This is a genomic window from Streptomyces sp. SYP-A7185 (assembly GCF_046103685.1).
Lineage (GTDB): Bacteria > Actinomycetota > Actinomycetes > Streptomycetales > Streptomycetaceae > Streptomyces.
This window is the reverse complement of sequence record NZ_CP122310.1, coordinates 1,660,290-1,717,960: the sequence shown is the minus strand read 5'-3', so window position 1 is coordinate 1,717,960 and position 57,671 is coordinate 1,660,290. Positions and strand designations below refer to the sequence as shown.

The window sequence follows — 57,671 nt, the reverse complement described above, 5'->3', positions numbered from 1 at the left end:
AGGCGTTCTCGCGGTAGTAGGAGTGGCAGATCGCCGGGAGCCGGTCCGGCGGGAAGTGCACCTGGAGCAGATAGACGTCCTGGCTGCCGCGTATGCCCCGCTCGTGCAGGTGCGTCGGATGGTCCTGCGGGCCGGTGCGGATCTCGTAGTCGACGGTCGTGGTCTCGCCGAACGACAGCGGACGGCCGAAACCGATCTGGAGCATCACTCCGCCCGATACCGCGTCCTGCCGCATGGATTCCAGCTGACCGCTGTGCACGGTGGCGTCGGGCAGACCCGCGTCGGGATCGTCGAGGAAGTGCAGGTTGATCAGCCGGTCGGGGCCGTCGGTGACGGCACGGACCAGGTGGTTGATGGTCAGCCGGCTCACGCAGCCGCGCCCGTCCAGGTGCAGGACCTCGCGGGTGAGAAGGATGGCCACGCCCTCGTTGAAGCGCGGGAAGGCATCGCCGAGCGCCTGTTCCTGCCGGGACGCGCGACCGTACAGGCGGCGGGTCGCGTGTTCGTCGACGCGTACGGCCGGGCGGCGTCCGCGGGGGCGCTGGGACTGCAGCAGCCCGGACAGCTCGCCGGGTGCCAGGTCGAGGATGCTCTCCAGGGCGACCACCGCGCGCAGCGAGTCCGAACGCTCGGGACGGGTGCGGTCGCGCTGCCAGTAGCTGAGGGTCGCGGGCGTGAGCCGGATCCCGCGGGCCGTCAGCCGCTCGCAGATCCGGTCCAGGGGAAGCCCGCGGCGGCGCACCGCCTCACGCAGGGCCACGGCGAACGGCGCGGGACGATCCGCCGAAAAGGCCGCTCCCGTACGGGATTCCGCCCCGGCGCCCCGCTGCGGCTCCGCGCCGGACGCCGACCCCTCATCCGGCCGTGGTGCCCTACGGGACGGTGACCTCGTACCGGATTCCGAGTTGTCCGACGTCAGACCGGATGAGACCGTCACGAATTTCGCCTCCCGGCATGACAGATGACGAGCCGCACTCCCGGAACATGTGCGACCGCCCGGTGAAAGCCGTTGCGCGTCACGGCCGCAGATGGCCGGACCGGGGCGGCGGGCAAAAGAATTCCCGACCGCACGCCTCGCCTACCAAACCCCGCCGGGCGCCGTGCGTCAATATCCGTCACGCCGATTCCGCATCACATATCGGGCTCGGCCCGATCGGCGGGCCTGCCGCACCCGCGACCTCGGCCTTGGCCTCGACCTTTGGCCTTAGCTTGAAGCGGCGCGGCGGGTGCCCTCAACCGCGGGCCCGCATTAAGTGTTTACCCCTTTCGCCTTAAGGGCCGGTCCCTCTCCATGCCTTGTGCGATCACCCTTGGCGACGGGATGGTTTCGCCCAACGGAACGGCCCGGGAAATCCGGTGTACCGCGCCGAGATGGATGTTCGGTGCACCAATTGACCCCACCCCGGTGCACCGAACCTCCTTATGCCACCCCCCACTTACCCTTGGAAGGCATTCCCATGGCGCATGTTCGGCATTACCTCCTCGCTGCCGCGGCAGCCGGGGCCCTGGTGGCCACCACGGGTGCCACCGGCGCCCACGCCGACGCGACCCCCGCCCCGCGCTACGAGCCGCAGATGATCGAGGCCCTGGCGGACACCCTCGGCGTGAGCGAGACCGCCGCGGTGCGGCGCCTCGACGAACAGGCCGCCCAGCAGCGGAGACTGGACCGCCTGGAGCGGGACGGCGTCAAGACGGACGGCGCGTTCTTCGACGCGAAGGGCGAGCTGACCGTGAACGTCGGCGCCGCCCGTGCGGCGGCGCAGGTGAAGGCCGCCGGTCTGACCGCCCGCATACCGAGCCGGGGCGAGGCGGAGCTGACGCGCGTCACCTCCGCGCTCGACGAGGCGGCCGCCGAGCGCGTCCCGAGCGGCGTCACCTCCTGGGAGGCCGACCTGGCCTCCGACCAGGTCAAGGTCACCGTGGCCGACTCCGGCACTCCGGCCGCACGGGCCTTCCTGAAGGAGGCCCGCCGGCACGGGGACGCCGTCCGTGTCGTGAAGAGCGGCAAGGAGCTGGAGCCCAAGGCGGCCGTCGCGCCGGGCAGCCGGATGAACATCAACAACCAGCCTGGTTCGTGGTGTTCGGTCGGCTTCGGCGCGCGCAACGCCTCGGGTCGGCAGTACCTCGTCACCGCGGGCCACTGCGTGGTCGGCAACCCGGGCCTCTACTTCAACGGTTCGAAGTTCGCGGCCGGTTCCACGACCCGCTTCGCGCTCGGCCGCAACAGCGTGGACATGGGCCTGGCGACGATCGAGTCGGGCTCCTCCATCACCACGGCGGTCGGCACCTGGGGCAATGGCGCCTCGGTGCCGGTGCGCGGCAGCCAGCGTGCGGCGGTCGGTGCGGCCCTGTGCAAGTCCGGTTCGACGACGGGCTGGACGTGCGGGCGGGTCGGTGCGTACAACGTGACCGTCACCTACACCGATCGCAACGGCGGTCCGGACACCGTCGTCACCGGTCTGGGCCGGTCCACCGTCTGCGTGGAGGGCGGCGACAGCGGCGGCGCGTACATCGCGGGCAACCAGGCCCAGGGCATGACCTCGGGCGGACCGACGAACCAGTCGTGCGGCGGGGTGAACGACGAGGGCTCCTCGTACTTCCAGCCGCTGGACGACACGCTCCGGTACTACGGCCTGACGCTCAACACGAACTGACCCTTCGCCGGATCGCGGGGCCGTTGCCGGAACGCCGGCAGCGGCCCCTGCGGCTTTCGGAGCGGCTGATCTCTCGGCGGCGGATTGTTTTTTTCTGCCCTGCGTAATTTCCGGAAACGCGGGTATCGGGAGTGCCTGAAGCAATCTCGGAGGAGGGCGGAACACATGTCCGTGGGTCTCGGAATCGTCTTCATCGTCGTGGTCGTACTCCTCGTCGCACTCGCATTCGTCCCGTCATTTCCACGGGGACGCGCGGGAAGCATGAGGGACCGGTTCGGTCCGGAACTCGACCGTGCTGCCGCGCATCACCATGGAGACGTCAAAGCGGCGGAACGTGAACTGAAGACGCGGGTACGCCGCTTCGGCAAGCTGAACCTGCGTGCGCTGGCGCCGACGGAGCGGGAGCAGTACGTCACGCAGTGGACCGACCTGCAAGCGAAGTTCGTCGAGAGTCCGGGCGTCGCGGTGGCGCAGGCCAACCGCCTCCTGTCGCACCTGGCAGCAGAGCTCGGCTATCCCGCGGATTCCCACGCGCGGCAGGTCGAGGCGCTGTCCGTCCGCCATCCCGGGCGCGTCGACGGCATGCGGCAGCTGCACCTGGCGGCGCAGCGGGCCGCCGAGGGCGGCGGCACGGTCGAGGAGATGCGTCAGGCTTTCGTCGCCGGTCGCCTGCTCTTCGAGGAGCTGCTCGTGACGTATTCACAGGATGAGGGCGCGGACAAGTCCGTGGCCCGACACCTGGAACGCGTCCCGCAGCAGCGCTCGATCGACCGCACGCGCAGCCTGGGCTGAGCGTGTGAGGTAAACCGAAAGAAGAGATAAAAGTACAGAACTCTGCGTGCGGCTCGTAAAGGAAGGGCGCGCGGGGCGAGGAATGCGGGCCGGACGTGTCCGTGCCGATGTATTGCCGACGTCATTCCGACACAGGGGCGGTCTCCGCGACACCGCGGAGACCGCCCCTGTGTCGTGTCCCGCCCCTGTGTCCCGCCCTTTTGTCCCGACAACAACGGGTCGCGCATCGAACTCGCGTTTCGGGGCAGCAGGAGACCATGAAGATACTGATCGTCCTGGTGGTCATCGCTCTCGTGGCGGCCTGGTACCTGCAATCACAAAAGCGCCGCTGACCCCACGTCCACCACCCCCCGCCCGTAACCCGGATGCCCCACCACGCCCCTCAGCCTTGCCTCAGGGCTGCATCGTGCAGATGTTGGACCATCCAGAACTCCTGGACCAGCTCGCCCTCACCGGTCATCGCGGTGACCAGGGAGCTCAGGATGTCCGGGAGGCGATCCGCCGAGGTGAACCGCCGGCCTTCCGTGACGCACTGCGCGAGGACGCTGAAGACGATGGCTTGCCGGTAGGCGAGCGCGGAGGGCCGCTCCCACTCGGGGGTGAAGTCATCGGCTTCGTGGGCCCGCAGGGCGCGGGCCCGGGAGAGAGCTGCGTCTTTCGCGGCGACGAGTTCCTCGACCAGCCGCTCCCGCGTGGTGGCCGGGGCGCCGTCCCTCGCGACGGCGGCAGCGGCCAGCGGGTGCCCGCGCAAGTCGGCGTGCTCCAGAGCCAGTTCCAGGGCGTGGCGGCGCATCCGCCCCACCTGTGCGGGCCCCAGCTCCGCGAGATAGCTCACGAAGGGCTCCCGCCGGAGCAGGGGGGAGTCGACGAGTCCCTGTCCCAGCAGGTACCGCGGCACCGGCGTGATCTGTACGGCGCGGTGTGGGCCCCTCGCCCAGGTGTCGTCGAACCGCGCACCCGTGGCGCGCTCGACAGCCGCCAGCCCCGAGCTCCAGCCGGCACTCACCCCCAGGGGCAGGCCCTCCAACAGGGGCTCCCAGGCCGCGGGACGGGCTCCGTAGGGGGTGTCGGGCACGACCATGTCGAGCGCGGAGGAGACCAGGCCGTCCTCGGCCAGGCTCAGCCGGGACACCGCGTTCACGTTCCAGAAGGCGCTGGCGGTGCGGCCGAGGCGGGAGAGCGGTCGCAGCACCTCCTCACGGGACCCCTGGAAGTTGTTGCTCTCCACGACGACGACCGCCGGTCCCGACCGGGACACCAGGACGAGGTTCCCCTCGTAGTACTCGCGCAGGTCCTCCAGGGGCATGGGGCGGGCCTGATCGGGATCACCGCCGAAGCCGCGGATCACGTCGTCCGCGTCGTCATGGCACACGGCCGTGAACGTGGCGGCCTCCTGGAGCCCGAGGTCTTCGAGCAAGCCGTCGAGGTGCTGAGGCGAAGTCATGCCTGGATTGTCGCCGCAGCCACTGACAACGAGGCCTCGGTCAGGGCTCCTGGCGGTCCGGCGCCGGGAGGTTTCCGAGGTGCCGGTTCAGTGCTGCCGTACCTGCGGCCATCGTCGCCGCCGCCAGGGCGAAGCAGCCGCAGACGAAGCTCGCCGAATCGATCCAGGCAGTCGGGCTGCCGAACAGGGAGATCGAGAACCGGCACCCCGCGCCGAACACGCCCGCCCCCGCCGCGAGCAGCCATGTGCCGGGAGTGAGCGCGCTCCAGACGTTCCCCGCGGCCATGGACCGGAGGATGCGCAACAGGACTCGTCCGGCGAGCACCACGCAGCCGATGGGAGAGACGACGGCCATCCCCACCAGGAACAGCATGGGCAGAAGCCAGATGCCGGCGTCTTCGGACGAGAGGATCATGGCTACATGACCGCTCGTGCAGCGGAATGGTTGCCCTGAGGCTGGTGCGTCCTAGCCCGTGCCGGCCTGCTGGATGCTGTCGCCGCTGTTGCCGAGCGCGATGTAGGTGCCGATGCGCCGGAAGTCGTTGATCACGCCGAACATGCTCTTGTTCGTCGGCATTAGGGCCCGCAGAGCGTCGTCCGGGGCCAGTTGGGCCAGGAACAGCTCCTTGTACGCGTTGTAGACCCTCGCCGTGTAGTTCGGCTCCTTGGCCGCGTTCATCCGGTAGTCGTTGGTGAGCGCGATGGAAGCGAGATCCATGAGGTAGCAGTCGATCAGATCCGTGACGTCCTTGGCCTTGGCCCCCTCCTCACCCGTCCGCGCTTCCTCCGCCAGGATCCGTGCCATGCCCAGGACGATGTCCCGGTAGATCCGGTGCCTCGTACTGCTGGGGAACGCGGCCATGATGTGGTCGGCCTGGCCCGCGCCCTCCGTGCTCATGACGCGCGGGGTGTTCAGGTCGGCGAGCCCCGGGACGGTCAGCGGGATTCCCTGGAACATCGACTCCTCGTCGGGAATGTCCGCGTTCCGTGAGGCCAGCGGGTGCAGGCCGATCTCGTGGGCGAGCATGCCCATGATGTAGCCGACCTCGTACTTCTCGAAGTAGTAGCTGGCGAGGTTGATGTCGACTCCCGCCTCCCCGCGATCCCTCACGTCGGCCGGCGTCTCCGTCGTCCGCAAGTGCAGGGTGATCCGACTGGGACGGCCCCCGATGTACTCGCGGATCGTGTCGTGCTTCCGCAGCAGTTCGATGACCCGGACCGCCTTGTCCCGGTAAACCTCGTGCGTGTGCTTCAAGTTGGTGAACTCGAAGTTCCCCGACTTGAAGGGGGTGAGGACCGGCTCCGGTGCTGCTGTGGCTTGGGCTGGCGCTGTGGCTGTCGGGTCCGGGTTCGGCGGCCCGTCGGATCCGGGGAGTCGGGGTCGGGCTTCGCCGCTGGTGTTGGTGGTGGGTTGTGGGGGTTGGGGGCGTTGGATGCTGTCGCCGCGGTTGTTGGTGCCGACGCTGGTGGCGAGGGAGGCGAAGTCGCCCAGGACGCCGAAGCGTCCCTTGTCGGCGGGCAGCAGCGCGCGAACAGGGCTGTCCGGGGCGATGTGCTCGGCCAACTGCGCCTTATAGGCGTTGTAGACCTTGGCCGTGTAGTTGGGGTCGGTGATGGCCTTGGCGCGGTGGTCGTTGGTCACCGCGATGGAGGCCAGGTCCATGAGGTAGGTGTCGAAGAGGTCGGTCACGTCTCGGGGTTTGGCTCCTGCTACTCGTACTCGGGCGCGGTGGGCCATGACCTCGGCCATTTCCAGGATGATGTCGCGGTAGATGCCGTGGCGGATGGTGTGGGGGAAGGCCGCCATGATGTGGTCGGCTTGGCCGGCCCCTTCGGTGTTCATGAAGCGGGGGGTTTTGAGTGTTTCCAGGCCTGGTACGAGCAGGGGCATGCCTGCGTAGAGGTCTTCTTCTTCGGGGATTTTCGTGTTCTGTGAGGCGAGGGGGTGCAGGCCGATTTCGTGGGCGAGCATGCCCATGAGGTAGCCGATGTCGTATTTCTCGAAGTAGTAGCTGGCCAGGTTGATCTGTACGCCGTCGTCGCCCAGGTCGCGTACGTCGGCGGGGGTTTCGGTGGTGCGTACGTGCAGGGTCACTCGGACCGGTCGGCCGGCCACATAGTTTTTGATCGTGGCGTGTTCGTCGAGCAGTTCGACGACTCGGATCGCCTTGTCGACGTATGCCTCGGTCTGGTTCAAGTTGGTGAACTCGAAGTTCCCCAGCTTGAAAGGCTGTACCGGTGGCTCCGCCCCCGAGCCGTTCGGCATATGGGCCGGGACCTCGGTGTCTGCCGTGCCGTCCACGCGCGGAAGCGAGATGGGGTCGACCCAGATGGACTCGCGGGTCTCGGCGGTGGCGCCGGTCCGGGCCGCGGCCCAGCTCTGATCGGCCGGGTCGTCGTCCTGCTGAGGCGCCGGGGTCACGTCGCCGATGTCGCCGATGAGCGCTCCCAGCAGGGCCAGGTGACGGTCGCGCAGTCCTGCGGTGGGCAAGGAGGGGACTTCGGGGGCCACGTCGAGGTCGCCCAGGAGGCTCCCGAGGATGTGGGGGCGGTGCGGGGAGACGGCGTTCCGGTACTCGTCGCGCAGGCCGAGCTGGTGGGTGAGCTCGTGCACCAGCTGCACCGGGGCGGCATCCGCCCACCAGGTCGTCTGGTCCATGGCCTTGTCCCGGCCCACCAGGTCCACGGTCAGATGCGGGGCGTCGGCGGGATCGACCCGCTCGACGGTCACGTGCAACCGGTCGCCGTTGAACAGGTGATGCTCGGGGCCGTTCAGGAACTCCGCGACTCCGGCGCTGAGTTCCTCGAACACACGAGTGGCCTGCTCATCCGTGCCGCGCAACGCCACGCGGACGGTGAGGTCGGTGACCGGCTCGCCCCGGTAGGAGAACCGCCGGGCGTCGAACCCGGAACGCACCACGAACCGGGGGCGGTCGTCGTGCGGGACGGGCTTCGGCGGGGTGGCGGACGATTCGAGCAGCGACTCGCTGGGGTCGGTTCCGGTTCCGGTATCGGTTCCGTGGTCGGCTTCAGTCCCGGTATCGGGGAGTCGGGGTCGGGCTTCGCCGCTGGTGTTGGTGTTGGTGGTGGGTTGTGGGGGTTGGGGGCGTTGGATGCTGTCGCCGCGGTTGTTGGTGCCGACGCTGGTGGCGAGGGAGGCGAAGTCGCCCAGGACGCCGAAGCGTCCCTTGTCGGCGGGCAGCAGCGCGCGAACAGGGCTGTCCGGGGCGATGTGCTCGGCCAACTGCGCCTTATAGGCGTTGTAGACCTTGGCCGTGTAGTTGGGGTCGGTGATGGCCTTGGCGCGGTGGTCGTTGGTCACCGCGATGGAGGCCAGGTCCATGAGGTAGGTGTCGAAGAGGTCGGTCACGTCTCGGGGTTTGGCTCCTGCTACTCGTACTCGGGCGCGGTGGGCCATGACCTCGGCCATTTCCAGGATGATGTCGCGGTAGATGCCGTGGCGGATGGTGTGGGGGAAGGCCGCCATGATGTGGTCGGCTTGGCCGGCCCCTTCGGTGTTCATGAAGCGGGGGGTTTTGAGTGTTTCCAGGCCTGGTACGAGCAGGGGCATGCCTGCGTAGAGGTCTTCTTCTTCGGGGATTTTCGTGTTCTGTGAGGCGAGGGGGTGCAGGCCGATTTCGTGGGCGAGCATGCCCATGAGGTAGCCGATGTCGTATTTCTCGAAGTAGTAGCTGGCCAGGTTGATCTGTACGCCGTCGTCGCCCAGGTCGCGGACGTCGGCGGGGGTTTCGGTGGTGCGTACGTGCAGGGTCACTCGGACCGGTCGGCCGGCCACGTAGTTTTTGATCGTGGCGTGTTCGTCGAGCAGTTCGACGACTCGGATCGCCTTGTCGACGTATGCCTCGGTCTGGTTCAAGTTGGTGAACTCGAAGTTCCCCAGCTTGAAGGACCGCAGCATCGGTGCCGGGCCCGGCTGTGACTGCTGCTGCGACGGCGGTTGCGGCACCGGATCCGACTCCGGGGCCGCGGGGACGTCCGTTCCCGTGTCGTTGCCGGACATGGTGCTGAGCTCGTACGCCTCCTCCTCCGCAAGTCCGGTCAGGTCACTGGCCTTCGGGGCAGGCGTCGGTGCCGGGGAGCGGAGGGTCACGGGGACGAAGTCCCCGCCCCGGCGGCGGAGGCGGATGTGCGGGCCGCTGTCGCCGGACGGGCCGGCGTACGTGTGGGCGGTTCCGTTCTCCTCGATCAGGGTGACGGTGGTGCCGGTCGCGGCCGCGGCCCACTCCGCCACCGTACGGTCCGCTTCGGGACCCCACGGGGCCTGGGCGAGGTGGCGGCGGAGGTGGCCGTCGCGGGCGTCCTGGCTGGGCGCGGGGGCGCCTGGGCGGCGGGTGAGCGGCGGCGGGGTGAAGAGCGAGGCGTGGTCGGCCGCCTTGCCCGGGAGGCCGTTGAGACGCATCAGCTGGGCCGGGGGCGCCCCCGCGCGGTTCCGCAGCCGTGCCGCCTCGTGACGGTCCCGTCCGGGCTGATCGGCGGCTTGGAGCAGGGCGTGGGAGAGCGCTCCGAAGAAGCCGTTGCCGCGGCCCGTGGGCACGCCCTGCGTGTACGTCGCGCCGTCGGGTGCGGTGAGGACTCCGTCGCGGTCGAGGCGGTAGCGCGGGTCGCTGCTGTCGGCGGGCGGCATCCAGGGCGGCGTGGTGTGGCTGCGGTGCGCGGACGGCTTTGCCGGCGGCCCCTCTGGCGCGGGAAGCGTGGTGTCGGTGTCCACGGCTCCCGTGCGTGTACCGGACCCGGCGGCCGTCGCCGTCGCCGTCCCCGGGAGCGGGACCGCGGCCGGGGGCGGGGTGCCGGGCGGGAGCGCGGCGGAGAAGAAACCGTCGGCGGCGAAGAGGGCCGGTGTGGTGTTCGGGTCGACGGCGGCCGGGTCGGTGCCGTGCGGCAGGAAGAGCTGCTCGCGTCCCTCCCCGGTGACCACGGTGAGCGGAGTGCCCAGGACGCGGGCGGCGAGGGCGGGCAGCAGATCGGCGCCGCCGTGGTCGCCCGCACGCCGCTCGGGAGGAGCGGGTTCGCCGTCCGGAGCCGCAGAGCCGTCCCGCGAAGGGGCAGCGGCAGGGGAGCTCGCGACGGGCTCGCCCGCGAAGGGCCGGGACAGGGCCGTGACGGCCAGCGCCACCCGCTGCCCGGGCGTGGGCCAGAAGTTCTGCGGGAGCCGGCCGAAGGCGTCGAACTCCGCCTGCTGGGCGGGGGTGAACTCGATGCCGGCGGCGTCGAGTTCGTCCTGCGTGAAGGTGTCCGCGGCATCCAGGGCGAGGGCGTCCAGCAGGTCTTCGTTGCCGTCGTCGCCCAGCGCCCAGGCCAGGCGGTCGCGGGCGGCGCCGATGGCCTCGGCGGTGACCACGGGGTCGCCGGGCGCGTTCGTGAACCGCTCGGCGAGATCGGTGCCGAGCAGCTGCGGCAGACGTCCCGGGGCCTCGGCGGCGGCGAGCAGCGCGTGGAAGAACGAGGCGCCGTCGTGCGGCATCTCGTGCACCTCGCGCACCGTGGAGCCGTCCGGCGAAGTGATGGTGCGCGGGGCGGAGTCGGTGGCATCGGTGACGGTGTACGGCTCGGGGGCCTCGGAGCGCCAGGCCGGCTCGGTGTACTCCTGCGGCCGGTCCGGCACCGGGACCGAGACCGAACCCTGGTGGTGGGCGGTGAGGCGGGAGGCGGCGAGGTGCAGCCGGTGGTGGTCCGCGGCGGCGGCGTCGGTGCGCTGCTCCCAGCGGTGGACCTCCTGGCGGGCGGCCTGCCAGGCGACGACGGCCGGGGACCAGAGCACGTCCTGCGGCAGGTCGTCCGGCGGGCCCGAGTTGTCGTCGCCGAGTGCGTCCTGCTCCTGCGGGCTCAGGTCCAGCCACGTCTCGCGGGCCCGCGCCCGGGCGTCGTAGTACCCCTTCTCGGCCGCCGCGAGATCGCCCGCGGCCTTGGCCTGGTCGTCCCAGGCCGCGAGCACCTCGTCGGTCAGCGTGGTGTCGTCCAGGAGGCCGTGGTCGCGGGCGATGTCCTCGCGCAGCCAGACGAGCGCGGTGGTCTCGGCCTCGGCGGCGCGCGGCCCCCGCTTGGCCTTGCCGAGCGCGTGCAACGGGCGGCTGTCGGTGAACCGGTGGTCCACGTCGGCCACCGTCAGCCAGCTCACCGGCACCGCGAAGAGCATGCTGCGGTCGGTGACGACCTTGACGTGGGTGCCGAGGGTGGTGTCCGCGGAGCCCTTGTGCGTGGTGCCGTCGTTCGAACCGCCGATCGGGACGGTGGCGCCCGGGTTGGTCACACCGGCGTTGCTGTTGCCCGCCAGGGGCGCGGTACCCACGGCGCCCTCGACGTTGTCGGTGATGCCGGACTCCGTCGCGTCGGAGGTCTTGGACCGCTGCATGGCCTCCATGCGCGGCTTGTTCTCCACGGCGAGCAGCCGGGCGCCGCTGCGGTGCATCTTGGCGTAGAGGCGGGAGTCGGCGGTGTGGGACTGGCCGAAGAGGTGTGCGGAGGCCTGGGCGGGCAGGGAGGTGCCGTGCGCGCCGAGCGCCTCGCGGAAGCCCGCGGTGAGGCCGACCTGCGTGGTGGCCTCGTGCTGCGCCTGGCCGGGGGCCGTGCCGATGCCGGTCAGCGAGGTCAGGTGCGCCATGCGGACCCGGCTGTCGAGGACGCTGCCGGTGTGTCGCTGGCCCAGGTCGCCGTCGCCGAGGCCGTCGGCGCGGGCGGTGGCGAGGGTCAGGGCGTCCTGTACGTTGCCCGCGCCGCGGATGTCCACGGCGAGGATGCCGGAGCCGATCACGTCGTCGAAGCGCAGTACGTCGGAGTCGGCGCCCGAGGAGCCGGGGGCGGGGGATCGGGGGGAGGCGGTGGACGTGCGCCAGGCGGCGATCCCCTCCGGGCGGGCGCCTTCGGCGGTCAGCATCCGCACCGCGCGCTCGGGCTCCGGCACGTCCTGCTCGGTGAGTGCCCCGTCGGCGCCGGGCCCCTGCGGCGTGAGCAGGCTCGCGGGAAGGAACTCGTTGAGGCTGCCGACCGGCACGGCGTCCACGCGGGGAGCGAGCGGATCACCGGCCGCGTCCGTCATGGTGACGGTCAGGGTGTAACTGGTGACGATCTCCGCGTGCGCCTGGGTGGTGGCGATGTTCGGCATCGCGGTGGAGCCCGCGGTCTCGGTCCGGGTGCTCGACCGCTGTTTGGCCGCGGTCCCCTGGAGCGACGGATTGGCGATGAGGATGCCGTTGTCCGCGGCGCGCTCGCCCCCGCTGAGCGTCACGTCGGCCCCCCGGTCCTGGGAGGTGCCCGTAGCGCCGTCGCGGGCGGTGGTCCGGTAGTCCTCCAGCTCGAAGCCGGTGCGCAGCCGGTCCACGGTGGTGGTGACCGGGGTCAACTGGAACCGGAGCTGGCCAGGGCTGCCGCCGACCGGCAGATGGAAGGGACGCGACCAGCTGCGGTAGCGGACCGGCAGGGTCAGCCCGTCGGTCGTCAGCTCGTGCAGGTGGGCGCGGAGGAAGTCCGGCGAGAGCCGCTGAAGGACCTGCTCCCGGTCGTGCGAAGGCACCCCGATCTTCTCCAGCTGCGCGGTCAGCTGCTGCGCCGCCCGGCCGGCGTCGAGCTGACCGCTGGGGTGGGTGGGGAAGCGGCGGCCGCGCAGGAACGGGGGCAGGCGGTAGCCGCCGCCGAGGTTGTGCGGGGTTGAGGTGCCCAGGCCGTCCGGGGCGAGCCCGGCCTCGATGACGTCCTGCATGGGCAGGTGGAACATCACCGCGTCCCGGACGCGCCGGAGCGCGGCGGCGGCCCGGCGCGGGGCGAGGCCGTTGCCCAGGCGCTCGGAGAGCCGTCCGGCCGCCGAGCTGATCCTGGCTCCGGCGCGGGTGCCCACCGTGCCCATCGCGGCCGTCCAGCGGTCGCGCACGGCGACGGTCTCGGTGGCGTCGGCGACGACCAGGTACATGCGCCCGGCGTAGGAGAGCGTGGTGTTGCGTCCGCGGGTGAGGGTCCGCGAGACGCTGCGGCCCTTGCCCCAGGCGTACTGAAGGGCGGTCGAGTAGCTGCCGACCACCGCCTGCTGGCCGGGGGCCTGCTTCAGCGGCATCTCCGTGCCCTGGAGGCCGAGCGTGGTGTGCGAGACGGTGCCTGTGCTGCCGAGGACGCGGTGCTCGTTGCCGATGGTGGCTTCGAGGCTGGCGGGCTTCGGGTCGCTCTTGACCCGGAAGTCGTGCAGTTCGCCGCGGACCGCCGCCTTGAGGTAGTGCGTCCGGAACGGTCCCGCGCCGTTGAGCCCGGTGACACGGGATCCGAACGGGCCCAGATACTGGCCGAGTTGACCGGCCACGCTGAGGTTCGCCATCGCCCGGCGCAGCGCCGTGCGCACCGGGGTGCCGGGCGCGCTGACGTGCCAGGAGGTGCCCGACGCGCGGTCGGCGGTGTCCTGCGCGAGCTGCTGGCGGCCGGGGCCGCCCTCGGCACTGAGCACCACGTGCGGCACGCTCAGAAGCTTCCCGGTGAGCTGCCGGTCGGCCGCGTCCGTCCTCGCCAACGGGCGCGTCCCGTCGAGGAGTTGGTCAGCCTCTACGGAGGAGAGATGCTGCGGCGGAGTCGGAGTCGGAGTCGGAGTCGGAGTCGGAGTCGGGGCCGGTGCCGTCGTGTTTGCCGGTGTCGTACCGGCGGTCGACGGATCGGCGGTCGGCGGATCGGCGGGCGGTGGGTCGACCGGGGCGTGGCGGTCGGAGCCGTGCGCGGCCGGTACGGCGAGCTCCACCCGGCCGATGGTCTCGTTGCCCCGGCTGAACAGGGGCCGCTCCTCGACCTTGCTGACGAAGACCCCCGCGCCGAGCAGACCGACGGAGGCGAGTCTGGCCCAGCCGCGCGGGCGGCGGTGGCCCTCGAAGGTCGCGCCCAGTTCCACCTGGTAGCTGTAGAGATCGGCGCCGGTCTGGAACATCAGGTGGTCATGGGTGACGGCGACCGTGTTCCGCGTCGCCTTCTGACCGGTCTTGGAGGTCCGGACGCCGACCGCCACGCTGCCGGCCTGGCGCGGCAGCCCGAGGTCGGCCACCTTGTCGTGGTCGCGCGGCGACACGCCGAGCTCGACGCCGCCGGACAGGGTGGTGGACGCCTGCTGCCCCTGGCCCGACACCTCGGTGCCGATCACCCCGTTGCGCAGGGAGCGTTCGCTCATCGTGGCCTCGAACTGCCGGTCGGTGAGGCGCGCCCGCAGGATGAGCGTGTGGTGGCCGCGGCGGACCTTGCCGTCCTCGGTGAGGGTGACCGGGACCCCGGTGGTGGTCAGGTCGTCCAGACTCTGCGCCAGGCTGGGCCGGTTCAACGCCTCACGTACCTGGCGGTCGTTGTGCAGCGCGGTCCGCATCCGCCCGTCGCCGTACCAGAACTTGGCGAGCCGCGGATGCCGCAGCACCAGCGGCGGTATGAAGAGGGACGGGTGGGAGCGGTGGAGCGTGTCCAGGACGGTGTCGGCGAAGCCCCGCATGGGGTCCGGGGGAGTGACGGGCGGTGCGGGGGGCCCGGTCTGCGACTGCGGCTGCGGAGGCTGGGTCTGGGGCTGAGTCTGAGCCTGGGTCTGGGTCTGGGTCTGGGGCTGGGACTCCGTCTGTGTCTGTATCGGCGTCGGGGTCGGCGTATGTATCTGGGTCTGGGGACGGACAGGCCGGAAGCCCTCGGCGCGGACCTGGCCGCTCAGGTGCACCGGGTCCTCCCGCGAGAGGTACCACGGAACCGGCGGCCGGGCGTCCGGGTCGGGGCCCGTCTGGCCGGGCGTGCGGCTGTCCCAGCCCGCGAGGCGGCGCGCGTCCTGGGTGGAGATCCAGTCCAGGCTGACCACCCGGACCGGACGTGCCGCAGACGCCGGTTCGCCGGGCTTGCGGACCATCAGGGTGCGTTCCACCCGGTAGAGCGCCACCGGGTGGTTGCGGACGCGGCCGGTGGTCTTCCGGGCCGCGTCGGTGCCGAGGTAGTGGCCGCGCCCCGTGGTGAGGTCGGCGCGGACCAGGGGGCCGCCCTGGAGGCGTACGTCGGTCTCCGGGCCGATGAGGGTGTAGTTGGGCCCGGCGGTGAGCTGAAGGCCCAGGCGGGTGTCACGGACGTGGCCGCGTTCGTTCTGGTAGGTGGTCTGGGTGAGGTCGCGCACCTCCGCCTTGACCGACTCGGTGACCAGGGTCGCCCGGTGCGGGACCGAACGCTCCACGATCAGATGACCGAGCGGGTGCTGTCCGCTGCCCCGGGTCAGTTCGGGCCCGGTGACCGGCCCGGCGAACCGGCCGAACAGGGCGAACAGCCGCCCCGGCCGGACGTACGACACCAGCGTGCGGTGGGCCGAACTTCCGGGCCGCGCACCGAACATGGTGAGCGCCATGTCCTCCGGCGGGTCGGTCAGGTGCAGCCCGGTGGTGTCGGTGACCCGCGGCTCGACCCCGTCCGGGAAGGTGAGCGTTTTCGGTGCCCGCCGGGGCCCGGCGTAGGGAATGGTCAGGTCGTCCGGCAGCCGCCAGCTCAGACCGTCGCGCATCGCGAACTGCGCGGTGTGCACAGGGGTGCGCCGCCAACGGGGCGTCGGGGCGGCCGGGTCGGGACGGCTTCCGGAAGCCGTCCTCGTCGACGGGGCCTCGGTGACGCGGTCCACCCGCACCCGGTAGTAGACGTCGTCCAGGTGCAGGTGCGAGCCCTCCCAGTTGCGCCACTCCGACTGGTGGTACGCCTGAGTGCCCTGCGCGTAGTCGGTCCTGCGGGTCCAGCCCAGCGAAACACCGATCTTCAGGAGCCAGTTGAGCGGCGGCCCCATGCTGAGCCCGCCCGCGATCCGCCGCCCGAACCCGACGCTGCGCCCACCGCCCATGCCGCCCTGGCCGCGCCGCATGGTGTCCACCCGGACGGTGGCGTCGCCGACGTTGGCGAAGCGTTCCCAGCGGTGGTACGGGATGGCCTCGACGGTCATCTCGTGGCCCACGCCGGACTTCTCCCGGCCCACGAAGCGCGCACCGCGCGGAGCGGTGAAGGCGGCGGGCTGCTCGGTCAGCAGGCGCAGCAGTTCCGCCTCGTCGAACTGCGCGCGCAGCTTCGCCGGCAGCTTGCCCAGGATCTCCTCGGCCACCTGCTCGGGTGAGCGCAGGGTGGTCTTGCCCGGCCCGGCGAAGAGCCCGGCCGGCCGGTTCCGCGCGGGCCCGGCGGTACGACCGCCCGGCGTACCGCCACTTGGATCCGTGCCCGGGTCGTCGCCCGGATCGGCGTCGGGGCTCAGCAGGATCGCGGGCAGCCGGCTGCCGTCGTCGAAGGTGACGGTGGCCGGTGCCGGGCCCGGCGGCGGGGCGTCCTGGCCGGTCAGGAGGCGGGTCGGGCGGTGCCGTTCGAGCTGGGTCTCCAGCGGGACCGGGTCGCCGCGGTCGGGGGCATCGGGATCGGGTCCGTCGAGATCGGTGATCCCGCCCATGCCGCGCAGCCACTCCCCGAAGGGGTCGGAGCCGTCGGGGTCCTGCGTGGCCGCCGGGTCCGGGGTGGGGGCCGGGTCCGAGCCGGTGGCCGGGTCCGGTACGGGGGTGAGCGGCGCCGAGGCCGGGACCAGCGCGTCGAAATGGTCGGTGCCGTTGTAGGCCAGGTGCAGGGTGCCGCCCCGGCCGCCCGGGTTGAGGGTGTTGACGAAGGTGCTGCCGGAGGTGCCCGGTGTGTGCCGGTCGGGCTGGACGAGCCGCAGGTCAAGGTCGAGGGTGTGCGCGAGCGCTTCCGGAAGGAGATCGGCGAAGGGAGAGGCCCACAGCGCGGAGAGTTCCGCCGCCGAGGCAACGAGTTCCTTGGAGCCGAGGCGCCACGCGTCGGCGGGGGTGGGCGCCACGGTCGCGAGCTGCGGGTAGTCGCTCGCGCGCAGGATCCGCTGCCATGCGTCGGCATTCCCGTCGGCCACGACGTCCTGCGCGATCCGGTTCCACTCCCGGGTGATCCGGTCCTGCTCGGCCGGGTCCCGGACCCCCGCGACGGCCCGCATCCGCAGATCGTCCACGACCGCGAGGACCGGGTCCGGTATCGCCACCGCCACGGCGTCGCCCAGCTCGGACCCGGTGATCCGGTCCCTGAGCAGACCGCGCAGCCCGGCCACGTTCCGCGCGGCCCAGGCGGGCGGCACGCTCTGGCTGCGCGCACTGTCGAGCAGCGACCGGAACAGGCAGTTCCCGCCGCCCGGTGTGTCGAGCCGCCGGAAGGGCAGACCGTCCGCGTGCACGGTGGCCGTGGCGCCGGGCGAGACCTTGCTGAGCAGGGTCAAGTCCTCGGCGAGGCTCTCCGGGCGGCCCGCGGCGGGCGCCAGATCGGGCCTGCGGCGGGCGAGTTCGGCGGTGTCCTCGGAGCTCAGGCCCAGCTCCGACAGCGGGAGCGGGGTGGTGGAGAGCGACCAGGTGACCTGCGCGGAGGGCGCGTAGGCCAGGCCGCGCACGTCTTCCTGCGAGACCATGGTGGTCGGCGGGAGCGCGGGCGGAGGCGGGGGCACCAGGGCGTCGAGCGTGGTGTCGGGCCCGGCGACGGAACGCAGCTCGGCCGCGGCCCGCAGGAACTCGGTGTACTGCTCGACCGTGGGACCGGCCTCCGCGTCGATGCGCGGCCCGCCCGCCGGGCCGCCCCGGTCGACGACCATCCGGCGCAGCAGGTCCGGGGTCATCCGTCCGTCGCCGTAGCGCGCCGCGGTGTCCGGGCTGAGCCAGCGCAGACCGTCCACGAAGGCCAGTCCGGCGAGCAACTCCCGGTTTTCCGGGGCCTGTTCCGCCTCCGGCCCGAGGGCGTCGCGCAGGGTGCGGATCTGCTGGAGGGTACGGGCCCGGGCGTACGCGTCGGCGGGTCCCGGTCCGGCGTGCAGGCCGGCGTCACGTGCCAGACCGTCGAGGGCGTCGCCCGCGGGCTCCGGCATGAAGAGCCGCCAGCGCCCCGGCCCGTCCGGCCCCTCGGTGAGCACCGCGCGGACATCGCCGTCCCGGTCCCGGGCCGTACCCACCTCGGTGGTGGGCGCGTACACCGGCCGCCCGGTGCGGTTGGCCACGTGCTGCGCCACGGGCAGGCCCGCGATGGCGGGCTGCTGTCCGGTCTCGCAGGAGAACAGCACCAGCGGCCGGTCCTGATCGCCGTCCACGGCCCAGGACTTGAGCACCTCGCCGAGCTGCACACCGCTGACCTTCACGGTGGGGTGCCGGGCGTCTTCCGTCCCGAGCGTGACGGTACGAGGGGTGGCGTGCGCGGCGAAGTAGTCCGCGCCCTGGTCGGTGCCCGAGCCGGGGAGAGCGGTCGGCGGGCCGGTGAAGACGGTACGGCGGACCGGGGGTAGGGCTGCTGACTCCGGATCGGAGTCAGCGGCGGGAGCCGATGTGGTGCGGACGCCGCGGAAGGTGTCCTGGCCCAGCAGCGCGCGCCGCCCCTCAGCGTGCGCCGTTCCGTCCTCGGCGATGCCCTGCGAGATGGTCAACGTCCGTACCGCACGGCCAGGTTGAGGCGCCGAGGCCGTGCTCGGCGTCCAGCGCCGCAGCTGTGCGACGGGCACGGTGTGGCCGTCCAGGGTGGTGACCACCGGGTCGCCCGACGGCCGGGCAGGGCTGCTCACGCCGTCCGCGGGCCGTACGAGGATCCGGCCGGTGGGCGGGGGCGCCACGGGCGGGGGCGGCGGGGTGCTGTCCGGAGTGACCGTGGTCGTGGTCGACGCCGTGGCCGAGGTCGTGGTGATGTCCGGCGGGGGCGGAGGGCTGCCGTCCGGGCCGGGTCCGCGTCCTCCGCCGGGTCCGGTGGCGTGGCCGCCGCCGGTGGTGTCGCCGTTGCCGTTCCCCGACTCCAGGTGCAGGTCGGTGGCCGGTTCGTGCCAGGGGCGGGACAGGGTGGCGAGCTTGGCCGCGGCAGGCAGGCCGGAGTCCGTGGAGTCGGCGGAGCGGGTGCTGATTCCCTTGCCGTCGAGGGAGGCCGGGCTCTCCGAAACCGTCTTCGGCGAGGGCGACGGTGATGGCGGCGAGGCGGGGTCGGTGCCGGACTTGATGTCGTCGCCGTCGCTCTGCCCGGTGCTCTGCGTGACGGGCGCCGGGCCCAGAGCGTCGGCGAGCGGCAGCAGTACGTCCGCGCCGGGGAACGCGGTGTCAAAGGCGCCGGGGTCGCCGTCCGGCGTCGCGGTGGCCGGCGGACCGGCGAGCGGGCGGGCCCGGACCGGAGCCCCCGGCCCCTCCCGGGTCAGCTCGACGGCGGCGCGCACGGGCCGCCCCGACCCGTCCTGCGCGACCGGGGGCCCGAGCACGACGGCCCGGTCGACCCCGGCCCCGTCCAGCAACTCCGCCGCCTCCGGCGAACCTTCCCCGGGTGGGGGCACCTGGGAGACGACGATCGTCAACGGCGGTGCCTGCGTGGGCGAGGGGCCTGCGGCAGCGGCAGCGGCAGCGGGATCGGTCTTCACGTCGCCCGACGGCCCGCTGAGGTCGCTGATGTCGCCGCCGGCGCCGGTGCCGACGTACGAGCCGGTGGTGCTCACCTTCGGCGGAGCAGCCGTGAGCGCGTCGGCCGAGCGGTCCGATTCCGGTGCGGCGGCGGTATCCGGAGACGTGCTGGTCACCGGTGGCGTGCTGGTCTCCGGAGGCAGGGCGTTCTGCGGAGGAGTACTGGTCTCCGGCGAGGTGGCGCTGTCCGGTGTGGTGCCGGTCTCCGGTGAGGCGGCGACCTCCGGTGTGGTGGTGGTCTCCGGTGAAGCGCCCGTCTCCGGTGGCTGAGCGGCCTGGGGAGTCTCGTCCGGCGTGGTGGTCTGCGAGCCGTCCGCGGGGGCCGTCGTACCGTCCGGCTCAGGGGCGCCCTGGGTCTGTGCGGGCGGCGAGGAAGCCTGGTTGTTTCCACCGGTGGGGGCACCACTGGCCCGACCACCCGAGCCTGTGCCCGTGCCCGTACCCGTACCCGTACCTGAGCCTGTGCCCGTACCAGCACCCGTACCCGTACCAGCACCCGTACCTGTGCCCGCACCGCTACTCGTGCCCGCGCCCGCACCCAAACCAGTGCCCGCACCCGCACCCACACCCGCCCCGGGCGCGGCAGAGTCGCCGGGGCCGTTCGCGGGGGCGGGCCCTGAAGCCCCGCCGGGCAGTGGCGCGTCCACCGTCACCGGAGCGCCCAGGCCGTCGAGGGCCCGGCGTACCTGATCGGCGTCGATCTGTGCGTCGGCGGTGTTCCCCGCGGGCACCACCCGGACCTCCGGCAGCTGCGAGAGGTTGCCGTGCAGGGTGTCGCGGACGCCGATCTCGTTGCTGCCGGGCGGCTGCGCCCCCCGCAGGGCGGCAAGCTCGCGCAGGGCTTCCGCGCGGACCTCGGCGGGCCCCTGGTGGACCTGCTGCCACAGCTCGTTCTCGGCGGCGGTCGCGGGCATCGGGCCCGGCGAGTAAGGCGGCGGGGCCACGGTGGAGTAGGGCGGGGGGTTCAGGGCGGAGTACGGCGGCGGCAACTGGCTGCCGGTGAAGTCGCCCGGGCCGGTGTTCTGCTGGACGCCCGGGGGAGGGGAGGTGAGCGAGGCGCCTGCGCCGCCCGAGAAGTCCGAGAAATCCGTGCGCGAGGGGCCCTCGGCCCGGTCGGAGTCGCCGCCGTCACGCGAGCGCGCGGGCCCGTCGGAGTCGCGCGTGTCCGAGTCGGTGTCGCCGCCCGACACGGTCGGCGGCGGCTGGTTGCGCAACTTGTCGATGGCGTTGCGCAGTTCGGCGCCGCTGTTCAGCGCGCCGTCGGTGAGCGTGGACTCGACCTGGCTGCTGATGCCCGCGCCGACGAAGGTGGACCAGCTGGTGGACCAGTCGCCGTCGAAGGCACCCTTGATGAGGATCTCCGCAAGTGCCTCGCCGGAGCCGGCCGCGAGGAAGTCGGCCGTGCCCTTGATCCCGTAGTGCCCGGCCAGCGCGCCCGGCCGGTCGGCGTTGTTGCGAAGGAGCTGGTTGTTCCGCCACAGGTTGGGGTTGTTGCGGAACGAGAGCGGATTGTTCCTGAGGCCGGGCCCGTTTCCGTACGGTCCGTTCCCGTACGGCCCGTTCCCGTTCGGGCCGTTGCCGCGAGGGGGGTCCGGGGTGGGGCCTGCGTTGGGGCCGGGGCTCGGCGTGGGATTCGGCCTGGTGTTCGGGCCGTTGTTCTTGAGGTCGAGGTTCGGCGTGTTCGAACCAGGGGGGTCGAACTTGAAGTCGCGGTCCGGGCCGTTCTTGAGGAAGTTGTTGTCGTAGCTCTTGACGATGTTCTTCGCGAAGTCGTTGAAGATGCTGGTGAAGGCACCGGCGGCGGCGCCGAACGCCGCGGACTTGAGGATGTCGTTCCAGTCGAAGCCGTCGGGGCGGCGGCCGTCCGGGGCGAAGTTCATCATCGCGAGGCGCACCGCGAAGGTGGTGAACGCCTCGGCGAACGCCTCCGTGAGCGAGGGCGCGATGTGCAGCCGCTGGAGCAGATGGCTCAGCGTGGTGAGGATCATGAACCGGCTGCGCAGCTTGGCCATCATGATCTGGCTGGCCGACGCGCCACCGGTGAAGAAGGACATCGCCAGATAGATGGCGATCTCGATGAGCAGCCGGATGACCTCGGCGATGACCTGCCACTTGGACTCCATGATGTCCATGGAGGTCTTGCGCCGGCCTTCGGCGATCTTGTCGAGCTGCCCGGCGAACTCGCGCAGGTAGTTCTTGCCGCCGTCGTCGGTGAGCGTGCCCATCGCCTTCGCGTACGACTTGGAGAGGTCGTCCGGCATGGACTCGGCGATGTCGTGGACCGACTTCTCGATCAGCGAGGAGATCCGGTCGAGCTTCCGGCCGAGACCGGAGTACGGCCTGCGGCTCTCGTAGGCGAGGTCCTCGTCGGCGTCGATGAGCTTCTCCCCGGTGAGGATGAAGATCATCGCGTTGACCTCGGGCGAGACCTGGATGCTCATCGCCGACCGCCCCGGGGGCCTCGCGGACCGCGGCCCGGGGACGCGTCGCCCGGGAAGCCCTGCGGGCAGGACGGCGAGACCGCTCCCGGCGTGGTGCGGGAGCGGCCTGCGGTGCGGTGGTCAGCGGCGGCCATGCCCGCCCGGGCCGCTGCCGTCGCCGTCGAGCCCGTGGGTGTCGATGCGGTTGGTCCCCTGCTCGATGTCCTCGATGTTGCGGTCGCGGGTGTCCTTCATCATCCGGACCTGGCTGAGCGTGGCATCGGTGATGCCCGTCAGGGCGTCGCGGATCGACATCATGGTGTCCTTGGTGGTCTGCCGCTCCTTCTGCTCCTGCGGCTTGGCCTTCTCGGCGAATTCTCCGCTGGTGCCGGGCCAGCTGACCGTGGGAGCCAGTTCGTCGAGGAACTCCTCGGTCATGCTCCGGGCCAGGGAGCCGATCTCCTCCAGCTGCCCCGCCAGGGCTTCGATGCGCTGCGGGTCGACGTAGTAGCGCTCGCCCATGGTCAGTTCTCCCCGTCCTCGCCGATCGCGTCCCGCCAGGCCGGGGCGGGCTTGCCGGTGCGTGGCGTGCCCTCGCCGTCTTCGTGGAGCACCTCGGGTCCGAAGATGCGCTCCCAGTCCAGCTCGAAGCCCTTCAGCTCCGGTACGTCGCTGCTGGGCTCGGTGAAGGGGGCCATCGCCTTCATCACATGGCGGTTCATCTTCAGACGTGCGGCGTTCGTGGCCTCCAGGACGCTGGCGGCCAGCTCCTGGGGGGACATGTCGCGGTACTTGTTCTCCAGGAACTCGATCCCGCTCAGCTCGCCCTGGGGGCCCACGGTGGCGCGGACCGCGCGGTCGGACGAGAGCACGGCGAAGGACGCTTCCCTCAGTTCGCGCTCGGTGCGCGCGATCGACTCCTGGGCCGTCCGGAGTTCGGCCATCGCCTTCTCCAGACGCTTCTCCAACGGTTCCATCGGGACCGCGCCTCCCTTCGCCTCGCTGTTTTTCGTACGCCGGACCGGCGTCAACTGCGTCCGCGGCCTCCGCGTCAAGCGCATCAGCGGCATCAACTACGTATGTGATCTTGCCTGGTGCGCTTCCGGCACGGAAGCCGGGGTGGCCCTCACCGGCCGATGACGGCCGGAGTGCCGCCCTCCTCGGTGCCCCACACGTCGGCGTCCTCTTCCAGATAGTCGGCGGAGGTGGTGGCGCCGCGCCCCGGTTGTGCCTCCTCCTCGGAGGAGCCGTCGCCGCCGGTGGTGGTCACCCGGGAGGCCGGGGCCAGGAAGGTGTCGCTGTCCTCCTGGCGGTTCCACGGGCTGCGCCTGCGGCGGTTGCGCCGCTCGCTCTCCTCGGCCGCGTCGACCAGCACGGCACGCACCCGCTCGCCGTTGCCCTTCTCGCCGCCTCCGCCCATGCCGCCCATGCCGCCGCCCATGGGCATGCCGGGGGAGCCGGGTGTGCCGGGAGCGCCCGGTGCGCCGGGCCCGGAGGCGGCGGCGAGCGGGCCGGCGCCGGCGGTGGCGGAGTCCGAGAGCGGGGCGACGCCGCCCGCGCCGAGGCCGCCCGGCGAGGAGAGGCCGTCGCCGGAGAGGCCGAGGCCGGCCCCGACGGAGGCCGAGCTGCCGCCGCCGAGATCGGGGAGCGAGACGTCCTGCGTGGTGATGCCGTCGCTGCTGGATCCGCCCGGGCCGCCGGGGAGGTCGAGGCCGCTCTTGTTCCCGAAGCCGTCCGCGGTGCCGTCGTTCCCGGCGGAGTTGAGGTCGTGCAGGTCGACCGTCCTGGTGTTGCCCTGGGGGTCGGTGATCGTGGCGATACCGGTGTCCGGGTCGATGACCTGCTTGCTGCCGTCCGGGAAGGTGGTGGTCGGCATGCCGTTGTCGAGCGAGGTGACGGAGCCGTCCGGGTTGGTCACCTGCGCCCCGTGCGTGAGGTCGGTCACCGTGGTGGTGCCGTCCGGGTTCGTGGTGGTGAGCATCCCGTTGTCCGGGTCGAAGGTGGCCTTGGTGCCGTCGGCGTACGTCGTCGTGAAATCGCCGTCGTCGAGCGCGGTATGGGCGCCGGTCGGGGTCTCCAGGCCTGCCTGGTCGCCGTTGAGACCACCCAGGTCGCCCAGATCGCCGATCGACTCGGTGTCCAGATCGGAGTTGATGCCGCCGAGGTCGCCCAGATCCCCCACGCCGTTGCCGTTGTTGCCGGCGTTCAGGCCGCCCAGGTCGCCGAGGTTCTGGGTGGTGGTGTTGCCGTCCGGGTCGGTGGTGGTGGCCTGGCCGGTGGCGGGGTCGACCTTCTGGACGGTGCCGTCGGGGAAAGTGGTGGTGAGCTTGCCGTCGTCCCCGAGGGAGGTCACCGAACCGTCGGCGTTGGTGATGTCGGCGCCGGTGCCGAGATCGGCCGTGGTGGTCGAGCCGTCCGGGTTGGTGGTGGTGAGCGTTCCGGTGTCGGGGTCGAAGGCGGTGCTGCTGCCGTCCGGGAAGTCGGTGGTCACGTCACCCGTGGCGTTCAGCCGGGTGTCGGCGCCGGTCGGCGATTCGAGCGAGCCGCCGCCTTGGCCGAGCTGGTCGTTGACGCTGCCGAGCCCCTCGTTCAGGCCGTTGTTGATGCCGTCGAGGCTGCCCAGGTCGGTCGTGGTGGTGGAGCCGTCGGGGTGGGTCGTGGTGCTCTGGCCGGTGGCGGGGTCGACGCTCTGGACGGTGCCGTCGGGGAAGGTGGTGGTCAGCTTGCCGTCGTCACCGAGCGAGGTCACCGAACCGTCCGGGTTGGTCACCTTGGTGCCGTCGCCCAGGTTCTGCGTGGTGGTCGAGCCGTCTGGGTTGGTGGTGGTGAGCGTTTCGCTGTCGGGGTCGAAAGCGGTGCTGCTGCCGTCCGGGAAGTCGGTGCTGACCTTGCCGTTGCCGAGCTGGGTGTTGCCGCCGGTCGGGGTCTTGAGCGAACCGCCGAGCCCGTTGTTGAGGCCGCCGAGACCCAGGCTCTGCACGAAGGGCGCTTCGTTTCCGGGCCCCTGGCCGTCGCCGCCCTGCCCGTTCAGGCCGAGGTCGCCCAGGGTCTCGCTGACGGACGGCGGATTGTCCGACGTCCCCTCCGGGCCGTCGCCGTTCAGACCGCCCATGTCACCCAGGCTCTCGGTGACCGGCGGCTTCTCGTTCAGCAGGTCGTCGAGGCCGTCGATGGTCTGCGTGTTGGCTCCGCCGGGATCGTTGAGGCCGCCCAGGCTCTCCTCCATGGACTTGGCCTGCTCCTCGGCCTCGCGCTTGGCCTCTTCCTGCTCCTTGCGCTGTTCCTCGCGCAGGTCGTCCTGGTACTTGCGGTCCTCGTCGCGCTGCTGGTTCTGCTCGTTGCGCAGGTCTTCCTGGAGGCGCTTGGCCTCCTCCTGCTCCTTGCGCTGTTCCTCGCGCAGTTCGTCCTGGTACTTCTTGTCCTCTTCGCGCTGCCGGTTCTGCTCCTCGCGCAGCTCCTCCTGGTACTTCCTGTCCTCCTCGCGCTGCTTCTCCTGCTCCGCGCGCAGCTCGTCCTGGTACTTGCGGTTCTCCTCGTTCTGCTTGTTGATGTCGTCCTTTTCCTCCTTGAGCTTCCTCTCCTCGTACTCGTCGGCGGCCGTGCTGGTCGACTTCGGCTTCGGCACGTTCTCCGAGAAGTCCTTGCCGAGTTCGATGAAGTGGTTGTTCAGGTTCGACTGCACCTGGGCGGCGGGCTTGCCCAGGTACTCGTCGACGCCCTGGCTCCAGATCTTGACGGCCTCGTCGCCGACCTTCGCCCAGTTGGCGATGTCGGTCAGGTCGCCGTACTCCGGATGCACCTGTGTGAAGCCGGTCTTCGGGTTGTGGCGCACGGTCGTGGTGTAACGAGTGGTGGTCGACGTGATGTCCGTGTTGGCGACGTTGTTCGCGTCCACCCACCGGGCGAGGTCGTCCAGGACGTAGCGCAGCACCTGATGCGGGTCGTAGTACGCGGACTTGGCCCAGGCCAGCCACGCGTCGAGCAGCTTCGTGGCGGAGTCCTCCAGATACTTGCGGCCCAGCGAGAGGGCCCGCGAGTACACCGTGTTTCCGGTGCCGGTCTCGTCGCCCGTGCCCGCCGAGGAGTCGAAGGTCTCGACGTAGGCGTCGTAGTTCTCGCGGATCTTCTTCAGCAGACCGCGGAAGACCTCCGCCGCCTCGCCCTTCCAGCTCGCGTCGTCCCGGCCGAACCGGTCCTCCCAGTCCTTCAGGACCGTCGCGTGGTCCCGGAAGAACTTGGCCGCGAAGTCGAAGGAGTCCCCGGTGGTGTTGAAGGAGTTCAGGTCGACCACGCCGTCCGCGCCCGCGCTCAGATTGCTGAACCGCGCGTTCTGCGTGCCACCGCCGAGGAGGGCGAGCAGCGCTGCCCGTGGCCCGTTCATGTACTGGGCCAGCGGGATCGTGCTCATCTTGTCCTTGTTGTAGTCCGTGAACTCGTTGCCCTCACGGACCTGGGCGTCATGGACGTTGTCGGACCCGGGGCCGTCGAAGATGATCTCCTCGCCGGCCTTCACGCGGCCCTCGAAGACGATCCGGGCCTGCATGATCGACCGCTTCTTGCCGCCGTCGAAGAAGTAGATGTCGTAGTCCTCGCCCTTGTTCGTCAGGAACCCGGAGTCCTTGACGACCAGACTGAGGCTGCGCTCCTTGATGTCCATCCGGAACAGCTTGCCGCCGTGGTCGGAGCGGAGCGTGTCGAAGACCTTGGTGCGGTCCGGCACGGGATAGCCGGTGATGTGCTTGACCAGGGTGGCCCAGGTGTCGCCCGACGGATCTTTCGCCTCGTCGAACTTGTCGAGTTTCTCACCGGACTTGGGATCGTAGCGATCGGCCACCGGGCGCCCTTTCTGGTCGGTTGTCGTACGGGCCGGCGTGGGCGGCCGGGGTCAGTCGTCTTCCGGGTCGCCGGTGGTCCCGGCGGTCAGCGTGTCGACCTCTTCGAAGGTCTGCAGGAGCGTCTGCGCCTCGATCGCGCTGAGGTTCTTGTCCTTGGTCTTGCCGGCTTCCTCGATGGTGTCCGAGAGCGCCTCTTTGAGCTCCTTGAAGAGCTCCATCTGGTCGCCGAGCAGCTTGTCGATCGACTCGGCCGCCGTGCGCACGCCTTCGACCAGCTTGGGTCCCGAGACCAGGGGCTCGCTGACCATCTTGCCGATGCGCAGAAGCTGCTGGTTCTGGTCGAGGTTCTCCGCGGTGGTGTGCCCGTCGATGAGCTGGCCGAGCGGGCGGATGGACGATCCGTCGCCCTCTTCGCGGTGCTTCTTCGCGGCGGTGTACACCGGCTGCACCTCGTTGTCCCGGAAGTTCTCCATCTGCTTGAGATCGAAATGCTTGACGTCGGCTTTGTCACCAGCCATGGGACGTTCTCCTGCTGCTCGGTGCCGGACGGGGCACGAGGGGAGGTCCGGCGGGCGCTCGGGGGAGAGGCGCCCGCCGGACCGGTATGGGGCCCTCGTACGGGAGGAGGGTCAGGGCTTAGCGGGCGCGCACACTGCCCCAGTTGTCGGCGCTCTTGCGCTCGTCACGGGAGTGGTTGTCGTGGATGGACCGGATCAGCTCGCCGTTGTCGCCCAGCAGGCGGGCCATGTTCTTGGTGGCCTGGTCCCACTCTGCCTGGACCTCGCGGTACTTCTCCTGGTCCGCACCCTCCCAGGACGAGACGAGCGGCTTCAGCTCGTCCTCCAGGTTGTTGAGGGTGGTGATGATCAGCTGGGTCTGCTCGGTCAACTCCTCGATGGCCTGCTGGACCTTCGGGTATTGCAGGTCGATGATGCCTTCGGACATGACGTCTCCTCTTGACGGCCGGGCCGCGGGGCCCGGGAAGCTCACGAAGTCCGGCCGTGCTGAAGGGGGCCGGTGCCGCGGTGGGGGTCAGCGCAGCGCTTCGAAGACGCCCTGGCTGGTCTTGCTCTCGAGGACCTGGGTGAGGTCCTCGTGCTCCTTCGCCAGGCGGTTGGCGGAGGTCACGTTCTCCTGGAGGGCGTCGATCATCGTGCTGATCTGGACGACGACCTTCTGCGCCTCGGTGTTCCAGCTGCGGAAGAGCTTCATCAGGGCCTGGCCCTCGTCGCCGCCGACGCCCGAACGCGCGGCGATCTCGGCGACGTTGTTCTGCACCTTCTCGACCTGGTCCCGGGCCGACTCCAGAGAGGAGACGCCTCCCAGGCCCTTGGCATAGTCCGCTTTCCTTGCGGCGCTGTCCGGCATGGCGCACTCCTTTCGTCCAGGCGCGTTCTTCGCACCGTTCCCGCTGAGGCTAGAGAGAACCCAGTGTTCCGCGCAACGAGAGTGAGGAAGATCTGAGCATCTGTCGGGCAGTTGAATTCAGCCGTGTGGCAACGGAGTTGTCCCGGCATTGCAGCCGGATGAACACAGATGCCGACCACCCGGGAATCCGCGATGTCACCGCCGGACCGACCGCCCGCGAAACGGGCGGAAAGCGGGCGCCCACAGCGGCCGAACGGTCATCGGGACGTCGATTTGGGCAACACCCGCGGGATTACGCGGGCATGGATGTCCGAAATATTTGAGCTTCCCCTGAGACTTCGCGCACGTATCCGTCGTCACAACGGGCCGACGGCCGCACCGAATTCACGGCCTCCGAGCCCCATTCGGCTCGACCTTTCTTCCGCTAACGTCCCTTTCCTTTTGTTCGGAGGGCTATGGGCGCCTTGCCGGAATCAGCGTGCCGTGCCGCCCTCCGACGCCGTGACCGTCTTGCCCGCGTCATCGCCGTCGCCGCCGCGCCCCGGCCGGTCGGCCGCGCCACAGTCCGGGGCCGTGACCTTGGGTTTCACCGTGCCGGCCGCGGCGGCCGGGTCGAGGTCCGCGCCGGTCGGGAACGCCGAGAGCAGCGGGGCCGGGACCGAGTCGATGTCCTCGGCCGTGTATCCGAGCGCCTCCAGCGAGATCTTGGCCGAGACGCGGTACTTCACGCCGTTCTCCGCGACCAGGTAGGTGGTCCCGCCGTGCGCCGCGCCGCTCGCGTGCAGGGCCCGGACCAGGGCGCCGTGGCCCGGTCGTACGACCGTGGCGTCCGTCGGGACGCAGGCCGGGCTCAGCGGCGGGGCCGTGCCCCTGGACACCGCGACCGGGGCGAGCCGGTCCAGCGGGACCAGCACCGACCGGATGCGGGCGCCGCCGTCACCGCCGTCCACCTGCGCGCACAGAGCGGTGCCGCGCGGCGCGGAGCGCGGGGTGGGCGGCGCGTCGGGCAGTTCCCCGGAGGCGGCGGGGCCCGGGTTCTTCGCCCGGTGCTCGCGCAGCACGTCGGCGCCGACCGTGCGGACCTCGGGGGAATCGCCCTGGTAGGCGTCCTTCTGGGTGGCCGGGTCGCCGAGGACCAGGGCCGCGCCGAGCCGGGTCAGCGGTACCGTGCCGTCCTTGCGCAGCAGGTGGTAGGTGCTGTCGCCGCCGGGCACGCTGACCTTGAACACCTGGCCGATGCGGCTGGCCTCGCCGCCGAGTTCGGGCCCCTTGTCGCCGCGGCCCGGCACCTCGGGCGGGCTCAGGGCGGGGCCCGGCGCCAGCGCGTCCAGGAAGGCCGCCGAGACCGGCATCGGCTGCCGGGAGCCGTACCCGAGCGCGTTGCGGGCGTCGGCGGCGCGGTCGAGCGCGAGCCTGGAGCCCCGCCACACCAGGTACTCGGTGCCGTCGGGTCCGCGCACCAGCACCCCGCGGTCACCGCCCACGTCACTGGAGTCCAGCGGCGCCCCGGCCACCACGCTGGTGGCTCCGGGCTTGTCCACCCCGGTGTCGGTCACGGCGCCCGTGGTGTCGGGCAGCGCCCCGGCGGGTCCGGTGACGCACATGTGCCAGGCCTCGGAGTCGAGTTCACCGGGCCCGGGCACGGTGTCCGGGAGGCCCGGTATGCCGACCGCCGCGCCCACCGGGACGTCCTTCAGCGAGGCGGTGCGCACGTCGACGGCCGGCAGGTCGGAGCCGCCGATCAGCCGCGCCGACGCGTAGTTGCGCACCGGATGCAGGACGCCGTCGGTGTCGGTCCACAAGTACCGTGCGCCGGTGTCGCTGTTGACCACCAGGTGCTTGCCGTCGCGCCAGGCGTCGTTGCCGCCGGGCCGCAGCAGGCCGTAGACGACGGTGATCGCGCCGACCAGCACGGTGACGAGGATGCCGAAGACGACGCCGCGCGTCGTACGCCCGAGCGGGCTCTCCGGAGCGTCCGGATCGGCCGTCAGCAGGCCCGAACTGAGCCTGCCCATCATGAAACTGTGGGCGTGTACCTGGTCTCTTTTGGACTGCACGGCCTCTCCTGTGACTCCTGTTCCGTGTCCCGGCGGGCGGGCTTCGTGCCCCGGTGTGCGGGTGTGCTCAGCCGAACAGGCCGCGCAGCCAGCCGAAGAGCCCCGCCACCCAGCAGCTGAGGGGCAGCAGCGCCACGGCGAAGAGGGTGTGCGCCAGCTCCGCCGCACGGCCCCAGTACGGCAGCACCCGGCGCCCCGGCACCGTCCAGGCGGCCACCACCAGGGCGGCGGCCACGGCGAACAGCACCGCGAAGACCACCAGGCGGCCGTTGCCGTCGCTGTCCACGGCCCAGGCGCGGGCGAGCAGCAGCAGTCCCCAGATGCCCGGGACGGCCAGGGTCATCCGCTGCGGGATGTGGACGAGGCCGCGGCAGTGCAGCAGCAGAAGCAGGCTCAGCGTGAGGGCGGTCAGTACCTCGGGCAGGCTGGGGTCCTGGGTGAGGACGACCAGGGCGGCCGCGACCATGGTGCCCGTGGCGGCGAACAGCGCGGTGACCCAGCGGGCGGCCAGTTCGGTGCGCTGGGCGACCTCGTCGCCCGCGTAGGGCTCGATGCCCTCCTGGAGCTGGCTCGCGGAGGACGGCAGCGCGGGCAGCCGCATGCCGGCCAGTTTGAACGCGAAGGGGGCCACCGCGCCCGCGCCGAGCGTGACCACGGCCGCCACCAGGGCCACCGCGGCCGAGGCGCCCAGGCCGGTGTAGCCCATGAGGACCCCGGCGATCGCCGTCGCCACCGAGACCAGCGCGGTGGCCAGGAGCGCGGGGGCGCCGACCGCGGTGGCGGCAAGCGCGAGGACCGCTCCGCCCGCGCCCGCCGCGCCCGCGGCGAGCAGCCGGGCGCCCGCGATCCGCGCCGTGTCCGGGCCGCTCAGCTCGCCGCCGGGCAGCAGCCAGCCGGCCAGGGCCAGGCAGGGCGCGACCAGCAGGCCCAGCGCGGTCGCCGAGACGCGGTCGCCGACCGCGCGGCTCGCCGAGCCGGCGCCCGCGAGCAGCAGCACTCCGGCCACGGCCGCGCAGAAGGCCCTGCGGGAGCCGGACTCGGTCACTCCGGGCCAGACCACGAGCAGCAGGGCGGCCGCCACCGTCGCCACCGCCGTGCCCACCAGGAGTCCGCGGGCCGCTCCGGCGTGCCAGGTGTGCAGACGCCGGCCCGCGGTGTCGGCCATGCCGTCGACCAGGTCGTCCAGCCGCGCCTCGGGCAGCGCCTCGGTGTGCGGGCGCAGATACAGCACGGCCCCGTCGGTGAGCCCGGCGTGGGCCAGGGTGGCCTCCTCGTCGAGCGGGGCGTCACCGAGCCGCTGGAGCACCCAGCCCGCGTGGTCGAGCCCGGCCTCCTCGGCCTCTTCGCCGACGTAGCGCAGCAGCGTGGGCAGGAGATCGGCGACCGGCACGTCGGCGGGCACGGCCAGGTCGACGGACACGCTCGGCGCACGTACGGTCAGGCGGCACAGTTCGGCCACCGCACTGTCGGTCATAGGCTGAACTCTCGTCTTCCGTGGGGGCATTGTCGGGAGGACTTCCCCGGGGGTGGGGACGTGCGAATAGTACGGAAGCCCCGGGTGGCCGGGAACGAGGGAGCCGGGCAAGGGAATTGTGTCCGCGCCGACCGCGAACACCTCCCCGCGTGGACAGGGCGCGTTCCGTGAATGCAGACTACTGCCTACGCCCACCGGGGCGTGCCGCGGTCCGGACCCATTGTCCGGAGGAGACCGGAAGCGAGTTGTCCGTCAGGGGAGTTGCCCGTTCCCCGCTAACCCCCTGAACCATTCACCCGGTGTTCACCGCGTCATGCGGGTCCCGAAGAATCAGTGTGGTGCGGTCTTTCCCGCCACCGAGCGCCCCGGTATTCGCTGCGGGCCTGAAAGCCAGTAAAACCGGAGGTTCTGTTCCTTGAGTGTGGAGCTGTTTCGCCGTCCGGCCCGCAGACGCGGACCGGAGATGCCCGAGGGACAATTGACCCTTCAGGAGCCGCCGGTCCTCGCCGAGACAGTTCCGGACACCTCGGCCATATGGACTTATCTGCCGATGGCGCTCATGTCGGTGTCGATGATGCTGATGTTCCTGCGCCCCGGCGGCGGGAACGGCGTCTTCATGTATCTGGCGATGGGCGTCATGGCGCTCTCCGCCGGTGCCATGCTCCTCGGCCAGCTCATGCGCCGCTCCAGCGAGCGCAAGCAGCGGCTGAAGGGCGAACGCCGCGACTACCTCCGCTATCTGGCCCAGACCCGCAAGCGGGTCCGCGCCACCATTGCCGAGCAGCAGCGGGCCCTGGCCTGGCGCCACCCCGAGCCCGCCTCGCTGCGCGCGCTGGCCCGCACCTCGCGGCTGTGGGAGCGCCGCCCGGCCGACGAGGACTTCGGCGAGATCCGGCTCGCGGTCGGCGAACAGCAGCTCGCCCTGGCCCTCAACCCGGTCTCCACCCGCCCCGTCGAAGACCTCGAACCGCTCTGCGCGCACGCCCTGCGCCGGTTCATCCGCGCCTACTCCACCATCCCCGGACAGCCGCTCGGCCTCTACCTGCGCTCCTCCGCCCGGCTCCTGCTCCGCGCCGAGGAGGAGCCCGGCACCGAAGGGACCCCCGGTGCCGAACCGGACACCGAAGCCGTACGCGCCCTGGTCCGCGCCATGCTCGGCCAGCTCGCGGTGTTCCACGCGCCCGAGGAGCTGTGGATCGCCTTCTGCGTCAGCGACGAGCGGCGGCCCGACTGGGAGTGGGCCAAGTGGCTCCCGCACACGCTGCACCCCTACGAGGAGGACGGCGCCGGTCAGGTGCGGCGGATCACCGCCGACCTCACCGAGCTCGACGACCTGCTCGGCGCCGAGTTCGCCGAGCGCCCCGGCTTCGACCCGGACGCCCGCCCCGGCCGTGACGAGCCCTTCACGGTCGTCGTCCTGGACGGCGTCACCGTCCCCGACGGCCACCGCTGGGAGGGCCACGGCTACCGCAACGCCCTGGTCCTCGACGTCTCCGGAGCGCTGCGCTGGCGTCCGGGCCGCAACACGCTGCGGCTGACGGCCGGCCCCGACCAGGTGAGCCTGGTGCGCACCGACCGCAGCCGCAAGGAGCGCACGGTTCCCCTGGGCACGCCCGACCAGCTGGGCCCGCGCGGCGTCGAGTCACTGGCCCGGCTGCTCACCAGCCGCCGGATCAGCCTGGGCAGCGACATCGCGCAGCCGCTGGACTCCGACGTCGAACTGACCACCCTGCTCGGCATACCCGACCTGCACCGGCACGACCCGCAGGCGCTCTTCGACCGCCACACCGGCTCCGCCCGGCTGCGGGTGCCCATCGCCGTCGGCGTGGACGGCCGCCCGGTGGAACTCGACATCAAGGAGTCCGCGCAGGGCGGCATGGGCCCGCACGGCATGCTCATCGGCGCCACCGGCTCCGGCAAGAGCGAACTCCTGCGCACGCTGGTCCTGGGCCTCGCCCTGACCAACTCCTCCGAGACGCTCAACTTCGTCCTGGTCGACTTCAAGGGCGGCGCCACCTTCCTGGGCCTGGAGGAGCTGCCCCACACCTCCGCCGTCATCACCAACCTCGCCGACGAGGTCGCCCTGGTGGAACGCATGCAGGACGCCCTGCACGGCGAACTCATGCGCCGCCAGGAACTGCTGCGCTCCGCCGGCAACTACACCTCGGCCCTCGAGTACGAGCGGGCCCGCGCCGCGGGGGCCGACCTCGCCCCGCTGCCCAGCCTCTTCGTGGTGGTCGACGAGTTCAGCGAGCTCCTCTCCGCGCACCGCGAGTTCATGGACCTGTTCGTGATGATCGGCCGCCTCGGCCGCTCCCTGGGCGTGCACCTCCTGCTGGCCTCGCAGCGCCTGGACGAGGGCCGCATGCACCAGCTGGAGAGCCATCTCTCGTACCGCATCGGTCTGCGCACCTTCTCCGCCATGGAGAGCCGGGGCGTGCTCGGCGTGCCGGACGCCTACCAGCTGCCCGCCCAGCCCGGCAGCGGCTTCCTCAAGTCCGGTGTGGAGGCCCTGACCCGGTTCCGCGCCGCCTACTCCTCCGGCACCTACCTGCGGCGCACCGGCGCCGTGATCCAGGCGCGGGTGGCCAGCCAGGTGGTCCCCTGGACCAGCGGCTGGGTGGTGCCGCGCACCCTGGACCCCACGCCCGACCCCGAGCCCCGGACCGAGGAGAACGGCACCGAGGAGACCCTGCTCGACGTGGCCCTCGACCGGCTGCGCGACGCGGGCCCTGCCGCCCACCAGGTGTGGCTGCCGCCGCTTGACGAGCCCTCGCCGCTCGACTCCCTCCTGACCGGCCTCGCCCCCGACCCCGAGCGGGGCCTCACCGCCGCCGGGTGGCCCGGCACCGGCCGACTGCGGGTCCCGGTCGGCCTGGTGGACAAGCCCTTCGAGCAGCGCCGCGACCCGCTGGTCGTGGACCTCTCCGGGGCCGGCGGCCACGTCGCCGTCGCGGGCGGTTCACAGAGCGGCAAGTCCACCCTGGCCCGCACCCTGATCAGCGCCCTCGCCCTCACCCACACCCCCGCCGAGATCCAGTTCTACTGCCTCGACTTCGGCGGCGGCGGGCTCTCGCAGCTCGCCGGGCTCCCGCACGTCGGCGGGGTGGCGGCGCGGCTGAACCCCGAGCGGGTCTACCGGGCCGTCGCCGAGGTGATGACCCTGCTGGCCCGGCGCGAGCAGTTCTTCGTCGACCACACCCTGGACTCCATGCAGTCCTACCGCCGGCGCCGGGCCGCCGGGGAGTTCCCCGACGAGCCCTTCGGCGACGTGTTCATGGTGGTCGACGGCTGGTCCACGGTCCGCCAGGACTACGACGACCTGATCCCGAAGTTCAACGAACTCGCCGCCCGCGGCCTCAACTACGGCATCCACCTGCTCATCACCACCACTCGCTGGGTCGAGCTCTCGGCCCAGATCCGCGACCAGTCCGCCACCCGCCTCGAACTGCGGATGGGCGACCCGATGGACTCCGAGATCGACACCCGCAAGGCCCGTTCGGTGCCCCGCAGCGGCGGCCGCGGCATCACCGCCGACAGCAAGATGCACTTCCTGGCGGGCCTGCCCCGCATCGACGGCAGCGGCTCCCTGGAGGACCTGGGCGACGGCGTCGCGCATCTGGTCGCCGAGGTCTCCCGGCACTGGCAGGGCGCCACCGCCCCGCAGGTACGGATGCTGCCCCATCGGCTCCCGCTCGCCGAACTCCCGGCGCCCGAGGCCACCGAGGGCGGCGGCATGCGCCTGCCGCTCGGCATCGACCAGGACGAACTGGCACCGGTGTGGCACGACTTCAGCCGCACCCCGCACCTGATCGTGGTCGGCGACACCGAGAGCGGCAAGACCAACATGCTGCGCCGTGTCACCGCGGGCATCACCGCCCGCTACGCCCCTCACGAAGCGAAGATCATCGCGGTGGACTACCGGCGCACCCTGGTGGACACCGTCCCCGAGGAGTACCGCATCGGGCACGTGATCTCCCTGGACAACCTCAAGGACACCATCGACGGCGCGGCCCGCGCGATGAAGACCCGCGTGCCCGGCGCCGACATCGCGCCCGCCCGCATGCGCCAGTGCGACTGGTGGACCGGGCCACGCCTCTTCATCCTGGTCGACGACTACGACATGGTGTCCGGCAACTCCTTCCAGAGTCCCTTCGAGCCCCTCTTCGAGCACCTGACCCTGGGCTTCGAGACGGGCCTGCACCTCGTGGTCGCCCGCAGCGCCATGGGCGCGGGACGCGGTCTCAGCGACGCTCTGCTGCGCCGCCTCGACGAGGCCAACAACCCCGCGCTGCTGCTGTCCTGCCCGCCCACCGAGGGCCGCCTCTTCGGCAACGCCAAGCCCCGCAACCTTCCGCCGGGCCGGGCCGTCCACATCGCCCGCCGCAAGGAGCGCCTGATGCAGACCGCGCTGGTGGAGGAGAGCCGGACACCGAGCGGCTGAGGAGTGACGGCGGGAGTGCGCCGGCTCCGTACCGAGAAGCACATGGGAGAAGCGGGGGCCGCCACAAGGCGGCCCCCGCTCCACGTTCGCCTCAGTCGCCTCAGTCCTTCGCCGGACCGCCCGCTCCCGCCGGACGCCAGCCCCTGCCCCGCGCCCGGGGGAGCGCGAAAGCGGCCCACAGGATCGCGAACACGGCGGAGGAGCCCAGCAGCACGAAGAGGGTGGCCCGGCCGGTCGCACGGTCGGCGGCGGACGTGTCCCGCACGGCCACGGGATCCGCGGCGTGCCCGGCGCCGGAGGCGGTACCGGAGTCGCCCAGGACCGTGGTGACGGCGGCGTAGGCATCCAGCTGCGGGATGTCGGCGGGGTAGGCGGTGGCCGTCAGGCGGCGCGCGACGGCCGCGGGCGACTCGTCGGGATGCGTGGCCCGCACCACGGCCGCGGCACCGGCGGCCTGCGCGGCGGCCACCGCGGCACCGGCGCCGAGATAGTGCCCGCTGCCCCGCGGGCCACCGGAGACCACCCCGGCGCCGGGGGCGGCCAGGTCGATGCCGTCGGTGGGCAGGGCGCTGTCCGGGCGGGCACCGGCGGGCAGCATGTCGGCCACCGAGAGGACGCCCGGTTCACCGGCCGGCCAGTAGGTGCGCGGCGGCACCTCCTCGGTGGCGCGCCGGTCCGGGTCCGGCGTCGCCGCGGCGACGACCACGGCTCCCGCACGGCGGGCGTCGGCGACCGCGCGGGTCAACGCCTTGTCCCGGCGCGGCAGGGCCACCGCGACCGCGATGACTCCCGCGCGGGCCTCGGTGGCCTCGCGCACCGCTCGTACGACCAGGTCGGCGTCGGCCTGCCCGCGCGAGCCGGTGCCGCGCAGGGCCAGGATCCTCGCGTCCGGCGCGATCCCGGCCAGCCGGGGCTGCCCGCCGCCGTTCCCGGCGATCAGCCCGGCCAGGAAGGTGCCGTGGCCCACGCAGTCCTCGCCCGCCGCGCCCTGGGCGGTGACCCTGCCCTTGAGCCCGGCCGCGCCCGGGGCGACCCCGGTGCCGATGAGGGCGACGGTCACTCCCTCACCCGTGCCGTACCGGTGCAGCCGGTCCAGGTCGAGGCGCTGGCGCGACCAGTCCTGCTTCTTCGCCTTCTCGCCGGAGGCGGGCGTGCAGGCCGCGCCCCCGTCCTGCGCGTCGAGCGAGGACGGCATGCCGGGCAGCTCCTGGCCGCCCTTCTTCCCGTCGGCCGTCGGCGTCGGGCCCGCGAAGGGGACGGGCTGGGCCGGGGCGGCCGCGGTCAGCAGCAGCGCGGCGGCGAGACCGGCGCCGGACAGCACGCGTGCGGAGGTCTTCACCGGGCCGCCTTCGGGGTCACGGCCACGACGTCCTCGGGCACGAGGATGCGCAGATCGTCCAGGGTGGGCGCGGCCAGCGAACTGAGCCGTCCCGCCTGCCGGGTGACCATCGACTCGACCACCTGGCGGGCCAGGCGGGCGTTGCCGAAGGCCCGGTCCCGGGGCAGCGAGTCGAAGTACTCCCTGAGCAGTGGTCCGGTGCCGGGGCCGCATTCGTAGCCCATGGCCGCGGCCTGGGCCCGCACGATGGTGACCAGTTCCTCGGAGGAGTAGTCGGAGAAACCGATCCGGCGCGGGAAACGCGAGGAGAGGCCCGGGTTGGAGGCCAGGAAGCGCTCCATCTCGTCGGTGTAGCCGGCGACGATGACGACCACCTCGTCGCGGTGGTCCTCCATCAGCTTCAGGAGGGTGTCCACCGCCTCCTGGCCGAAGTCGGCGCCGCCGCCCTTGGGGGTGAGGGTGTACGCCTCGTCGATGAACAGGACACCTCCGCGGGCCCGTTCGAAGACCTCACGGGTGAGCTGGGCGGTGTGGCCGATGTACCGCCCGACCAGGTCCGCCCGGGCCGCCTCGACCAGCTGGCCGCGGCCGAGGATCCCGAGCTGCGTCAGGATCTCCCCGTACAGACGGGCGACGGTGGTCTTGCCGGTGCCGGGCGGCCCGGTGAAGACCAGATGGTTGCTGAGCTGGGGGACGGGCAGTCCGGCCGCCGCACGGTGGCGGGCGGTGGTGATGAGGTTGACCAGGTCCGCGACCTCACGCTTCACCTCCGCGAGCCCGACCATGTCGCCCAGCCGCGTCAGCGGGTCGTCCTGCGGGGCCGCGCTCTCGGCGCCCTTCGCGGCGGCGGCCACGGAGACATCCTCGGGCAGCAGCAGCCGCAGATCGCTCTCGCTGACCTGCGGCTGGGTGGCCAGCCGTACCGCCTGTCTGTCGACCATCTCCTCGAACACCCCGCGCGCGGCACGGCCGTTGCCGAAGCCCGCGTCCCGGGGCATCGCCTCGAAGTGCGCGGCCAGCGCGTCGGCGGTGCCCTCGCCCAGCTCGTACTGGTGCTGGGCGCACATGTTCCCCATGATCGCGACCAGTTCGGGCACCGAGTAGTTCTCGAACTCGACGGTCCGTGAGAAACGTGACGCGAGGCCCGGGTTGGACCCGAGGAAGGCGTCCATCTCGCGGGAGTAGCCGGCCGCGACGACGACCACATCGTCGCGGTGGTCCTCCATCAGCTTCAGCAGCGTGTCCACGGCCTCGCGGCCGAAGTCCGCGCCGCCGTTCCCGCTGTCCGCGGTGAGCGTGTACGCCTCGTCCACGAACAGCACGCCGCCCAGCGCCCGCTGGAAGGTCTCCGTGGTCTTGATCGCCGTGCCGCCGACGACCTGCGCGACCAGGTCCGCGCGGGAGACCTCCACCAGGTGCCCGCTGCGCAGCGAGCCCAGTTCGGCCAGGATCGCCCCGTAGAGGCGGGCGACGGTGGTCTTGCCGGTGCCGGGCGGCCCGGCGAAGATCAGGTGCCGGCTCATCGGCGGTGCCGACATGCCCAGTTGTTCGCGCCGCTGGGCGAGCTGGGTGAGGTTGACCAGGGTGCCGACCTGCTGCTTGACGTTCTCCAGGCCGATCAGCGCGTTCAGGGCGCCCAGCGGGCCGTCCTCGCGGTCCGGCGGGGGCGCGTCACCGGCGCCGGACCCGGCCGGATCGGTGTTCTCCGCGCTGCCGGTGCCCCAGGCGTCCCGCTTGCCGTTGCCGACGCTGGTCAGACCCTCCACGGCGAGCCGCTCGCCGGGCGCGGTCTGCACCAGGCCGCCGCCCGCGTTCTCCCGGGTCAGGCAGTTCACCACGGAGACCGGCGCGGTGGACTCCACGCGGAAGCCGTCCTGTTCGCCGCCGGAGACCTCGCAGCCGCTGAGCGAGGCGAGCGCGCCCTCGCGCAGCAGGAAGCCGTGGCCCTTCGGGGCGTGCACCGTGGTGCGGTTGGCGGTCAGTTCACCGCCCGCGGCGACGACCACGCCCTCCTCGCCGGATATCTCCACGCGGAAGTCGCGGACGGTGACGTTGCCGCCGTCCTCCACGACCAGGCCGCTGGTGGCCGTGTCGGAGACTCCGCCGCCGGCCAGGTAGAGGGTGCTGCCGGAGGCCACGCGGATGCCCGCGCCCTTCGGCCGGACGATCTCGCAGTCCTCGGCGCGGCCCCGGGCGTCCTTGGTGGCCGCGATGCCGTCACCGGCGGGCTCGACCAGGCGGGCCCGGCGCAGCAGGGGGTTGGCGCCGCCGCGTACCGCGACGGCGGGGGAGCCGCCGATCACTTCGAGGCGATCCAGTTCGGGCGCCGAATCCTCCTCCAGGAGCAGCGCGGTCGCCTCGCAGTCGCGGACCGTGAGACCGGTCAGGGCCGGGGACGCGCCGCCCGCGACCCGCAGCGCCGCGCCCTGCGCGCCGTCCACCCAGCAGTCCTCGAAGGTGCCGCGCGCCCGGTCGGTGACCAGCACGCCGTGCCCGCGGGTACGCGAGACCCGGCAGCGGCGCAGCACCGGGTCACTGCCCCCGGCCAGCGTGATCCCGTTCCCGGACGCGCCGGTGACGCGGACGTCCTCAAGGGTCGTACGGCCCGCGCTGCTCACGTGCACCCCGGTGCTGGTGTCGTGCACCACGGTCCGGACCACCGTGAGGGAGCAGTTCTGCTCCAGGGCGATGGAGGGCTTGTCGGTGGAGGAGAAGTCGCAGTCCTCGACGGTGCCGCGGGACTCGCCGTTGGCCAGCAGGCCGTTGCCGCGCGCGCCGCGCACCGTGCAGCCGCGCACGCGCGCGTCGCCCTCCTCCGCCAGGACCAGGCCGCTGGTGCCCAGGTGCTCGAAGTTGCAGGACTCCACGGTGGTGGGCGTGGTCGAGGTGACCACGACGCCCGCGCCCTGCGGGTTGCTCACCCGGCACTCCCGCAGCGCGAGGGAACCGGTGCCCCCGGCCAGCATCGCCGTCCACGCGGCGCCGATGATCTCGCAGCCGTCGAGCGCGGCCTGGCCGCGCCGCACGTCCACGGTCGGCAGTTCGGCGTCGCCGCCGCGCAGGGTCAGCTCGGAGAGCATGACCGCGTCGGCGCGCAGCGCGAGCACGCTGCCCGAGCGCGGCCGGATCTCCACGGTGCCCCGCCCTTCGGCGGCGGTGAGGGTGACCCGGGTGTGGATCACGAGGTTCTCCGTGTACGTCCCTGGCCGGACGCTGATGAGCGCGCCGGTCCGGGCGGCCACGAGTGCCTCACCGATCGTCCGGTAGCGGTCCTGAGTCCCCGGACCGACCGTCAGTACCTGGCGCGACACGCACCAACCTCCTTGCCATGGCGGCCTCTACAGCGGGGCGCCCCCTCGGCGGGGGCGCGTGTCGGCGAGCCGACGGTGTCATCATGCCTCGCCCGCGGGGACGAGCGGGTACCGGGAGCGGTGTGCTCCCGGCGCCCGGTCAGACGCTCCACTTCTGGTTGTCGGCGCCCGTGCAGCTCCACAGTTCGAGCACGGCTCCGTTGTCCCGGTTGCCGCCCTTGATGTCGACGCACTTGCCGACCACGGTGTTGACCAGGTCGTGACTGGGGTTCAGGGCGAACTTCTGCGCGTTGTTCCCGCTGCACCAGGCGATCTGGATGGCGGAGCCGTCGTTGTAGTTCGCGTTGGCCACGTCCAGGCACTTGCCGCCGATACGGACGGTGCCGTCCGAGGCGAACCGGAACTTCTGCGCGTCGGCGTTGTTGCAGTCCCACATCTGAAGCTGCCGGCCGTCGCTGAAGTTGCCCGCCGGTACGTCGATGCAGCGGCCCGAGAGGTGGCTGTGCAGGGAGACGGGGAATCCGAGGGTGGGTCCCGGGTCGGTCTTCGCGGGCCGGTCCTTCTTCCCGCCGGACTTCTTCCCGTCGTCCTGCTTCTTCGCCGGCTCGTCCTTCTGGCCATCGCCCTTCGGTGCGTCCTTCTTCGCGTCGTCCTCGGGCGGGGCGGGCGCGGCGGACTCCCTCTTCGGCTTCTTCGGCCCGGCGGAGGCCTTCTCGTCGTCCTTGGAGCCGGTGTCGGGCGGGGTCACCGCGAAGTCTCCGGGCGCCTCCTGGCCGTCGGGGCCGAGGACCGTCCCGGCCGCCGTGGACGACTTGGGGTTTTTGTCGTCGTCTCCGCCGAGCGTCAGCAGCGGCACGGACACGAGGAGCGCTCCCGCGACCGCGGCCCCGGCGAGCACGGCCCTGCCCGGCCGCCCGACCGGCCCGGTCCGCTGCTGGGGCCGGTCGATCGCGGTGGCGGACACGGTGCGTACGAGCGCGGGCAGCCGGCTCTTGGCCGCCGTCGCGGCACTGGGGTCGGCTTCGGGCTCGGCGGCGGAGTGCGCGGTGGACTCGCCGTCGGGGGCGGGGGCGCCTTCGGGCGCGGGGGCCTTGGTTTCCGGGGCGGCGGTCACGGGCTCGGCGGCCTTGGCTTCCGGGGCTGCCGCCTCGGGCTCGGCGGTCGGTGCGCCGGCCGTGGCTCCGGTCTTCGGGGCCGCTTCCGGGGTCTTCGCCTCCGCGGTGTCCGGGGCCGCGGTATCCGGCTCCGTGGTGCGCGGGTCCGCGTTGTCCGGCTCGGGCTTCGAGGGGCAAGCGCCGGCCGAGGCGGCCGTCGTCTCCTCGCCGTCGGAACCGGTCTCGGCCGCCTGCGAGGTGGGGGGCTGCTGGGCCGAACGCGTCACGAGGTCCTCCCTGTGGTGTGGGGCCGTGGTCGAGGAGAGTCGCCGTCCGCGCCGAGAAGACTCTCCGCAGGGACGAGCAGGGGCGCCGCGGCCCCGGCGTTGACCATCAGCCGAGCCCCCGAACCGCTCAGCGAGCGGGCAAGATCCCGTGCGGGGAGGGTGTCATGGACAAGTGCCTCGGACGTGAACTCATGTGCCGGGGAGGTGAACGACAGGACCACCGGCGCCCCGTCGCGCCCCGCGGCCAGGAGGGGCGCACCGTCAGCACCGCGTACGACCGTGATCTCGGCCCGGGCGAGGACCGCGAGCGCCTCGTCCACCGAGCCGTAGCCGGTGGCGGCACGCTGGGCCGCCGCGTCCACCGGGTCGGTGGGCTCGGGCCAGCCGAGGACACGGGCCGATGGCCGGTACGCGGGATTGGCGCGGTAGTCCGCCACGGTCCCGCTCTCGTCGGACCGCCATTCCCCCAGGACCGCCCACTCCGGGGGAGTGCGCTCGTCGGTCCACTCCGGGTCGACCACGCCGATCCAGTGGCCGGGGGCGCGGCGGGCGGCGGCGCGTACGGCCTCGGGTATCTCGGGGGCGTCGGCCGCGTCGGGCACCTCGTCGACGGGCGAGGCGGGGGCCGCGGCGGGGCGGGGGTCACCGGGCATCACGGGCGTGGTGTCATGCCTGTCCTCCGGCTGTTCTCCGGACCGCATCTTCACCTGAACTCTTCGATCCGTACCAGTCCTTGGGCGCCGGGCGAACGGGCGCGCACGCCGACACTGATCACGTCGGGAGTCAACAGAATGCCACATGCGCCTCTTTCGTTGGGGGCAGGGGAGAGTCCGTTTCGGGTCCAGGCGTGCCCGTTTGTTGTCCGAGTGAGGAACTTTCCGGGAGCAGTGAGGCGTGAGGGGACAAAGCGAAAGGGGAGTTGTGGGGGCAGGAGCGGTCGTCGGCCGCCTGACGGGCTAAGTTGGGCACGCGCCCGGTCCCCGCCGGCGCGCGGTGCGTTCCGACCGGACGTCCAGACGCCCGGCCCAGGGCCGTACGGGAAGACCTCGCAGCCCGGAAGGCGTCGGACCGGCCTGCGGCCGCCACCGCGCCCGACCACGCGGAGACCGGCGTCAAGCACCCAGCCGCACCACCCCACTTCGACGCGGACCCGCTCAACCCCCGCGTGGCGAGCGGAACTCGACCGCCCCGCCCGTCACGCGGCCCCGCGCACCCCCGACAGCTCCGCCACCGAGGAGTACCGCATGTCCCCCCAGCACCGCACCCCCGGCGCGAACGCGGAGACGACCGCCGCCCCCACGGAAGAGGCGGGGCAGCCCGGCGCCCCCACGGAGGAGGCGGGCAAGTCCGTGGCGCCAGCCGCACCGGACGAGAAGACCGAAGGGTCCACGCCGGAGGAGAAGACCAAGTCCTCCTCCGCGCCTGCCGCACCCGCCGCATCCGCCGTACCCGCCGGGGAGGAGCCGGGCCAGGCCACGGCCCCGGAGGCTTCGAAGACCCCCGAGACCGAGCCCGAGCCCGAGAGAACGACCGCGGAGACGCCCGGGGGAAGTGCCGGGGCAAGTCCCGAGGAAGGCCCCGAGGGAAGTACGGCGAAGACGCCGGACGGAAAGACCGAAGAAGCGCCCGAAGGCGAGGGCGAGGGAGAGCGCGAGGGCGGGCGCCGAGGCGTGGCCGTGGCGGCGGCGGTCAAGACGGCACCGCCCGGTACCAAGGCCGCGACCGGCGTCGACGGCGGGCGCCCGCGCAAGCCGGTCCTCGCGGGTGCCGCGATCGTCGGTGCCGCCCTGATCGCGATACCCCTGCTGCTGGTGGGCAGCGCCAGGGACGACGGCCCCCCGGACGGCGGCAAGGAGCTGTCGGCCGGTGGCTCCGACACCGTCCTGAACCCGAATTCCGGCCCGGCCGGGCTCGACGACTACCGGGCCAAGAAGCCCAGTTCGTCCCCGTCCGAGAAGAAGTCGAAGAAGGCCGAGACCCCGAAGGCCATCGCCCCCAAGGCCGTGGTGCCCACGCCCACGCCGAGCGCGAGCGCGTCGTCCGAGAAGAAGGCCAAGCCCAAGCCCAAGCCGAAGCCCAAGGCGGCCCCGAAGCCCGACTGGACCACCGAGACCGTCTCGGCACCCAGCGTCCTGGAGGTCAACCAGGCCTGGACCACCAACCGCATCCGCCTGGTCATGCAGACGGACGGCAACCTCGTCGTCTACAACGAGAAGGGCAAGCCCATCTGGGCGGCCATGACCTTCGGCCAGAACCACCGGGCGATCTTCCAGCAGGACGGCAACCTCGTCATCCACAACGGCGACGACCGCCCCATCTGGGCCTCGAAGACTCACGGCCACGAGGGCGCCCGCCTGGTGCTCCGGGCCGACGGCAAGGTGGTCATCGAGCACAACGGCAGGGTCATCTGGTCGACGTGACACCCGCCTCGCCCCGCCCGCGGTGAAACTCGTGATGAGCCGATCGCGCTCACGATTTATGATGGAGAGCGCATCAAGTCCATGTGCTCATGGGGGAGGTGGCCGCTGATGGGCCCGGTTCCTTTCCTTCGTTCTTCCACCGTGTGCGGTGGCGCGACACACGGCACCCGCGCACGGAACGTCCCGCGTACCGAACGAAACGCCCTCCCTGCCGAAGAGACTTCCCCCGCCCGCCCCGAGGCTCCCCCGCCACTGATGGCACAAGGGCAGGCCCCCGGCCTGCCCGCGGTGTCCCTGGCCTACGAGCGGCACGGCACCGGCGAGCCGGTCGTGCTCCTGCACGGCCTGGGACACCGCCGCCAGGCGTGGGATCCGGTGCTTCCGCACGTCGTCGCCGAGCGGGAGGCCGTCGCCTTCGACCTCCCCGGCTTCGGACAGTCACCGGACCCCGATCCCGCCGTCCCGCGTGATCTGCCGACCACCGTGGCGATGTTCGGCTCGGTCTTCGCCGCCCTGGGGCTGGAACGGCCGCACGTGGTGGGGCACTCGCTGGGCGGTCTGGTCGCACTGCGCCTCGGGCAGGCGGGTCTCGCGCGCAGCGTGACGGCACTGGCGCCGGCCGGATTCTGGACCGAGGCCGAGCGGCGCTACGCGTTCGCCGCTCTGCACACCGTGCGGCGCGGCTCCCGCATCCTGCCGGAGGCGATGCTGCGGACGCCCGCCGACGCCGAGCCCGGGACGGCCGTCCGCGGCCGGGCCGTCCAGGGACTGCGCTCCCGGTGTCTGCCGCCCGCGGTGGTGGCGGACATCGTGGCGATGCGCGACGCGGCCGGGTTCGACTCGGTGCTGCGGGCCGGGCGGACCCGAGGCCTGTTCACCGGTGACATCCCCGGCATCCCGGTGACCATCGTCTGGGGGAGCCGGGACCGGCTGCTGCCGCGATGGCAGAGCGGCCGACTCCAGGCGATGATTCCCGGCGCACGGCAGATCGTCCTCGCCGGCTGCGGACACGTGCCGTTCCGCAGGGCTCCCGAACTGGTCGCCCGGGTCATCCTCGAAGGCACCCGAGCAGACGCCCCACCGGCGGACTTCCCGCTCGACGCGCCTGCGCCCGGCGGCGGCAGCCCGTGACGAGCGGGGGTGGCCCGCCCTCCGTCAGGAGGCGCCGGTCAGCTCCTCGACCTGATCGGCGAGGCGGGAGTCGGGGTGCGGGACGCGTCCCATGCCGAACTCCTCCACCGTGTCGACCCTGAGGCGGCGTACCGCTTCCTGCAACTCCTTCGGCAGGCGGGTCTCGCGTGGTGCCGCGGCCGGCCGGCGCGTGTGCGGGGCGCGCGGAGTGGGCGGGTCGGCGAGGGTGAGGGCCTGCTGTGCCCAGAAGCCCGCGTCGCGCACCTCGCCGCGGCTGAGGTGGTAGAGGTGCAGGCAGTGGGCGGCGAACGCGTTGCCGGCGCCCGCGGAGAACTGCCACCAGAACTGGGCCCCTTCATGGCAGTCGGCCAGGCTCAGGAGGCAGGCGAAGTACAGGGCTCCGTCGGGGTCGGGCCCTTCGGCGGCGAGCCGGGCCAAGCGTCCGGCGGCTTCCCGGTGATGCAGCGCCTGGGTGGACAGGGCGTCGAGGCCGGTGGCCGCCTGGCCGTGGACGGTGGGCAGCTGTCCGGCCGGGGCCGGGACGGCGCCGAACATGAGGGTCTCGGTGACGTCGCGCACGATGTCCCGCCGGAGGTCGGCGAGGTCGGCGTCGGTGAACACGTCGTCGTCGGTGGCGGCCTGGGCGAGGAGGTCGTCGAGGTGACTGGGCACGGTGCTACTCCGTCTCGTCGGCAGCCGGGTCGATCGACAGGCCGAGCTTGATGGCGATGCGCTGACGCGCCAGCCGGCGGTGCGATCGAACGGTGTCGGGCTTGATGCCCATGATGTTGGCGATGTGCGGTGAGGCATAGCCCAGGACGTAGTGCAGGACGATGACGTCGTACTGGCGCTCGGGCAGTTGCGCTATCGCCGTGTAGAGGCCCAGGGCGGATTCCAGCACCGCGAACTGGCAGCGCATGGCCTCCAGGGTGGCGCGGGCGGTGTGCTGGAAGGCGGCGGACTGCACCATCTGCGTCTGGGCGGGCCGGCCGGACAGCCGCAGATGGGTCTCCACGCGCTGCTTGAGGAGCTTCCACGCGTACGCCTCGGGGCTCTCCTCCTTCAGCACGTTGACCCAGTTCAGGGAGAGGTGGCTGTAGCAGCGGCGCACGACGGCCTTGGCGGCCTGCTTGTCGCCGAGCATCGAGTGCGCGTAGCGCAGGTGGGGCTTGGCGTAGAGGGCGAAGAACGCCTCCAGGTCGGGCGGCATCTCGTAGGACAGTCCCGTGAGGTTGTTGAGGTCGGGTGGCCCGGCCAGGGCGTAGGAGACTTCCTGCGGCTCGTCCGCGTCCTCGGACGGGAGCGAGGTGGTGTGGTCGCTCACGGCCGGGCCGCCTCGTCGTCGGACGCGGCACGCAAGGAGGCCGGTTCGGCGGGGCGGCCGCCCCTGAGGAGTTCGCTGGCGCCCACGCGCACACCGGCGCCCAGCAGGCGGCGCGTCAGATGCCGGACGTCGGGGGCGAAGACCCGGAGCGCGGTGACGACCACGGTCGCGGCGAGCACATCGTCGAGGGAGAAGGTCACTGATCCTGTCCTTTGTCCTGCTGGCGGTGGCCCGCTCCACCTTGTGCGGGCCACCGGAGAACGACTCTGTCCTCAACCGCAGGATTTCGGATTCGAGAGGGCAAACGCGTATGTCGGAAGCGATCAATTTTCGACACAAAGTGACTGGTGAGTAACAGTGAGGCAGAAAACGAGTTCGACGTGAACGATCGGTAACAGGTTCTCACTCTGTGTGCAGGGACTTGGCCAGGGGAAACCTGTCTTCGCTCCCGTGTCCGGGAGCACGCCTGTTCCTGTGGCGGCTCACTTGCGAGTCGGGTCATGGCGATCGGAAGCGACGCCCCGTGTGACCGACGTCACCATTTTCCGCCCAACTTCGGTCGGTGCGGCGGCAGCTGAGACATCGACGGTGCCGAGTGGGGAAACGGCCGCGTGCACTCTCTTGCTACTTGGAGACCTGACGACTAGTCATATGGCTAATCGAAACAAGGGTCATGCCTGCGGTCCAACCCCCTGGAGGGCACGTGCAGTTCTCCGTCATCTTCGAAGCGCAGCTCGCCGACCCCACCGTCGAGCGCGAGCACCAACTCATCCGCGACAGCGTCGAACAGGCCGTCCTGGCCGAGGAGATGGGGTTCGACCGCGTCTGGGCGGTCGAACACCACTCCCTGAAGTGGTACGCCCACATGAGCGCCCCGGAGATCTTCCTGACCTGGGTCGCCGCACGCACCAGCACCATCCGCATCGGCCACGGCGTGGTCTGCATGCCGTTCCGTTTCAACCACCCGGCCCGTGTCGCCGAGCGCGCCGCCATGCTCGATCTGCTGTCCGGCGGGCGGCTCGACCTCGGGGCGGGACGCGGCGGGACCCTCCAGGAGACGTCACTCTGCGGTGTCGACAAGGAACGTACGACCCAGGAGGTCGAAGAGGCGCTCCAGATCATCGGGAAGGCCTGGGCGAGCGAGGAGCTGGAGCATCACGGCGCTCTGCTCGACATCGACCCGCACCCCATCCTGCCCCGGCCCCGCCAGACTCCTCACCCGCCGCTCTTCTTGGCCTGTAGCAGGACGGAGACCCTGAGGCAGGCCGCCGAACTCGGCATCGGCGCCCTGGTGATGGGCTTCGCCGGGCCCGAGTCCATCGCCGAGATGCGTGCGGCGTACGACACGGCGATCGCGGAGCGCGGCGACGCCCGCTTCGTGTCCAGCGTCGTCAACGACCACTTCTCCGTGCTCTGTCCGACCATCGTGCTCGACGACCGCGACACCGCTCGGCGCGTCGGCATCCGCGGACAGCGGTTCTTCGCGCAGTCCATCGGGCACTGGTACGGCGGCGCCGGCATCCCCGACGAGGCCGTGGTGGAGGGGGCGGACGAGGCGGCCGCGATGCGTGAGGCCGCCGAGCAGGTCGTCGCGCGGCTGCACGAGCACGCCATCCCGGTGCGGCCCACCTCCACGGCCACCTTCAACGCCGACCACGCCTACGGAACCGCCGACGACGCCATCGCGTACGTGGAGCGGCTCCGTGACGCGGGCGCCGACGAGATCATGTGCCTCATCCAGATGGGCACCGTCCCGCAGGAAGCCTGCATGGAGACGCTGCGGCAATGGGGCGAGAAGGTCATCCCGCACTTCCGCCCCCAGGAAACGCCATGACACGGACGCCCGAGCCCAACAGCCCCGGCAACCGCCCCACCCCCGCCGAAGCCAGCAGCCCCGGCGACCGTCCAGCCCCCGCCGAAGCCGACAGCCCCGGCGGCCATCTCGCCCCCGTCGAAGCCAGCAGCCCTGGCGGCCGCCCCACCCCCGCCGAAGCCAGCAGCCCCGGTCACCGGCTCGCCCCCGGCGCCCGTCCCCTCGTCGATGCGCTGAGCGCCGCCTTTCCCGATCTCGGCGGTGCCGTCACCGACGCGGGCGAGGCTCGGCGTGTCCTTGCCGCCGCGCCGTCCTCGGGCAAGGCGCCGCCACCCGTGGGGGCAGTGGAGGACTGTGCCGTTCCCGGACCGCCGGGCGCCCCCGACCTGCCCCTGCGCGTCTACCGGCCCGCGGGACCCTCCCGCCCCCGTCCCCGTCCCACCGTCGTCTTCTTCCACGGCGGCGGCTACACCCTCTGCGGTCTCGACAGCCACGACGCCACGGCCCGCACCCTCTGTGCCGGGTCCGGAGCCGTCGTGGTGTCCGTCGCCTATCGCCTCGCCCCCGAGCACCGCTTCCCGGCGGCCGCCGAGGACGCCTACGCGGCCCTCCGCTGGGTCGCGGACCAGGCCGCGGCGGGCGGACTGGGCGGTGACCCGGGCGCCGTCGTGACGGCCGGGGACAGCAGCGGAGGCGGCCTCGCCACCGTGGCGGCCCTGATGGCGCGGGACCGGGGCGGGCCCGCCGTGGCGCTCCAGGTGCTGATCTACCCCCTGCTCGACGCGGGGCAGGGCAGCGACTCGTATACGACGAACGCGACCGGCTACTTCCTCACCGCCGCGCACCTGCGCTGGTTCTGGGAGCAGTACCTCGGCCCGGACGGCGACCCCACCCACCCCTACGCCTCGCCGCTGCACGCGGACGTCACCGCCCTGCCGCCCGCCCACGTCGTCACGGCCGGCTGCGACCCCCTGTGCGACGAGGGCGAGGCGTACGCGGTCAAGCTTCGCCGTGCCGGGGTCCCGGTGACACGGGCGCACCACCCGGAGATGTTCCACGGATTCCTGGGCTTCCCGGGGCTCCTGGACGATGCGCGGGCCGCGGCGGCAGAAGTGGCAGAAGCAATCGCCTCGACGGCGTATCACAGGAAAAACAGCGGTGATGTTGGGGGTGGCGCAGGATAATTTCCCGAGCTCCCTCTTGTGGTGGAGAACCTCGCCCGCATACGGTGTTCTAACGCGAGGTTCTCCCGTGGAGGTTGACAAGTGACGGAAATTCTTGTGCAGAGGGTTACGGAGGGGGCGGTTCCTCCCGCGAGCGGGGGTGCCCCCATGGGAAGGGTCGTGGAGCACCCGGCTTGGCCGATGCTCAAGGAAGCCGTGGAAGAGATCCGCCCGTGGCAGTCCGCGGACGGTTCGATCGACTTCGACGCGGAGGGCGCCCCGGCGCGGTCCGTGGCCGAGCTCGCCGTCGACCGCGTGATATCCGCGGTCGACCAGCTCGCCCCGCTCCTGCCGCACGACGCCGCGTACCACCAGGCGCTCGGCGCCGACCTGCGCCGCTGGGCAGACGGCGGTTTCGAGGTGCCGGACTTCCTCGACTCGCTGCTGGCCTTCCAGCCCGCGGCACACCGCGAGGACGGCCTCCAGCACCTCGTGGTCTTCCCCATGTACACGCAGAACGGCAATCCCGACCGCAATCTCGAAGCGGTCGTGCTGCGCATGGTCTGGCCGGAGTGGCTGGCCGAGCTGGAGCGCACGCGTTACGACAACCCGCTGTTCTGCGGCATCACCTTCGAGGACTTCACCGCGGGGTACGACACCAACTCCGCCGTGCTCTTCCCGGAGACCATCGCCGTGCGCGAGGCCCCCGAGCGCTTCAGCTGGGGCGGCATCTTCTGTGACCGCGAGGCGGCCCGCTTCCGCCGCGTCACCGAGGCCTCCGTGGACATCCTCGGGATCGAACTGCCCGACGACATCCGCGAGATGATCGGCGACCAGGACCGCTGCCAGCAGGCGTTCGTCCTGTGGGACATGGTGCACGACCGCACCCACAGCCACGGCGACCTGCCCTTCGACCCCTTCATGATCAAGCAGCGGCAGCCGTTCTGGATGTACGGCCTGGAGGAGCTGCGCTGCGACCTCACCGCCTTCAAGGAGGCCGTGAAGCTGGAGGCCGAGGGCGTCCCGCAGGCACGCGACGTGCAGTACGCCGTCCTGTTCGACCGGATGTTCCGCTTCCCGGTCACGGGCGACCGCGTCAAGAACTACGACGGCCTCGGCGGCCAGCTGCTCTTCGCGTACCTCCACAAGCACGACGTCGTCCGCTGGACCGACAACAAGCTCAAGATCGACTGGGAGCGCGCGCCGCAGGTCACCAACCAGCTGTGCGCCGAGATCGAGGAGCTCTACCGCGCGGGCATCGACCGCCCGAAGCTGGTCCACTGGTTCGCCGCGTACGACCTGGTGTCCCAGTACCTCGCCCCGCACCCCGGATCGCGCTGGGCCAAGGGCCCCGACGCCCTGGACACGCAGCTTCCGCCCCGGAAACTCGTCGACGACGTGCTTCCCGACGAGTTTCCGCTCAGCATGTTCTATGAGGCGCTCTCCAAGAAGCTCAAGCACGTGATCGCCTCCACCAAGGGGATCACCGCGGCGCGCGCCGAGCAGGTCGCCGCATGAGCGACCGCACCAAGGAGGCGAGGACGATGTCCGCACTCGATGGAGCCGTGATCGCGGTCGCGGGCGCAGCCGGTCCGGCGGGCCGGGCCGCGCTGCTGAGGCTCGCCGAGGCCGGAGCCACGGTCGTGGCGTCGGACGCCGACGCCGCTCGCCTCGCGGAGGCCGTGGACGCCGCGCGGTACGCGCACGGCGGGGCCACCGTCATAGGGGACACGGTCGACCTCCTGGACCTCGACGCGACCAAGGGCTGGGCCGCCCGCACCGAGAAGGAGTTCGGGCGGATCGACGGCCTGGTCCACCTCGTCGGCGGCTGGCGCGGCAGCGCCACCTTCGCCGAGACCGACCTCGCCGACTGGGACCTGCTCGAAAAGCTCCTGATCCGTACGGTGCAGCACACCACGCTCGCCTTCCAGGACGGCCTGCAGCGCAGCGACCGTGGCCGCTACCTCCTGATCAGCGCGGCCGGCGCCTCCAAGCCCACCGCGGGTAACGCCGCGTACTCCGCGTCGAAGGCCGCCGCCGAGGCCTGGACGCTCGCCCTCGGCGACGCCTTCCGCAAGGCGGGGGGCGAGCAGGGCCCGACGTCCGCGGCTGCCATCCTGGTGGTGAAGGCGCTGGTGCACGACGCGATGCGCGCGGAGCGGCCCAACGCGAAGTTCGCGGGCTTCACGGACGTCAAGGAGCTGGCCGAGGCCATCGCCAAGGTCTGGGAGCAGCCCGCCGGAGATGTGAACGGAAAGCGCCTGTGGCTGACCGAGAAGCCGTGACCGCTCGCGAGACCCGGGACCGGGAGCCCGTGAACCCTCCCAGGACCGACGCGCGCCGCCATCACGACCCGGAGGTGCGGGGGTTCGCCAGCGACAACTACGCGGGCGCCCACCCGGAGGTGCTCGCCGCCCTCGCCTTGGCCAACGGCGGTCACCAGATCGCGTACGGCGAGGACGACTACACGGCCAACCTCCAGCAGGTCGTCCGGGGCCATTTCGGCCCGACGGCCGAGGCGTTCCCGGTCTTCAACGGCACGGGGGCGAACGTCGTCGCCCTCCAGGCGATCACCGACCGCTGGGGCGCGGTGATCTGCGCCGAGTCGGCGCACATCAACGTGGACGAGGGCGGGGCCCCCGAGCGCATGGGCGGCCTCAAGCTGCTCACGGTGCCCACGCCCGACGGCAAGCTCACGCCCGAGCTGATCGACAGGCAGGCGTTCGGCTGGGACGACGAGCACCGGGCGATGCCGCAGGTCGTCTCGATCGCGCAGAACACCGAACTGGGCACGCTCTACACGCCCGACGAGATCCGCGCCATCTGCGACCACGCGCACGCGCTCGGCATGAAGGTGCACCTCGACGGCTCGCGCATAGCCAACGCCGCCGCGTCCCTCGACGTCCCCATGCGGACGTTCACGAACGCGGTCGGCGTGGACATCCTGTCCCTGGGCGGCACGAAGAACGGCGCGCTCTTCGGAGAGGCCGTCGTCGTCATCAACCAGGACGCCGTCAGCCACATGAAGCATCTGCGCAAGATGTCCATGCAGCTCGCCTCCAAGATGCGCTTCGTGTCGGTGCAGCTGGAGGCCCTGCTCGCCAAGGACCTGTGGCTGCGCAACGCCCGGCACGCGAACGAGATGGCGCAGCGCCTGGCCGAAGGGGTGCGCGCCGTCCACGGCGTGGAGATCCTCTACCCGGTGCAGGCCAACGCGGTCTTCGCGCGGCTGCCGCACGACGTGAGCGAGCGGCTGCAGAAGCAGTACCGCTTCTACTTCTGGGACGAGGCCGCGGGCGACGTCCGCTGGATGTGCGCGTTCGACACGCGCGAGGAGGACGTGGACGGCTTCGTCGCGGCCCTCAAGGAAGAGATGGCGCGCTAGCCGGCCTCTCCCGCTGGCTGCATAGATATGCGATCGACCGTAAAAGCATTGACTCGCGGTCGATCGCATTTCTATGCTCCCGTGGCATGCAGCTGATCCAGCAGAACCCCGACCTGTCCGCCTACTTGGCGGCCGACGAGGTCATCGACCACCACCATCCGCTCGTACGCGAGACGGCCGCACGCCTGGCCGTACAGGCCGCGGATTCATATGCATACGCCCGCGCGGCCTACGAGTTCGTGCGGGACACCATCCCGCACTCCGCCGACAGCGGCGATCCGCGCGTCACGTGGCGCGCCTCCGACGTCCTTGAGCGGCGCACCGGCATCTGTCACGCCAAGTCCCACGCCCTGGCCGCGCTCCTGCGCGCCGAGGACATCCCGACCGCACTCTGCTATCAGCGGCTGACGCACGACGCGGGTACGGGGCACGTCCTCCACGGCCTGGTCGCCGTCCGCTTCCGGGGTGCCTGGCACCGGCAGGACCCCCGCGGCAACAAGCCCGGCGTCGACGCCCGGTTCTCCCTCGGCGGGGAGCGCCTCGCCTTCGCGGTGGACGTCGAGTGCAGTGAGGTGGACTATCCGGTACTGTTTGATGTACCGCACTCGGGGGTCCTGCGCGCCCTGAAAGACGCTCCGGACCGGCCGTACCTGTGGGAGCACCTCCCCGACACACTCTGAACGCAAGGCAGCCGATGACCTTCCAGATCACCGTGACCGACGCCGTGCGCGCCCTCGCGCCCGGCTTCACCCACGTCGCCGTCGAGGCCCACGGGCTCGTCAACGGACCGAGCACCGAGGAGACCTCGGCCCTCCTCGACGACGCCGCGCGCCGCCTCGCCGAGCGGCTCGACGGCCGTGCCCCGCACGAGGACCCGCACATGGTGGCCTGGCGCGCGGCGTACACCGCCTTCGGTGCCAAGCCGTCCCGTACGCGCAACTCCGCCGAGGCGCTGGCCAAGCGCGCCCTCGCCGACGGCGGACTGCCGCGGATCAACACCCTCGTCGACGTCTACAACGCGATCAGCGTCGCCCACCTGATCCCGGTCGGCGGCGAGGACCTGGACCACGTCAAGGGCGGCATGCGCCTGGTGCGGGCCGACGGCACCGAGGACTTCGTCACACTGGCCGCGGGGGAGCGGTCCGTCGAGCACCCGGACGCGGGCGAGGTCGTCTGGTGCGACGACGAGGGCGTCACCTGCCGCCGCTGGAACTGGCGCCAGGGGCCGCGCACCCGCCTCACGGAGGAGTCGGTCAACGCCATCTTCCTGCTGGAGGGGATGGGGCCGGACTCCGGCGTCGAGGAAGCGGGCGCGGAACTGGCCGAGCTGCTCGCCAAGTTCAGCCCCGGCGCGCGGCTCACCGTCCGCGCGCCGGAGCGGGCGTCCGAGCGCCCGGAGTAATCGATTCAGCTCGCCTCGGCGGCCTTCACCTCGGCCGGCGTCGGTGCGGTGCCGCCGAGGTGCGCCGGCATCCACCACGTGTCGTCGGGCCCCTTGGGGCGTACGGGGTAGGCGCGCTGCGCCGCTTCGAGCAGCTCCTGGCAGCGCTCGCGCAGCCGCCGCGTGATCGCGCCCGCGAACTGGTCCTTGGGGGCCTCCACGGGCTCGCCCACGCGGATCGTGATCGGGATGTGGCTGCGCTTGAAGTTGCGCGGCTGCCCCTTCGTCCACAGGCGCTGGGTGCCCCACAGCGCCATCGGGATCAGCGGCACGCCGGCCTCCTGCGCCAGGCGCGCGGCGCCCGACTTGAAGGACTTCAGCGTGAACGACGGCGAGATCGTCGCCTCGGGGAACACGCCGATGATCTCACCGGAGCGCAGCGACTCCAGCGCGTGCTGGTAGGCCGACTCGCCCTGCGTGCGGTCGACGGGGATGTGCTTCATCCCGCGCATCAGCGGCCCGGAGACCTTGTGCCGGAACACCGACTCCTTGGCCATGAACCGCACCAGGCGCTTCTGCGGCAGGGCCGCGAGGCCGTCGAAGATGAAGTCGAGGTAGCTGATGTGGTTGCTGACCAGCACCGCGCCACCGGTGCGCGGGATGTTCTCCGACCCCTTGCAGTCGATCTTCAGGTCCCATGCCTTGAACAGCGTTTTCGCGGCACCGATGACCGGACGGTAGACAAGCTCTGCCATGGGTGGGGAGGGCCCTTCGTTTCTGCCTTTGGGAGGGGGCTCCCGGCGGGAAGTTACGCAGCCGTAGGTTTTTCGGCGTTGCGCAGATCGTGCCCCAAGAACGGACCGCTGGCCACCCATCGTGCCCGGGTAGCGCGAGATTCTCGTCACGTTGGGAATGTTCGCGGGCTCCGGGACGCTGAAGACGGGGATAGTTGGATCATGACGCGGGGGCGGGAGGCTGACGTGCGGATACGCGGGACGGGAGACCGGCTCGACGCTCCGGCACCGGGTGCGTGGCAGGGGCACGAACTGGGGGAGCGCGCCACGCTCGTGCAGTTCTCCAGCGCCTTCTGCCAGCCGTGTCGCGCGACACGCCGGGTGCTCGCCGAGGTGGCCGAAATGGTCCCGGGCGTCGCGCACGTGGAGATCGACGCCGAAGCCGAACTCGATCTCGTACGGGAACTGCGCGTCGTCAGGACGCCGACCGTGCTGGTGCTCGACGCCGCCGGGCGCGTCGTGCGGCGCGCGACCGGGCAGCCGCGCAGGGCCGATGTGATCGCCGCCCTCGGCAAGGCCGTGTGAGGTCAGGGGATGCGGGGGAGGAGCGCCATGACCGAGGGACCACTTTCACATCGCGGAACGGACTTGACTGCACCCCGCACCTATCGCCAGCCTGCTCCCATGCCTCCGGAGCTCCTTCTCTACGAGCGTGTCCACGTGGACCTCGCCCGCCATGCAAGTGCGCGCTGTCCGGGCTGCTGAGCAGCCACGGGACCGCTCGTACCTCCGGCAGAAGGACCATTCCATGACGGCCACGCCCGACCTCCGCACCCCCCAGCTCGCCTCCCCCGACCTCCTGCGCTCCGTCTTCCGGCAGCACGCGGCGGGGGTCGCGGTCATCACCGCCCAGGGCCCCGCCGGGCCCGTCGGCTTCACCGCCACCTCGCTCGTCTCGGTCTCCGCCGAACCCCCGATGCTCTCGTTCGGCATCGGTACGGGCGCGTCCAGCTGGCCCGCGATCTCCGAGGCCGACCACGTCGGCGTCCACATACTCGGCGAGCACCAGCTCGAGCTGGCCTCGACCTTCGCGCGCAGCGGCGCCGACCGCTTCGGCGGGGACACACGCTGGTACGAGGGGCCGAAGGGTGTCCCCGTGCTCGACGGCACCCTGGCCTGGCTGGTGTGCAAGGTCGCCGCGCGGGTACCCGCCGGTGACCACCGGATCGTCCTCGCGGAGGCGGTGGTGGGCGATCCGGCGGGCGCCGGCCGGCCGCTGCTCTACCACCAGGGCCGCTTCAACGCGTTGCGCGACTGAAAGTTCCCGTTCGGCCTTCCCGGCGCCCGATTACGGAGCGTTGGGAAGGTCACAGTTCAAAGCGCTTGCTTAGTGGGAATGAACTGGGTGTACTGGCGAGTAATATTCTGGTCGGAGCGCGGGCCGCCCCGACCGGGATCCGCCCCTTCAGGCGCCTATGCTGCCTGCAAGAAGGCAGTGGCCAGAGCCAAGGCAGCAGCCCAGTAAAGACGATGCAGTAGGAGAGCCGGCGTGAGCTTGAGGATCGTTGTCACCGTGAAGTACGTGCCCGACGCCACCGGCGACCGGCACTTCGCCGATGACCTGACCGTCGACCGTGACGACGTGGACGGCCTGCTGTCGGAGCTCGACGAGTACGCGGTCGAGCAGGCCCTGCAGATCGCGGACGAGGCGGACGACGCGGAGATCACCGTGCTGACCGTCGGCCCCGAGGACGCCAAGGACGCGCTGCGCAAGGCGCTGTCCATGGGCGCCGACAAGGCCATCCACGTCGAGGACGACGACCTGCACGGCACGGACGCGCTGGGCACGTCGCTGGTGTTGGCCAAGGCCGTGGAGAAGGCCGGCTATGACCTGGTGATCTCGGGGATGGCCTCGACGGACGGCACGATGGGTGTGGTCCCCGCGCTGCTGGCCGAGCGCCTGGGCGTCCCGCAGGTGACGCTGCTCTCCGAGGTCTCCGTCGCGGACGGCGTCGTCAAGGGCCGCCGGGACGGCGACGCCGCCTCCGAGCAGCTGGAGGCCTCGCTGCCTGCCGTCGTGTCGGTGACCGACCAGTCGGGCGAGGCGCGCTACCCCTCCTTCAAGGGCATCATGGCCGCCAAGAAGAAGCCGGTTCAGTCCTGGGACCTCTCCGACCTCGACCTGGAGGCCGAGGAAGTGGGCCTGGAGGGTGCCTGGACGAAGGTCGACTCCGCCACCGAGCGTCCCGCGCGCACCGCGGGCACGATCGTCAAGGACGAGGGCGAGGGCGGCAAGCAGCTCGCTGAGTTCCTCGCGGGCCAGAAGTTCATCTGAGCTTCAGCCACCCCCTGAAATCCGCCCCACTTCTTCGTAA

35 protein-coding genes (1 of these 35 only partly in view) are annotated in these 57,671 nt (G+C 71.8%); 15 read left to right on the top strand and 20 right to left on the bottom strand.

Annotated elements, in window-relative coordinates:
* Positions 1 to 760: the 5' portion of an XRE family transcriptional regulator gene (locus QBL25_RS07290; RefSeq protein ID WP_409056183.1), read on the bottom strand. 185 nt of this gene lie to the left of the window's left edge; the window shows 760 of its 945 coding nt (coding positions 1–760); the start codon lies at positions 758 to 760; its stop codon lies beyond the left edge, outside the window.
* 697 nt (positions 761 to 1,457) lie between these two features.
* On the opposite strand from QBL25_RS07290, the gene QBL25_RS07285 reads away from it, so the two are divergent.
* Positions 1,458 to 2,654, top strand: a complete 1,197-nt coding sequence (locus QBL25_RS07285; RefSeq protein WP_409056182.1) for a S1 family peptidase — start codon at positions 1,458 to 1,460, stop codon at positions 2,652 to 2,654.
* Positions 2,655 to 2,915: 261 nt separating this feature from the next.
* Positions 2,916 to 3,446 carry a hypothetical protein gene (locus QBL25_RS07280; RefSeq protein ID WP_409056181.1) on the top strand — a complete coding sequence of 177 codons (531 nt, stop codon included), beginning with the start codon at positions 2,916 to 2,918 and terminating at the stop codon, positions 3,444 to 3,446.
* Positions 3,447 to 3,828: 382 nt separating this feature from the next.
* Here the strand turns inward: QBL25_RS07280 and QBL25_RS07275 are convergent, their stop codons facing one another.
* The 11 genes from QBL25_RS07275 to eccD all read right to left on the bottom strand — a co-directional run bounded on the left by QBL25_RS07275 (position 3,829) and on the right by eccD (position 31,470).
* Positions 3,829 to 4,890, bottom strand: coding sequence for a DUF6461 domain-containing protein (locus QBL25_RS07275; RefSeq protein WP_409056180.1), 1,062 nt, complete (start codon positions 4,888 to 4,890; stop codon positions 3,829 to 3,831).
* A gap of 40 nt (positions 4,891 to 4,930) precedes the next feature.
* Positions 4,931 to 5,305, bottom strand: coding sequence for a hypothetical protein (locus QBL25_RS07270; RefSeq protein WP_409056179.1), 375 nt, complete (start codon positions 5,303 to 5,305; stop codon positions 4,931 to 4,933).
* A 51-nt stretch (positions 5,306 to 5,356) separates the two neighbouring features.
* The gene (locus tag QBL25_RS07265) at positions 5,357 to 21,757 is read right to left on the bottom strand and encodes a hypothetical protein (protein ID WP_409056178.1); all 16,401 of its coding nucleotides are present in this window, start codon (positions 21,755 to 21,757) and stop codon (positions 5,357 to 5,359) included.
* Positions 21,758 to 21,877: 120 nt separating this feature from the next.
* Positions 21,878 to 22,258, bottom strand: coding sequence for a hypothetical protein (locus QBL25_RS07260; RefSeq protein ID WP_409056177.1), 381 nt, complete (start codon positions 22,256 to 22,258; stop codon positions 21,878 to 21,880).
* Positions 22,259 to 22,260: 2 nt separating this feature from the next.
* Complete coding sequence (locus tag QBL25_RS07255) at positions 22,261 to 22,713, bottom strand: YbaB/EbfC family nucleoid-associated protein (protein WP_409056176.1); 453 nt, start codon at positions 22,711 to 22,713, stop codon at positions 22,261 to 22,263.
* A gap of 149 nt (positions 22,714 to 22,862) precedes the next feature.
* Entirely contained in the window at positions 22,863 to 26,570 is a 3,708-nt protein-coding gene (locus QBL25_RS07250; RefSeq protein WP_409056175.1) for an AAWKG family protein, read from the bottom strand.
* Positions 26,571 to 26,621: 51 nt separating this feature from the next.
* The gene (locus QBL25_RS07245) at positions 26,622 to 27,089 is read right to left on the bottom strand and encodes a type VII secretion system-associated protein (RefSeq protein ID WP_409056174.1); all 468 of its coding nucleotides are present in this window, start codon (positions 27,087 to 27,089) and stop codon (positions 26,622 to 26,624) included.
* A gap of 118 nt (positions 27,090 to 27,207) precedes the next feature.
* On the bottom strand, positions 27,208 to 27,516 hold the full coding sequence (locus QBL25_RS07240) for a WXG100 family type VII secretion target (protein ID WP_409056173.1): 309 nt from the start codon (positions 27,514 to 27,516) through the stop codon (positions 27,208 to 27,210).
* Between the two features lie 87 nt (positions 27,517 to 27,603).
* Complete coding sequence (locus QBL25_RS07235) at positions 27,604 to 27,939, bottom strand: hypothetical protein (RefSeq protein ID WP_409056172.1); 336 nt, start codon at positions 27,937 to 27,939, stop codon at positions 27,604 to 27,606.
* 473 nt (positions 27,940 to 28,412) lie between these two features.
* The gene (gene eccB, locus QBL25_RS07230; protein WP_409056171.1) at positions 28,413 to 29,996 is read right to left on the bottom strand and encodes a type VII secretion protein EccB; all 1,584 of its coding nucleotides are present in this window, start codon (positions 29,994 to 29,996) and stop codon (positions 28,413 to 28,415) included.
* A 67-nt stretch (positions 29,997 to 30,063) separates the two neighbouring features.
* Entirely contained in the window at positions 30,064 to 31,470 is a 1,407-nt protein-coding gene (eccD, locus tag QBL25_RS07225) for a type VII secretion integral membrane protein EccD (RefSeq protein WP_409056170.1), read from the bottom strand.
* Between the two features lie 463 nt (positions 31,471 to 31,933).
* Between eccD and eccCa the strand changes: the two genes are divergently transcribed.
* Positions 31,934 to 35,914, top strand: coding sequence for a type VII secretion protein EccCa (gene eccCa / locus QBL25_RS07220; RefSeq protein WP_409056169.1), 3,981 nt, complete (start codon positions 31,934 to 31,936; stop codon positions 35,912 to 35,914).
* A gap of 100 nt (positions 35,915 to 36,014) precedes the next feature.
* Here eccCa and QBL25_RS07215 read toward each other — a convergent pair whose 3' ends face one another.
* The 4 genes from QBL25_RS07215 to QBL25_RS07200 form a co-directional block, all read right to left on the bottom strand.
* Positions 36,015 to 37,253 carry a S8 family serine peptidase gene (locus tag QBL25_RS07215; RefSeq protein ID WP_409056168.1) on the bottom strand — a complete coding sequence of 413 codons (1,239 nt, stop codon included), beginning with the start codon at positions 37,251 to 37,253 and terminating at the stop codon, positions 36,015 to 36,017.
* Positions 37,250 to 40,564, bottom strand: a complete 3,315-nt coding sequence (locus tag QBL25_RS07210; RefSeq protein WP_409056167.1) for a right-handed parallel beta-helix repeat-containing protein — start codon at positions 40,562 to 40,564, stop codon at positions 37,250 to 37,252. Before QBL25_RS07210 ends, QBL25_RS07215 begins: the two co-directional genes overlap by 4 nt.
* Before the next feature lie 139 nt (positions 40,565 to 40,703).
* Positions 40,704 to 41,945, bottom strand: coding sequence for a ricin-type beta-trefoil lectin domain protein (locus QBL25_RS07205; protein WP_409056166.1), 1,242 nt, complete (start codon positions 41,943 to 41,945; stop codon positions 40,704 to 40,706).
* The gene (locus tag QBL25_RS07200) at positions 41,942 to 42,598 is read right to left on the bottom strand and encodes a type VII secretion system-associated protein (RefSeq protein WP_409056165.1); all 657 of its coding nucleotides are present in this window, start codon (positions 42,596 to 42,598) and stop codon (positions 41,942 to 41,944) included. Before QBL25_RS07200 ends, QBL25_RS07205 begins: the two co-directional genes overlap by 4 nt.
* 591 nt (positions 42,599 to 43,189) lie before the next feature.
* Here QBL25_RS07200 and QBL25_RS07195 point away from each other — a divergent pair.
* A complete protein-coding gene (locus tag QBL25_RS07195; protein WP_409056164.1) occupies positions 43,190 to 44,365 on the top strand; it encodes a mannose-binding protein in 1,176 nt (391 codons plus the stop codon).
* 255 nt (positions 44,366 to 44,620) lie between these two features.
* Positions 44,621 to 45,496 (top strand): alpha/beta fold hydrolase, encoded by an 876-nt coding sequence (locus QBL25_RS07190; protein ID WP_409056163.1) that lies wholly within the window; start codon positions 44,621 to 44,623, stop codon positions 45,494 to 45,496.
* A 24-nt stretch (positions 45,497 to 45,520) separates the two neighbouring features.
* Here QBL25_RS07190 and QBL25_RS07185 read toward each other — a convergent pair whose 3' ends face one another.
* From QBL25_RS07185 to QBL25_RS07175, 3 genes are read right to left on the bottom strand one after another with little or no spacing between them, the layout of a single operon-like run.
* Positions 45,521 to 46,168, bottom strand: a complete 648-nt coding sequence (locus tag QBL25_RS07185) for a hypothetical protein (RefSeq protein WP_409056162.1) — start codon at positions 46,166 to 46,168, stop codon at positions 45,521 to 45,523.
* Between the two features lie 4 nt (positions 46,169 to 46,172).
* A complete protein-coding gene (locus QBL25_RS07180) occupies positions 46,173 to 46,820 on the bottom strand; it encodes an RNA polymerase sigma factor (RefSeq protein ID WP_409056161.1) in 648 nt (215 codons plus the stop codon).
* Complete coding sequence (locus QBL25_RS07175; RefSeq protein WP_409056160.1) at positions 46,817 to 47,020, bottom strand: hypothetical protein; 204 nt, start codon at positions 47,018 to 47,020, stop codon at positions 46,817 to 46,819. The genes QBL25_RS07180 and QBL25_RS07175 overlap by 4 nt, the downstream gene beginning before the upstream one ends.
* Positions 47,021 to 47,523: 503 nt before the next feature.
* Between QBL25_RS07175 and QBL25_RS07170 the strand changes: the two genes are divergently transcribed.
* The 7 genes from QBL25_RS07170 (at position 47,524) to QBL25_RS07140 (ending at position 54,583) form a co-directional block, all read left to right on the top strand.
* Positions 47,524 to 48,654: an LLM class flavin-dependent oxidoreductase gene (locus QBL25_RS07170; protein WP_409056159.1), complete on the top strand. Its 1,131-nt coding sequence runs from the start codon at positions 47,524 to 47,526 to the stop codon at positions 48,652 to 48,654.
* Positions 48,651 to 49,817 (top strand): alpha/beta hydrolase fold domain-containing protein, encoded by a 1,167-nt coding sequence (locus QBL25_RS07165; RefSeq protein WP_409056158.1) that lies wholly within the window; start codon positions 48,651 to 48,653, stop codon positions 49,815 to 49,817. The genes QBL25_RS07170 and QBL25_RS07165 overlap by 4 nt, the downstream gene beginning before the upstream one ends.
* 81 nt (positions 49,818 to 49,898) lie before the next feature.
* A complete protein-coding gene (locus QBL25_RS07160) occupies positions 49,899 to 51,314 on the top strand; it encodes a DUF6421 family protein (protein WP_409056157.1) in 1,416 nt (471 codons plus the stop codon).
* The gene (locus tag QBL25_RS07155) at positions 51,311 to 52,081 is read left to right on the top strand and encodes an SDR family NAD(P)-dependent oxidoreductase (RefSeq protein WP_409056156.1); all 771 of its coding nucleotides are present in this window, start codon (positions 51,311 to 51,313) and stop codon (positions 52,079 to 52,081) included. Before QBL25_RS07160 ends, QBL25_RS07155 begins: the two co-directional genes overlap by 4 nt.
* Before the next feature lie 29 nt (positions 52,082 to 52,110).
* A complete protein-coding gene (locus QBL25_RS07150) occupies positions 52,111 to 53,181 on the top strand; it encodes a threonine aldolase family protein (RefSeq protein WP_409062573.1) in 1,071 nt (356 codons plus the stop codon).
* 86 nt (positions 53,182 to 53,267) lie between these two features.
* Entirely contained in the window at positions 53,268 to 53,861 is a 594-nt protein-coding gene (locus QBL25_RS07145) for a transglutaminase-like domain-containing protein (RefSeq protein ID WP_409056155.1), read from the top strand.
* Positions 53,862 to 53,875: 14 nt separating this feature from the next.
* The gene (locus tag QBL25_RS07140) at positions 53,876 to 54,583 is read left to right on the top strand and encodes a B3/4 domain-containing protein (protein WP_409056154.1); all 708 of its coding nucleotides are present in this window, start codon (positions 53,876 to 53,878) and stop codon (positions 54,581 to 54,583) included.
* Between the two features lie 5 nt (positions 54,584 to 54,588).
* On the opposite strand, the gene QBL25_RS07135 is transcribed toward QBL25_RS07140, so the two are convergent.
* Entirely contained in the window at positions 54,589 to 55,317 is a 729-nt protein-coding gene (locus tag QBL25_RS07135) for a lysophospholipid acyltransferase family protein (protein ID WP_409056153.1), read from the bottom strand.
* A gap of 201 nt (positions 55,318 to 55,518) precedes the next feature.
* Here QBL25_RS07135 and QBL25_RS07130 point away from each other — a divergent pair, with 201 nt between their 5' ends.
* From QBL25_RS07130 to QBL25_RS07120, 3 genes are all read left to right on the top strand, one after another.
* Positions 55,519 to 55,881 (top strand): TlpA family protein disulfide reductase, encoded by a 363-nt coding sequence (locus QBL25_RS07130; protein ID WP_409056152.1) that lies wholly within the window; start codon positions 55,519 to 55,521, stop codon positions 55,879 to 55,881.
* A 223-nt stretch (positions 55,882 to 56,104) separates the two neighbouring features.
* Positions 56,105 to 56,614 (top strand): flavin reductase family protein, encoded by a 510-nt coding sequence (locus QBL25_RS07125; RefSeq protein WP_409056151.1) that lies wholly within the window; start codon positions 56,105 to 56,107, stop codon positions 56,612 to 56,614.
* 231 nt (positions 56,615 to 56,845) lie between these two features.
* A complete protein-coding gene (locus tag QBL25_RS07120; RefSeq protein ID WP_409056150.1) occupies positions 56,846 to 57,631 on the top strand; it encodes an electron transfer flavoprotein subunit beta/FixA family protein in 786 nt (261 codons plus the stop codon).
* Positions 57,632 to 57,671 lie beyond the last annotated feature (40 nt).

Coding starts and splice junctions, on each gene's coding strand:
- QBL25_RS07275 (WP_409056180.1), bottom strand. CDS start 4,890: ATGACTTCGCCTCAGCACCTCGACGGCTTGCTCGAAGACCTCGGGCTC.
- QBL25_RS07155 (WP_409056156.1), top strand. CDS start 51,311: ATGAGCGACCGCACCAAGGAGGCGAGGACGATGTCCGCACTCGATGGA.
- QBL25_RS07165 (WP_409056158.1), top strand. CDS start 48,651: ATGACACGGACGCCCGAGCCCAACAGCCCCGGCAACCGCCCCACCCCC.
- QBL25_RS07195 (WP_409056164.1), top strand. CDS start 43,190: ATGTCCCCCCAGCACCGCACCCCCGGCGCGAACGCGGAGACGACCGCC.
- QBL25_RS07190 (WP_409056163.1), top strand. CDS start 44,621: ATGGCACAAGGGCAGGCCCCCGGCCTGCCCGCGGTGTCCCTGGCCTAC.
- QBL25_RS07270 (WP_409056179.1), bottom strand. CDS start 5,305: ATGATCCTCTCGTCCGAAGACGCCGGCATCTGGCTTCTGCCCATGCTG.
- QBL25_RS07125 (WP_409056151.1), top strand. CDS start 56,105: ATGACGGCCACGCCCGACCTCCGCACCCCCCAGCTCGCCTCCCCCGAC.
- QBL25_RS07145 (WP_409056155.1), top strand. CDS start 53,268: ATGCAGCTGATCCAGCAGAACCCCGACCTGTCCGCCTACTTGGCGGCC.
- QBL25_RS07235 (WP_409056172.1), bottom strand. CDS start 27,939: ATGCCGGACAGCGCCGCAAGGAAAGCGGACTATGCCAAGGGCCTGGGA.
- QBL25_RS07260 (WP_409056177.1), bottom strand. CDS start 22,258: ATGGGCGAGCGCTACTACGTCGACCCGCAGCGCATCGAAGCCCTGGCG.
- QBL25_RS07130 (WP_409056152.1), top strand. CDS start 55,519: ATGACGCGGGGGCGGGAGGCTGACGTGCGGATACGCGGGACGGGAGAC.
- eccCa (WP_409056169.1), top strand. CDS start 31,934: ATGCCCGAGGGACAATTGACCCTTCAGGAGCCGCCGGTCCTCGCCGAG.
- QBL25_RS07265 (WP_409056178.1), bottom strand. CDS start 21,757: ATGAGCATCCAGGTCTCGCCCGAGGTCAACGCGATGATCTTCATCCTC.
- QBL25_RS07140 (WP_409056154.1), top strand. CDS start 53,876: ATGACCTTCCAGATCACCGTGACCGACGCCGTGCGCGCCCTCGCGCCC.
- QBL25_RS07200 (WP_409056165.1), bottom strand. CDS start 42,598: ATGCCCGGTGACCCCCGCCCCGCCGCGGCCCCCGCCTCGCCCGTCGAC.
- QBL25_RS07135 (WP_409056153.1), bottom strand. CDS start 55,317: ATGGCAGAGCTTGTCTACCGTCCGGTCATCGGTGCCGCGAAAACGCTG.
- QBL25_RS07280 (WP_409056181.1), top strand. CDS start 2,916: ATGAGGGACCGGTTCGGTCCGGAACTCGACCGTGCTGCCGCGCATCAC.
- QBL25_RS07245 (WP_409056174.1), bottom strand. CDS start 27,089: ATGGCTGGTGACAAAGCCGACGTCAAGCATTTCGATCTCAAGCAGATG.
- QBL25_RS07240 (WP_409056173.1), bottom strand. CDS start 27,516: ATGTCCGAAGGCATCATCGACCTGCAATACCCGAAGGTCCAGCAGGCC.
- eccD (WP_409056170.1), bottom strand. CDS start 31,470: ATGACCGACAGTGCGGTGGCCGAACTGTGCCGCCTGACCGTACGTGCG.
- QBL25_RS07285 (WP_409056182.1), top strand. CDS start 1,458: ATGGCGCATGTTCGGCATTACCTCCTCGCTGCCGCGGCAGCCGGGGCC.
- QBL25_RS07255 (WP_409056176.1), bottom strand. CDS start 22,713: ATGGAACCGTTGGAGAAGCGTCTGGAGAAGGCGATGGCCGAACTCCGG.